Below are 55,651 nucleotides of genomic sequence, written 5' to 3'. Positions count from 1 at the left end.
GGCCTGGTCAACGCGACCGCGCTGCGTCCCGGCGACACCCTCTACGACGGGTCCGCGGTGACCTTCCCGCCGATTCCGAGCTTCGCGCCCGAGCACTTCGCCGTCGCCCGCGCCCGCGACTCCAGCAAGGCCAAGCAGTTCCGGCGCGGCATCGACCAGCTCGACGCCGAGGGCGTCATCCAGGTGCTCCGCTCCGACCTGCGCGGCGACCAGGCGCCGGTGCTCGCGGCGGTCGGGCCGATGCAGTTCGAGGTGGTGCAGCACCGCCTGTCCGCCGAGTTCGGCGCGCGGATCAGCCTCGACCGGCTCGACTACACCCTGGCCCGGCGCACCGACGCCGCCTCCGTGCCGCAGTTGGCCGGCCGGCGCGGCGCCGAGGTGCTGGAGCGCGGCCGCGACCAGGCGCTGCTGGCGCTGTTCACCGACCAGTGGCGGATGCGCTCGATCATGCGGGAAAATCCCGGAATCGTCCTGGAGCCGCTGATCGCCGACACCAGCCAGGAGCCCCGGTGATTCCTCGCCGCTGGTGTCACGCCCGGCGGAATGATATGAACCCTTTCGGAGAGGCCGGCCCGCAGGGGGAGTGAAACGTTGGTAAAGATCGCGTTCCTGCTTCTCCTCGTCGGGCTCGGCTGGGCGGCGGCCGACCTGGGCGACGTCACGGGCCTGGAGCATTCGGGCGCCTACCTGCTGCTGAGCAGCCTGCTGCTGGCGGTGGGGCTGTACGGCAGCACGCACGGCATCGACCGCACCGAGGCCCGCCAGCACGGGAAGCTGATCCTGCTCGCGGTGACCGTCGGCGTGCTGCTGAAGGCGGCCTTCATCGCCGGCGTGATGTATCTCGTCACCGGCGACCCGCGGGCGATGATCCTCGCGATCGCCGTGGCCCAGATCGACCCGCTGTCGGTCGCCGCGGTGATGGCCGACAACCGGTTATCGTCGCGGGCCAAGACCATTCTCGGGGCGTGGTCCTCCTTCGACGACCCCGTGACGGTGATCCTCGCGTTCTACGCAGTGTCGCTCTCCAGGCCGGCCGAGGGCGGGCTCACCCTCTCCTACCTGGCCGACCTGGGGCTCAACGCGCTGTTCGCCGCCGCGGCGTACGGGGTCTGGCGGCTGATCAGGAACGCGCCGCCGCTGCTGAGCTACCTGGCGGCGGCCGCCGCGATCGTCTCCGCGGCCTGGAGCTCGCTCATGCTCGGCGTGGCCACCGCCGGCCTCTACCTGCGGATGCCCGACTCGCGGTGGCTGGCGCGAGCGGTGACCGCGGCGTTCGCGCTCTCCGCTTTCCTGATGGGGCTGCTGCTGGTCGGCGGGGCGAGCCTGATGAAGGGTTTCCTGCTGGGCCTCGCCGCGTTCGCCGCGCAGATGCTCGCGGCGCTGGTGCTCACCCACGGGCTGCCCGTCGCCGACCGTGTGCACCTCGGGCTGGCGCAGCAGAACGGGATCACGGCGGTGATCCTGGCCGTGGCGTTCGAGCGGGAGTTCGCCGGCTTCGTCGGAGTGATCGCCCCGGCGATCGTGACGGTCAACCTCATCTACGTCGTGGCCAACCGCGTCGCCGACCGCTGGGGCCCGTTGGGTCCCGCGCGTCCGCTGCCTTCGTCCCCGCAGTGATCCGGCGGCGATCGCCGCGGCTCAGCCGACGATCACGCGTTCCTCCGGAAGTTCGTAACGGCGGGTGCGCTGTTTCAGCGCCAGCGCCGAGCCCAGCGTCAAAGGCCCGATGCGGCCGACGAACATCAACAGGCTGAGCAGCACGTGCCCGGCCAGCGGGGTGCTCGCGGTGATGCCGGTGGACAACCCGTTGGTGGCGAACGCCGAGATCACCTCGAACAGCACCCGGTCCAAACCATGGGAGGTGATCGTGAGCATCAGCAAGGTCGAGACCGTGACCAGGAAGACGCCCAGCAGGCTGATGGACACCGCCTGACGCTGGGTGGCGGCGGGCAGCCGGCGGTGACCGATGTTGACCTGCCTCTCCCCGCGCAACTCGGCCCACACCATGAACAGCAGGAAGCCGAACGTGGTGACCTTGATGCCCCCCGCCGTGCCCGCGCTGCCCCCGCCGATGAACATCAGCACATCGGTGACCAACCACGACGACGGGTTCATCTGCCCGATGTCGAGGGTGTTGAACCCGCCCGAACGCGGCATGACCGCGGCGAAGAAAGCCGACAACAACCTGGCGGAGTCGTCCAGCGGGCCCATCGTGGCGGGATTGCGCCACTCGGCCGCCAGGAACGCCAACGTGCCCACCCCGATCAGCAGGACGCTCAGCCCGACGGTCACCCGGGTCAACAGGGACCAGCGGCTCGGCCGCCGCCAGTGACGCAACAACTCGAACACCACCGGGTAGCCCAGCCCGCCCACGATGACGGCCACGGCGACAGTCAGGCAGATCCACGGATCGGCCACGAAACGCATCAGATTGTCCGGCCACAACGCGAACCCGGCATTGTTGAACGCCGACACCGCGTGGAAAACGCCCAGGTAGGCCGCCCGGCCCGGCGGCTCGTCGTACCCGACGATGAAACGGACGGTGAGCACGGCGGCCACCGCCGCCTCACACACCAGGCTGAACAGCACCACCTTGCGCAACACCTGACGCAGGTCGGCGGCCACCACGGACTTCGTCTCCACCTGCGCGGACAGACGCGCGCGCAACCCCACCCTGCCGGACACGATGACCATGATCAACGTGGCGAGCGTCATGATGCCCAACCCGCCGACCTGGATGAGCAGCGCGATGACCACCTCGCCGAACACCGACCAGTGCGTAGGCGTGTCGACCACGATCAGACCGGTCACGCAGACCGCGGAGGTAGCCGTGAACAACGCGGTCAACCAGTGCGAGGAATCACCGTCGGCAGTGGCCACCGGGGTGGCCAGCAGCAGCGTGCCGACCAGCACCGCCACCCCGAAGCCGGCCGCGATCACCACAGCCGGGTGCCTTCCCCCGACCGGGCAGGGCCGAGCGGCGCCGCATCACGCGGCCTCCCGGCTGCCCGGACCGCCGACCCCACCGCCGCTGTGACTCATGTGGAGCCTCCGTCGAGTCGCCCGGCCTGACGCGCCGACCTGACCAGCGGCACTCCGGGCCATACGGTAGCGCAGGCCGCGGCGACACCGCCAACAGCGGTCAAACGCCCGTCACCTGGGCGTCCGCCCCCTTCTGCGGCATAGTGGGGGTTGTACGCAGATCATGGCGCCATGTCCATGACTTCCCGGCTCCGTTGCACTGTGCAATCATGGGGGCGACCCCGATCGCCGCACGTCCCGGGCGGGGACGGCGCGGATGCTGGGAGCGGAGGAGCGGCATGGGGAGCGAAGACCGGACCGGGTTCACCTGCGTCGTCACCCAGCGCGATGGAGCCGCCGTCCTGACGGTGACGGGCGACCTCGACATGACCTCGGCGGCCGAGTTCCGCCGCGGCCTGCTGCAGGCGATGTCACGCCGCACGCCGCCCTTCATCATCGCCGACCTGCGCGAGGTCGGCTTCTGCGACTCCTCGGGGCTGGGCGCGCTGATCTCGGCCGCCAACACCGCCGAGGCCGCGGGCGGCCGCCTCGTGCTGAGCGGGGTCCAGTCCCGCCTGGCCCGGCTGCTCAAGGTGACCGGGCTGGACAAACGTTTCCAGTTCTGCGACCCGCCCGGCGGCCTCCTGGCCACGCTGACCCGGGTCCACAACGCCGGCACGGCGGCCTGGAACTGACAGGGGCGTCCCCTCACCGTCCGCCGGTGAGGGACACCGCCGGAGTCAGCGCACCGGGCAGTTCGACGCCTGGGTGACGCACTGCCCGAAATACTCGTGGCAGTTCGAGTACAGCTGATACCAGTAGTGCTTCGGGTACGACCCGTCGTAGCCGCAGTGGCGGCACTGCGACACGGGCGGGCAGTACGGGCTCGCCTCGGCCGTCACCCTCGGCACCAGCCTCGACGCGCTGCCATTGCCCGCCGGAGAGGAGGACACCCGTCCCGGGGTCGTCGCCGTCCTGCTGGTCGAGGAACGTCCTGGTGAGCAGGGTGTCGTGCCCCTTCGGCAGGGGACGTGATCGTCTCGTGCAGCCGGACGGCCCTGGCCGCCGCGGACAGCCGGGACGGGTCCTCCATGGCCGGCAGGTCGCCGAGGGCGATGTTCTCCCGCGCGCTGAGCTCGTACCGCATGAAGTCCTGGAACACCGTGGCGATGCGCCCGCGCAGCCCGTCGGCGCGCAGGTCGCGGAAGTCGGCGCCGTCCCAGGAGAGCGACCCGGAGTCGGGGTCGTAGAACCGGCACAGCAGCTTGACCAGGGTGCTCTTGCCGGCGCCGTTGAGCCCGACGAGCGCCACCGTGTGCCCGGCGGGGGTGGCGAGGTCGACGCCGCGCAGCACCCAGGCTTGCCTGGCCCGTACCTGAACCAGACGTCCCGCAGCTCGATCCCGGCCCGCAACGGCGGCACCTCCAGGGGACGCGCGGGCAGGGCGAGGTCGGGCGGGGTGGTGACGACCGCGCGGTAGTGGTCGTAGAGCAGCAGCGACTGGTGGGCGAGCGCCAGGGTCCGGACCAGGTCGCCAGCGCCGCCTGGCAGCCGGCGACGGCCGCGACGAACACCGCGATGTCGCCGACGCCCAGCCGCCCCTGGCCGGCCGCATGGACCGCCCGGACCAGCCCGGCCGCCACCACGATCGTGCCCAGCAGGGCGGGCACTCCCTTGACCCGCAGCTCCCGCCGGTCAAGCCGCCTGTTCGCGTCGTGCACGCCGGCCAGCTCGCCGAGCATCCGCCCGCGCAGGAAATCGCCGAGGCCGAGCAGGCGCACCTCCTGAGCGGCCCGGAGCCCGCTCAGCAACTCGCCGTAGAACGACTCCTTGCGGCTGCAGGCGGTCCCTGAAGCCCGGGTCCTCCAGCCTGGCCAGCCCGGGGAGGCGGGCGAGCGCGTCGTACAGGGCGGCCTGCGAGGCAGGGTGACCGCACCAGGTCGAGCAGGGAAACGCAGCCCACCAGGACGAGGGCCGCGACCACGAACTCCATGGATCTCCTACCGCGGTTCCGTCACGAACCGTGTCGTCTCGAATCGCCGGTTGCGGGAACGGGCGCCGGCGGCGGGCCGAACAGCGCGGCGATGTCCTAGAACCGCAGCGCGACCGCGGCGCATCAGGGCCGCCGCTCCGGCGAGCCCTCCGCCCACCGGGCCGACGCTCGCGTCCGCGCCCCCGAACGGCCCCGACAGCGCCGCCGCCGCCAGAACCGTGTTGCGGACGGCGTGCGGGTTCCCGAGCGGCAGCCCGCCGGGCGCGGCGTCCCGTGCCGAACCGCCGCGCCCGCTCCCCGGCCCCGGCCCGAAGCAGGCGCAGGGCACCGCGAGCCCTCGCCGCCGCGTCACCAGGGCGACCCCGGCGAAGACGGCCAGCGCCGCCGCTGCGAGAGCCAGGCCGGCCGCATACCACGGGGTGAGCAGCAGGCCGGCCGTGACGAGCTCCACGCCGGTCACGGCGGCGGCCACGCCGGGCGCCCACCGGGCCGGAAGCAGCCGCAACGCCCGTACGGCGGCGGCATCGGCACACCCTGCCCCTGGCCGTTGGCGTGCGGTTGGTCTTTTCGTGGCGTGCCTGGACGGCCGCGGCCTACCGGAGCGAGATCAGGTCGGCGTACCCGGGGTTCCACAGGTCCTCGGCCCCGTCGGGCAAGAGCAGCACCCGGTCGGGCCGCAGCGCCTCGACGGCCTCGGGGTCGTGCGTGACCATCACCACCGCCCCCCGGTACGCCCCGACCGCCGCCAGCACCTCCGCCTTGGACGCCGGGTCGAGGTTGTTGGTCGGCTCGTCGAGCAGCAGCACGTTGGCCCGCGAGCTGACCAGCCCGGCCAGCGCCAGCCTGGTCTTCTCCCCGCCCGACAACACTCGGACCGGTTTGTCCACGTCGTCGCCGCCGAACAGGAACGATCCGAGCACCGTCCTGGCCTCGCCGCCGGTCAGGTGCGGGGCGACGCCGGCCAGGTGCTGCCCGACGGTGTGCGCCGGGTTCAGGGTGTCGTGCTCCTGGGCGAAGTAGCCGAGCCGGAGCCCGTGGCCGGGCACGACCCGGCCGGAGCAGGGACGTTCGTGCCCGGCCAGCAGCTTCAGCAGCGTGGTCTTGCCGGCGCCGTTGAACCCCAGCACCACGAGCCTGCTTCCCCGGTCGATGGCCAGGTCGATCCCCGACAACACCGGCACCGTGCCGTAGGACTTGGTCAGGCTGATCGCGCCGAGCGGCATCCGGCCGCAGGGAGCGGGCTCGGGCAGCCGGATGCGCGCCACCTTCTCGTCCCGCCGTACGGGCTGCGTCCTGGCAAGCATGCGGTCGGCGCGGCGGGCCATGTCCCTGGCCCGCACGGCGGTGGCCGACCTGGCGCGCATGCGCCCGGCCTGGGCGTGCAGCGCGGCGGCCTTGCGCTCGGCGGCGGCCCGCAGCCGCGCCCTGCGCCGGTCGTCGGCCTCGCGGTCGGCCAGGTAGGTGTGCCAGCCGGTGTTGTGCACGTCGAGCGCGGCCCGGTCGGCGTCCACGTGCCAGACCCGGTTGGCCACGTCGGCCAGCAGCCCGGTGTCATGGCTGATCATGACCAGGCCGCCCGGGTAGCCGGACAGGAAGGAGCGCAGCCAGGCGATGGAGTCGCCGTCCAGGTGGTTGGTCGGCTCGTCGAGCAGCAGGACGCCCTGCTCGGCGAAGAGCACGCGGGCCAGCTCGACCCGGCGGCGCTGCCCGCCGGACAGGGCGCCGACCGGCTGGGCGAGGGCCCGGTCGGGCAAGCCGAGCCCGGCGGCGACCCTGGCGGCCTCGGCCTCGGCCGCGTAGCCGCCGCGGGCCTGGAACTCGGCCTCCGCACGGGCGTAGCGGGCCATCGCCCGTTCGTCCGCCGCCTCGGCGAGGGCGCTCCCGGCGGCACGCAGAGCGTGTACGGCCCGGTCGAGCCCGCGGACCGAGAGGATGCGGCCGATGACGGAGGCTTCCGGGTCGGCGGCGGCAGGGTCCTGAGGGAGGTGGACGACCGGTCCCGAGCGGGTGACGGTGCCGGCCGCGGGCTGCGCCTGGCCGGCGAGGATCTTCATGAGGGTGGTCTTGCCGGCGCCGTTGCGGCCGACCAGGCCGACGCGGTCGCCAAGGGCGACGTGGGCGGTGACGCCCGACAGCAGGAGGCGGGCGCCGACGCGCACGTCGACACCGCGGAAGGTAATCATGGGATGACGCTCCGGATAAGCTCAAGGACACACGGGTGACGCGGAAGCGGGTGTCCTGGCTAAGAGATCCGGGGCGTAGACATGCGGCCAGTGTACCGGCCGCTTCGCGAGCCTTCCTCCCATTTTCCGGCGGGGGCGGCGCGCCGAACCTGTTACGCGCGAGAGGCATTGACGTTTCGGGAAGCAGGGCCGATGATGCTCTGCAAGCCGATGTCAACGTTGACATATGTCAACGTTGACACTTGCACTCCCCGAGATGGAAGGCCCCTGATGTCATGAAACGGCTCGCACGCGGCTTAACGTCCCTCATCGCGCTCACCGGCATGGTCGTCGCCGCGACCCCGTCCGCCGGCCACGCCGCGGACTACCCCGAGTTCCCCTACCAGCCGACCACGTACACCGAACCGTACCGGGGCCAGTTCCACTTCAGCTCGCAGGGCGGCTGGATGAACGACCCGAACGGGCTGCTCCACTACAAGGGCACCTACCACTTCTTCTACCAGCACAACCCGCACGGTCTCGGCTGGGACACCATGCACTGGGGCCACGCCACCAGCACCGACCTGGTCCACTGGACGCAGAAGCCGATCGCCCTCGAACCCGGCGTGCACCCCGGCGACCTCTGGTCAGGGGCAGGGGTCGTCGACGCGGCCAACACCTCCGGCCTGCGCGACGGAGCCGAGGACCCGCTCGTCGTCTTCTCCGGCACCAACGGCGTCTCGGTCTTCTACAGCACCGACGCGGGCCGCACCTTCAAGGCGTACGACAACGGGCGCAAGGTCGTGACCATGCCCGGCACCAGCCGCGACCCCAAGGTGTTGTGGCACGCCGCCACCAAGCGGTGGGTGATGCTGGTCTGGTCCGACGCGGGCGGCAACGGCGTCAACATCTACTCCTCACCCAACCTGCTCGACTGGACGCTCCAGAGCAGGTACGCGGCCGACTGGCTGTTCGAGTGCCCGGACTTCTTCGCCCTCCCCGTGGACGGCGACAAGCGCCGGACGAAGTGGGTGCTCACCGACGCGAGCGGCGAGTACGTCGTCGGCGACTTCGACGGCACGACCTTCACCACCGACTGGGACGAGCCGCAGCGCATGGACCACGGCACCAACCACGCCGGCGGCTCCTTCTACGCCGGACAGGTCTTCAACGACATGCCCGACGACCGGGTGGTGCAGATGGTCTGGATGGGCGGCAACCAGGGCGCGACCTGGACGGGCAACGCCAGCTTTCCCGCCGTGCTCGGGCTGCGCACGACCGGCGACGGCGTCCGCGTCACCCGGCAGCCCATCAAGGAGCTGGAGAAGCTGCGTTACCGGACCTCCTCGTGGCGCGGCCGCGGGCTCACCCCGGCGACGGCCGCGAAGCTGTTGCGGGATCAGTCCCTCGACACATACGAGGTGGAGGCCGAGTTCGACGTGAGAGGCGCCACCGCCAGGAAGTTCGGGTTCAAGCTGGACGTACGGCCGGGCGGCGACGCCGGGAGCGAGGTCCTCTACGACACGGCGGCCCGCACGCTCATGGGCGCTCCCCTCGAACCCTCCCGCGGCCGGGTCACGGTGCGGCTGCTGGTGGACCGTGGGCAGCTGGAGGTGTTCGGCAACGACGGCCTGGCCTCGATCACCAGGAACGTCGCCTTCGATCCGCGCGCCGACAGCAGGGGCGTGGCCCTGCACGTCGAGGGCGGCGGCGTCAAACTCGTCTCGCTCCGCATCCACGAGCTCGCCCCCGCGTGGGGCATGGGCGAGCCGACGCTGGAGCACAACCTGCCCGGCCAGTGGCGGGTCGTCAGCGGCTCGTGGACCGACGTGGCGGCCGGCAAGCAGGGCTCGGCCGGCGGCGACGCGTTCTACCTCAGCGACCACACGGGGTCGGACTTCACCTACGAAGGTGACGTGCGGCTGGTCGACGGCACCGCGGCGGCGCTCACGTTCCGGGCGGACGCGCGGGCCGGGCGGCACTACACGGCCAACGTCGACAGCAAGGCGGGCGTGGTGAAGCTGTGGCGGCCCGGACGCGACATCGCCACGTACAAGGCTCCCATCGAGGCGGGTCAGACCTACCACCTGAAGGTCGTGACCCAGGGGCAGAGCATCAAGGTCTACCTGGACGATCGCGCCGAGCCCGTCATCGACGCGAAGGACGACCAGTACGCGAGCGGCCACTTCGGGCTCAACGTCTTCGACGGCACGGCCCAGTTCCAGAACATCCGGGTGAGCTGACCACGGCAGCTCACGGCTCAAGGGCGGCTCAAGGGCGGCTCAAGGGCGGCTCAAGGGCGGCGAGGCAGCCCGCCACCTCCGCGAAACCTGGCATCGAGTCCTCGGCCCACCGTGCCGAGGTCCCGGTGCCACGTTCGGGGGTCACGGGCTCGGCCTCGTCACTTCCAGGACAGCAGGCGGTTCTTGAACTTCGGATGCTTGGTCTCCCAGTAACGCCAGCCCTCCACCCTGGAGGGGACGTTCGCGATCCCGGTGCCGACCTCGACGTGGCGGCACGTGCCGAGCACCCGCCAGGCCGACCAGCCGACGCGGTAGCCGAAGACGCGGTACCACATGTTGCCGTACTTGCCCTTGGAGATCTCCCGGGTGTATTCGTGCCCGGTGAAGACCATGTGCCGCTCCTCAAGATGGGGCAGCCCCATCTTGCGCAGGGCTCTGACCACCTCGGTGACATTGAAGTGCGAGGTGTCCTCGGGGGTACGTGTGGAGGTGAGCTGGAGCGTCCTCTCCCGCTCGGTCTCGAGGAAGGCGAGCACCTCGTGCTCGCGCGTGACGGACACCGTCATCGAGCCGCCGGGGCCGTCGATGAAGCGGGTGCGGGGCACGAAGAAGTTGCGCGGCGAGAGGCGCTTGACCCTGAAGAACGTGTGCGGGCTGCAACGACCGTGGTGGTCGCGGTGACGGAACTTGCGGTGGCGGTCGTCGTCGTCCTTCGCGAGCGCCGCCGGGGCCATGGTGACGACCAGGGCCAGGGTCAAGGTGCCGTGCACGGTTGACTTCGTCATACTCCGCAGCGAATGTCCCATTTTGGATCGGGCGGACATGGCTGTTTTCGCCGTTCGGGGAATAAGGGTGAACATGTACCGTTCCTTTCGGAATGCGACCCGTGGCCGCGACTGTCGGCCGGGCGAGCCAACGAGATCGGTACGATGCTTACAGTTGCCGCGAGCTGCGCCACAACGCCACGCCGGGGCCGAAGTCCCAGCACCGGGAAAGAACCAGTGAAAAAAAGCCAATATCAACTCATCAGCTCGATACGGGAACTCCATGCGTCACCGCTTAAGACAAGTCGACATGACATGAAATAGCGGACATTCGCCGCTATTAGTGTGGCACGACGATAACGCCAGAAAAGCCGATAACACTTGACAACGCGGATAACGCCGATAACGCCGATGACGCCGATGACCCCTAACGCGAAAGGGCCGCGAGCGGATCGGACGCTCCGCTCGCGACCCCCGGTGGCGCTAGGCCGCCGTGGACAACATGTTGTGCGGGTCGAGCACGTACTTGCGGGCCGCCCCCTCGTCGAACTCGTGGTAACCCTGCGGCGCCTGGTCCAGCGAGATGGGCGTGGCGTTGACCGCCTTCGCGATCTGCACCCGGTCGTACAGGATCGCCATCATCAGCTCCCGGTTGTACCTCATGACCGGGCACTGGCCGGTGACGAAGCTGTGCGACTTGGCCCAGCCGAGACCGATCTTGATCGACAACGATCCGTGCTGGGCGGCCTCGTCGGCCGCCCCCGGGTCTCCGGTCACGTACAGGCCGGGGATGCCCAGCGCACCGCCCGCCCGCGTGACGTCCATGAGCGAGTTGAGCACCGTGGCCGGATGCTCCTCCTCCGACTCGCGCCCGTGGCCACGGGCCTCGAAGCCCACGGCGTCGACGGCGCAGTCGACCTCCGGCATGCCGAGGATCTGCTCGATCTGGTCCTTGGGCTCGCCGGCGGACACGTCGATGGTCTCGCAGCCGAAGCTGCGCGCCTGGTCCAGGCGCTCCTTGTTCAGGTCGCCGACCATCACCACGGCGGCTCCGAGCAGAAACGCGGACGCGGCGGCGGCCAGCCCCACCGGCCCCGCGCCGGCGATGTAGACGGTCGATCCCGGGCCCACGCCGGCGCTCACGCAACCGTGGAAGCCGGTCGGGAAGATGTCCGCGAGCATGGCCAGGTCGAGGATCTTGGCCATGGCCCGGTCCTTGTCCGGGAACTTGAGCAGGTTCCAGTCCGCGTAGGGAACCAGCGCGTACTCCGCCTGTCCTCCGACCCAGCCGCCCATGTCGACGTAGCCGTACGCCGACCCGGGACGGTCGGGGTTGACGTTCTCGCATACGCCTGTCTTGCGCTCCTTGCAGTTGCGGCAGCGACCGCAGGAGATGTTGAACGGCACGGACACGAGGTCGCCGGTCTTGATGTACTCGACGTCCGGCCCGGTCTCGACGACCTCGCCGGTGATCTCGTGGCCCAGCACGAGCCCCGGCGGCGCCGTGGTGCGGCCGCGGACCATGTGCTGGTCGCTGCCGCAGATGTTGGTCGCTACGGTTTTGAGGATCGCGGCGTGTGGCAGTTTGCGCCCCACGTTGGCCGAATTCACCCCAGGACCGTCCTTGAGCTCGAACTCGGGGTAGTCGGTCTCGTGTACCTCGACCTTGCCTGGACCTTCGTAGACGACGGCTTTGTTGCCAGGCATGACGTTCCTTCCCTCGCGCAGTGGAGTGACGTTCTTCTCGGAGAGAGGGCATCACCTCCAGCCGCCGCGGCCATGCCGCGATCTGCGGAATTCATACCTCAATGCCCGATTCTACCCGTCCCCGTGGGGCTGACCCAGGGGCCGGACGCGCCCGGCCCCGGCAGCTCGGGGCTGCCGCCGGTTTCGCCGAACCGGCACGCATGCCTTTTCCCACCGTCTGGGCTATGGTCGGCCTTATGACGGGACCGTGGAGAACACCACGAGGGCCCATCGCGTTCACCAGCGTGATGGGTCTGGTCCTGCTTTCCCTGTTGCTGGTCGGATCCACCTACAACTGGCACGGCGGCGGCCGTGCGTACCAGCCCGGCCTCGGCTCCACCCAGACGTGGACGCCGGAGGCGTGGGACGCGCAGCTGTCGAGCATGCCGCCGCAGGCGGCGACCGGCGAGCGCCAGGTGCTGTCGTTGTGGCCGCCCCTGCGCGGTGAACGCCGCCACGAGGCCGGCCGGCTCGCGATGCTGCCCGCGCCGGGGCTCGACCCGGGCGGGATCCGCGATCCCCAGCAACTCGCGCACCGCACCGCCGGATCGCGCAGCCCGCCGCTGATCTAGCGCTCCTCTTCTCCTGCCGCTCGCGCGGCGCGAGGCCCGGTCACGCACGTCCCGGGCCCGTCGGCGAGCGCTGCCTTCGGCCACCCCCGAGGTGTGCCGTTTCCCGCCAGCAAGGAGCCGAACATCGTCATGGCCGACGTCAGATCAGTCCACACGCACCTGCAGCATTACGAGCGGCACCTGGCGCGGCTGGAGGAACTCCGTGAGCTGCTGCAGGACCAGCTCACGGCCGCCCTGTCCCGCCCCCGGCCGGCGGGCGCCGCGGCCGATCCGCGCACGTCCGAGATCGAGGCCGCGATCGACCGCATGGACCGGGGCATCTACGGCACCTGCCGGTGCTGCGGGACCTTCATCGCCTACGAACAGCTCCTGCGGACGCCGTACCGGAGCATCTGCGACCGGTGCGCGCTCCAGAGAGGACTTCAGCATGACTGACACCAACGGAACGACCCACCTCAGCAGCGTGCAGGCCGAGACGCTGCGCCAGGAGCTCCAGGAGCAGCTGGCCCGGCGCAGCAACCAGCTGACCGGTCTGCAGGCGGCGGCGCGCGAGGGCAGTGGTGCCGACGACACGTGGCAGGAACTGCTCGTCAACATCGCCGCCGCCGACCGCGCCATCGCGGAGCTCGGCCAGGCCCTGGAACGGCTGTCCGAGGGCACCTACGGGCGCTGCTCGCACTGCGAGACGGGCATCCCGTTCGAGCGGCTCAAGATCCGGCCGCTGGCCCGCTACTGCATCGGCTGCCAGCGCCGGCACGAAGCCGCCTGACGGCGCCGGGGAGGGCGGGGGTCGTCCCCCTGCCCTCCCCGGTGCGACGCGCCACCACGCGAGGATCTCCTCCAGGGGGTACGAGGTCGGCCGGACGAGACCCCGGCTCCAGCTCGCGCCCCACCAGGTCGCAGGCCCTCCGGCAGCGGCTCCCGATCGGTCAGGGGCACCCGCTCCACGGAGAGCGGAACGGCTGTTCCATCCCGGCGGCTCCAGGCAGACAACGGTTCAGCGCGGAAAGTACGCGTGCCACGCGCCCGGCCGCGCCCCGGGCAACCGCCCCCTCCCCCATTCCAGCAGGAACGGCGCGGGAACCGGCCGGCCCTTGTCGACGGCCACCACCCGCTTGCCCGCGTCCTGCGCGTCGCGCACGGCGGACGGCGTCTCGTCGCCGCGCGGCCAGTCCAGCACGGTGTGCCCGTCGCAGCCCAGCCGGTAGGCGATGATCACCGCGTGCTCGCCGTACACCAGGCACGGGCCGCGTACGCCGGCCGCGCGCAGGGCGCGGGCCACCTCGACGTCGGCCTGCCGCTTGGGCATCCGGAGGGCAACGACCTTGTCGAGCGTGAACCCCTGCAGCGTGAACTGGGCGAGCAGGCAGCCGACGACGAGGCAGGGCCCGGCCCGCCGCGATCTCTCCAGCGCCCACACCGCGCCGTACGCGATCGGGAAGGCCAGCAGCGCGTACGCGGGCAGCAGGAACCGGGGCGCCGCGTAGCCGACGAGGAAGACGTACGGCACGACCAGCGCCAGGCCGGTGGCGGCGGGCAGCACGCACTCGGCCAGGCGGGCCGTGCGCCGCGCCGCGTACAGACCGAGCAGGACGAGGACCGGGATCGTGCTCCACCACACCAGCCAGGGCAGCACGACGGGCCCGCAGTCGGCGGGCGGCCGGCACAGCAGGGGGCCGTTGAGCGCCCGCGCGTGCTCGTACAGGGAGACGTGCAGGCCCGTCTCGTTCGCCGCCCCGGCGGCCTGCCAGCGCGCGGCGAGCCCGCCGAACCGCACGTACGCCTCCACGATCCAGTCGGCCCAGCCCGCGGCCAGGCCGGCGCCGAGCGCGATCACGGCGCCGACCCGCCGCCGGCCCGGCGCGACCAGCAGCGCCACGGCCAGGGGGAGGGCGAGCCAGACGCTGTCCGGCGGGCGCAGCAGCGCCACCGCGGCCACGCTCGCCGCCAGCCCGAGTGGCGGGCCGAGTCCGCGCTCCCGGCGCAGGCAGCGCACGCACCACCCGGTCGCGGCGACCGCGCAGAACGCCACCCACAGGTTCGGCATGGCCTCATTGCCGTAGAACAGCGACAACCACAAGGACGCGAACAGCAGGGCCGCCATCGGCACCACCGGTCCGGGGCGCACCCGCAGCCAGGTGCCGAACGACACGGCCAGCGCCAGCGCCGACAGCACGCACAGGTAGATGCGCAGCGCCTCCGTCGACGACGTGATCAGTACGACGGGGGCGACGATCAGGGTGATGCCGCGGGCGCGCGGCGCGATGAACTCGGCCGCGGGCACCCGCGGGTCGACCTGGCTGACGTAGACGACCTCGTCCCAGCCCAGCCCCATGCCCGGGCCGACCAGGAGCAGCTGGAGCACTCCGTAGCAGGCGGCCACCAGGACGAGCAGCACGCGCCACGGGTCGGCGCGCAGCCGTGAACGCAACGATGAACTCACCGCCATGTTCCTAGCGCGCGGCGCGGGCGCGGGACGGTCATGGCGGCAAGATTTGCCCGAACGCATGCCCGCCGGTGACGCTCACCTTCGATGGGCGCGCATGTCGAGGCACAGATGCGAGCGGTGCAGCCGCCGCGTCCGCAGCACCCGCGTGATGTCCGCGGAAGTCTGGGTGCTGAGCTGCCAGTGGAAATAGTTCACGTACTCGGCCACCGCCAGCAGGTAGAACAGGATCCCCGGCAGCGACCCGGGCCCCACCGCCCCGCGCGCCACGGACACCGCGAGGATGACGAACCCGGCGACCAGGCCGGCCTCGCACAACCGGCGCAACCACCCGAAGGCGCCGATCAGCGGCGGCCTCGGCAGCCGCGCGCGCAGTTGCCGCACCTTGATCGCCCAGTAGGCGCCGCCGATCAGCAGATGCACCGCCACCAGCACGAACCCCGTCACGTTCACCGTGTTCAGTGGCGCGCGCAGGATCACGAACACCGTCACGGCGAAGATCACGATGTTCACCGGCTCGAGCACCGCCAGATTGCGCATGCGTCGGACGAGTGTCGTGCGTGGGCTGTTGCTGGACGTCACCCTTGAGAGACTGCCGTACGCCTCCCCGCGGCGCGTCGCCGGCCGGTCGCTCTAGCGGTCGCGGGCCGACTCGACCAGCGGCGTGTCCACCAGGTGCTCGATGAGGAACCAGGTCTGCAGCTCCCCCGTGCGGATGACGTCGGAGACGAGCAGGTCGTTGGTGCCGTCGTCGCCCATCTCTGCGGCGCGGGCGGCCGCGTCGTGCGCCGCCACCAGGATCGCCTCGTGCGCCTCGATCAGCCGCGACAACATCGCGGGCACCTCCTCCGCGCCGTCCGGCGGGCGCGGGATGACGGTGATCTCGGAGACGTGCCGCGGATCGCCGACCGCCACGCCGCCGAGGGTCTGCACCCGCTCGGCGAGCAGGTCGACCACCGCGAGTTGCTCCGTGGCGTGCTTGTCGAGCAGCAGGTGGAGCTGGTAGAAGGTCGGGCCGCGCATCAGCCAGTGGTGCTTCTTGTACAGGCTGTAGAGGATCTGGGTGTCCGCGAGCACCTGGTTGAGGCGCTGGCAGGAGTACATCCGCGCTTCGTACGTGAGCCCGAGCGGGAACATGCGGACCGTGCCGAACTCCTGGATCTCGACGCCGTCCTGGTGGATCCACGGCTGGCTGGACCCTTTCCGGCGAGACTTGGCGGTGCGTCTGATGGTGGCCACGGGCCGATCCTTCCTGTACGGGTCACGTCGGACCGAACATTCCCCTTGACCAGGGCGTACGAGCACCGCGTTCGCCCATCAATCGGAAAAGACCCGTGCGTTCGCTACAGCAGGTCGCCCGCTCCGGAGCGGGTGAGCTCCGCGAACGCGTCGTCGACCGACTCCACCAGATCCAGGGCGCCCAGCTCCAGGCGCAGCGCCCCGCCGCCACCTGCGACGATCATGCGCCCACCCGACGCCCGTGCGTGCCGGTCGGCCGAGCGCAGCGTCTCGCGGCCCGAGTCGTCGGTCTCGGTGAGGCCCTCGACGTTGACGATGAACAGCGGCGGGATCCGGGCGACCAGCACCTTGACGAGGTATTGCTGGAGGACGAGCGATGCCACCCCGGCGAGGCGGCCCTTCAGGTGCAGGAGCGCGATGCGCCCGTGGCGGTCGAACCCGATGTCGAAATCCGGATGGGCCCCGTAGGCGCCTGGTTCCATCGGGTTCATGGCATCCGTCCAGGTGGGGGGACCGTGTTGGGCGAGCCCACCTTAGCAGTCCGTTGCTCTGTGCAACGGACTGTCGCCGCATTCCGGCCCCGCGCCTCACATCTTTTCGGCCTGCCGCCTGAACGCTCCTCGCGGACGCCGCGTATCCCGTAGTGACCCGGCACAGCCCACGCAGGGCCGAGCCCTGAAACCCAGAGGGGATGACGGCACATGCGACTCCGACGCAGCCGTCCGGTAATCGTCGTCTGCGGCCTGGCCGCGATGGTCCCGCTCGGCGCGTGCGCCCCGTCGTTTCCCGCCCAGAGCGCCGGCCTGCCGGATGTCGCCGCCGTGCAGACCACCGCCCCGCTGCCGACGGACACGGCGTTCCCGGAGGAGACGCAGGACGCCGCGGAGACTCCCAAGGCGGATCAGGAGGGCGGCTCGGGCACGTGGCTCACCAAGTGGGGGCCGCTGTCGGAGACGGACCGCTCGCTGATCAAGAAGGTCCGGCTCGCCACCCTGTGGGAGATGGTCATCGCCCAGGAAGCCGTCCAGAAGGCGAGCACGGACGAGGTCCGCAAGATCAGCTCCGAGATCGCGTCGCAGCACCACGAGCTCGACGAGGCGGCGCGCGACCTCGCGACCAAGCTGAACGTGGAGTTGCCCGTCAGGCCCACCGACGACCAGCAGAGCTGGATGTCCGACATTTCCGGGCGCACGGGGATCGACTACGACACCACGTACGTGAAGTGGCTGCGCCTGGCCCACGGCCAGATCTTCGGCCTCATCGGCACGGTCCGCGGCAGCACGCAGAACACCCTGGTCAGGAAGTTCTCCGAGCAGTGCAACGCGGCCGTGCTCAACCACCAGCGGCTGCTCGAGAGCACCGGACTGACCACACCGGAGAGCTTCCCGACCCCGAGCGCCTGACGCCGGGAAGCACCTTTCAGAGCGACCCCTCCGTGGGCGACATGATCGGGCGGCCGTCCGGCACCAGGCCCAGCGAGATGGAGAGCTGGCGCGCCGCCTCACCGACGGCGGCACCGATCTCGTGCAGCCGGGCCGCCGTGTGCGCCCGGGTCACCGACATGCTGATCGCCGCCGTGATCAACCCTCGGTGATCGCGTACGGGCGCCGACACCCCGGCCTTGCTGTCCTCCAGCTCGACCTCGGTCACGGCGTAGCCGCACGAGCGCACGTGGGCCAGGTCGGCCAGCCACTCCTCCGTGCCGCTGACCGCCGAGTCGAGCCCGGAGGGCAGGGTGGTGACGCGCAGCAGCTCGCGTATCCGCTGGTCGTCCCAGTCGGCGACCAGGGAGCGGCCCGCGGCGGCCATGAGCAGCGGCACGGAGACACCCTCCCAGACCCGGTGATAGACCCGCGACGACGGCACCGACATCAGCGTCAGCACCAGGTTGCCGCGCAGGACGCACAGGTAGGCGTCCTCGTCGAAGGCGGTGGCCAGCCCTCGCAGGTAGGGGGCGGCGACCTGGACCAACCTGGCGTGCTGGGTGCGTGCGGCCAGCGCGAACAGCCGCCACCCTAGGCGGTAGCGCCGGGTGATCGGATCGCGTTCGACCATGCCTTCGAGCTCCAGCGCGCGCAGCGCTCTGGACACCTGGCTCTTCTCCCGGCCCAACCGCTGCGCGATCCAGCTGACACCGAACCCGTCGGCATCGCGGCCATCCCCGTGACCTGCGAGTACTTCAAGGATCTCCATGTCCCGGCGTAGACCTGCCGAGGGCACCGTCGGCTTGTCCGTCATCCCTATCCGTTCATAACAGAACCATTGCACTACTGTTGCGCTAGTCGCACCTAGTTTTGCGCTCACCGCAACTAATCGCATACGTTTGCGAACCCATGCAAGCGTAAAGGAAGCCGGTACCCCCATGAATTTCAGCGAGTACGTGGTCTCACGCTGGGACACCCTCTCGCTGGCCGCAGCCGAGCACGCCCTCGTCGTGGGCATCGCCATAGCGATCGCCACCGTGGCGGGCGTCGGCATCGGGCTCCTCGCCTACGACGCCCCGAAAGTGCGGAGCACCTCCGTGGCGATCTCCGCCGGGATCCTGACGGTCCCGTCGCTCGCGCTGCTCACCCTCCTCATCCCGATCGTCGGACTGGGCTGGGGTTCCACGCTGGTCTCACTGACCGCCTACGCGTTCCTGCCGATCATCCGCAACACCGTCACCGGGATGCGCGGCCTCGACGCGGCCACCGTCGAGGCGGGCCGCGGGATGGGCCTGAGCCGCACCCGGCTGCTGCTGCGGGTCCAGCTTCCGCTGGCCTGGCCGCTCATCCTGACCGGCGTGCGCATCTCGGCGCAGATGCTGATCGGGATCGCCGCCATCGCCGCCGTCGTCGACGGCCCTGGCCTGGGCACGCAGATCTTCGAGGGCCTGTCCCGGCTCGGTTCGGTGAACTCGCTCAACGCCACCCTCGCGGGAACGCTGGGGATCGTGGTCATCGCCATCCTGTTCGACCTGTTCTTCTTCGCCGTTCGCTACATCACCACCCCGAGGGGGCTTCGTGTTCGACCGTGACACCGAAGGCGTGCGCATCGAGCTGCGCTCGCTGACCAAGCACTATCCGGGCCAGCCTGCCCCGGCGGTCGACAACGTCACCCTCGACATCCCGGCCGGCGAGCTGGTCGTCTTCGTCGGCCCGTCGGGCTGCGGCAAGACGACCACCATGAAGATGATCAACCGCCTGGTCGAGCCGACGTCCGGCGAGATCCGCATCGGCGGGCAGGACGTGCTGAGCCTCGACCCCGACCAGCTGCGCCGCCACATCGGGTACGCCATCCAGCAGGTGGGCCTGTTCCCCCACCAGACCATCGCGCAGAACATCGGGCTGGTCCCCAACCTGCTCGGCTGGACGGCCGACCGGATCTCCGCCCGCGTCGACGAGCTGCTGTCGCTGGTGAACCTGGAGCCGTCGGCCTTCCGCGACCGCTACCCCCGTCAGCTCTCCGGAGGCCAGCAGCAGCGCGTGGGCGTGGCCAGGGCGCTGGCCGCCGACCCGCCCGTGATGCTCATGGACGAGCCGTTCGGCGCCACCGACCCCATCACGCGCGAGCACCTGCAGAACGAGTTCGTCAAACTGCAGAAGCAGCTCCGCAAGACGATCATCTTCGTCACGCACGACTTCGAGGAGGCCATCAAGCTGGGCGACCGCATCGCCGTGCTGCGCGAGGGCTCGCACATCGCGCAGTACGACACGCCGGCCGCCATCCTCGCCGACCCCGCCGACGACTACGTCGCGAACTTCATCGGGCAGGACGCCACGCTCAAGCGGCTCGCGCTGATGCGCGTGTCGGAGGTGCCCGCCACGGAATCGCCGGCCGGCCCGGGCCTGCCCCAGGTGTCCGCCGACGCCAGCCTCCGCGAGGCGCTCGACACCATGATCGCCCACGGGGCCGACCGCTGCTCCACACCGGCCGGAGTGCTCACCTACGCCGCCCTGTGCGAGGCCGTGGGCACCCGGTCCGGCGAGCAGGAAGACGTGGTGTCCAGTGACCGCTGACACCCTGGCCGTCGGGCGGTCCCGGAAGCTCGGCCGTACGTTCGGCGCGCGCCACCTGTTCACGCCCGTCGCCATCTGCGCCGTCCTGCTCGCCCTGTACGCCTGGGTCGGGACGCTGGAACTCGACTCGATCGAGCAGCGCAGCCTCAACCGGGCGGTGATCGTGACCAAGGCCGTCGAGCACATCCAGATGACCGTGGCCGCCACCACACTCGTGGTGATCATCGCGATCCCGCTGGGCATCGCCGCCTCGCGGTCCAGGAACCGGCTGATCACCCCGATCATCCTCACCGTGGGCAACCTGGGCCAGGCCGTCCCCTCCATCGGCCTGCTCGTGCTGGCCACGTTCCTCATGGGCGTCGGCTTCCAGACCGCGCTGGTCGGCCTCGTCGCCTACGCCGTGCTGCCCGTCCTGCGCAACACCATGGTCGGGGTCCAGCAGGTCGACCCGGCGCTCATCGAGGCCGCCCGCGGCATGGGCATGACCAGGGGCCAGATCCTGCGCCGGGTCGAGCTGAAACTGGCCGTGCCCGCCATCCTGGCCGGCCTGCGCACCGCGCTCGTACTGACCGTGGGCGTCGCCACGCTCGGCGCCTTCGTCGCGGCCGGCGGCTTCGGCGAGCTGATCGTCAACGGCCTCAAGCTCAACCGCATGCCCGTGACCATCGTCGGAGGCGTGCTCACCGCGTGCATCGCCTTCTTCATCGACTGGCTCGGCGGGCTCGCCGAGGACCTGCTCAAGCCACGCGGCATGTGACCACGCTTTCGGTAACCACCCGATCACATAGCAAGAAGGTGCTTCAAATGTTCTCCCGCCCGCTTCGACAGACGTTCACCCTGCTCGCAGCCGCCGCGCTCTCGATCACGACCCTGAGCGCCTGCGGTTCCTCCGACGCCGTCGAAGCCGGCAGCGCGGGCGACGAGCTCAAGGGGGCCAAGTACATCGTCGGCTCCAAGGACTTCACCGAGAACATCGTGCTCGGCAAGATCGCCGTGCACCTGCTCAAGGCGCATGGGGCGGAGGTCGTCGACAAGACCAACCTCGGCGGTACGGTGCCCAACCGCAAGGCCCTGGAGTCCAAAGAGATCGACATGTACTGGGACTACTCCGGCACGGGCTGGATCGAGTTCCTGAAGAACACCAAGCCGATCCAGGACTCCGCCGAGCAGTTCAAGGCGACCGCGGAGGCCGACCTCCAGAAGAACAAGATCCACTGGATCGGTCCGACCCCGCTGAACAACACCTACGCCCTGGCCATCCGCTCCGAGAAGGCCACGGAGCTGGGCGTCAAGACGGTCTCGGACGTGGCCGAGCTGGCCAAGACCAACCCCAAGGAAGTCACGATCTGCATCGAGACGGAGTTCTCGACCCGTGACGACGGGCTGCCCGGCCTGAGCAAGGCGTACGACATGACCATCCCCAAGGACAACATCTCCCTGCTCGACACCGGCGTCGTCTACACCGAGACCGACAAGGGCGAGACCTGCAACTTCGGCGAGGTGTTCACCACCGACGGCCGGATCGCCGCCCTCGGTCTCACCGTGCTGGAGGACGACAAGAAGTTCTTCCCGATCTACAACGCGGCCATGACCCTGAGGGAGGAGACCTACCAGAAGAACCCGGCGATCGAGAAGGTGCTCCAGCCCGTGATCGCCAAGCTGGACGACGCGACCATGCAGCAGCTCAACGCGCAGGTCGACGTCGAGGGCATGGAGCCGGGCAAGGTCGCCGCCGACTGGCTGGAAAAGCAGGGTTTCCTCGGCAACCCCGCCTGACCCGCTCAGGCGTCGGGCCAGCCGAGCGGGTGGCTGCCGGCCTCCGCCGGCTCGCCGCCCGCCTCGTTGAAGGCCGCCATCGCCGAGATCAGCGCCTGGCGCTCCGCCGGCGACATGCGCGAGACGATCGCCGCGATCTCGTCGCGGCGGCGGGCGGTCACCTGGTCCACGATGCGCCTGCCCTCATCGGTCAGGCGCATCAGGCTTTCCCGCCGGTTCATCGGGTTGACCTCGCGGACCACGAGTCCCGCGGCGGCGAGCCGGTCGGCCATCCGCATGGCGGTGGAGGAGTTGACGTCGAGCAGCTCCGCCATGGTGACGAGCTTGGTCTCGCCGTGTCCTGAGAGCACCACGAGCATCCGGAACTGCGGCAACGTCACCCGGTCGGCGACGGCGCCGAGCGAACGCGCCGCGATCGCGACCAGCAGCCGCGAGCCCGACAGCACCGCCGAGATGACAGCGGCCTGATCCTCACCGTTCATCTGGGCGGTTTGACGCTCTGGCATAGAACTGTTCTACACGGTCGAGGCCGCGGATCCGCATGGCGACCCGGCTGCCGACCCCATGCATCCGCAGGTCGCGTGATCGCGGACCGGCCTGAACGACCATGGGGCCCGCACCACACGCGCGGGAGATGATCCCGGAACTCCGCCCGCCGTGACAGCGGAGTCATTAATGTTGCATACTGCAAGAATGTGGAGAGCCACGTTGGGAGTCCCTCAGGTGCATGTGCCCCCTCTCCAGATCGGCCGCCGTTCTCGTCACGCCCTGGAGACGGCCTGAGATCATGGCAATGTCCAGAGACGAGCGGCGAGCGCTCGCGGAGATCGAAGAGCGGCTGGCGCACGAGGATCCCGTGCTCGACAAGCTCCTGGCGGGGCCGCGCGGCAGGGGCGGCGAGCCCGATCCGCCCCGCGGGCTCGACGCCCTGAGCACTCCGGCGGTCGTGCTGTGGGCGCTGGCCGCGGCCACGAGCGTCGTCCTGGTGCTCGCGGTGGCCATCCTGCTGTCCTACCAGGACTGGTCGGGCACGCTGCGGCCGTCTCCGACCGCGATCCCCTTCAACGGCCCCTTCCCCGGCCCCGACGCCACCCAGCTCAACGACCAGATGAGCTGACGACGCCCCCCTCCACGTCTAGGGAGCGGCGGTGGAGGCGCGTTCCACCAGGTCGGGCTGGAAGACGACCTGGCGATGTTCGTGACCGGCAGGCCGGTTGGCCTCCTCCAGCAGCATCAACGCGGCGGTGTGGCCGAGCTGCTCGCGCGGCTGCCGGATCGACGACAGCGGCACGGCCGCCGCGGCGGCGAAGTCGATGTCGTCGTAGCCGAGGATCGCCACGTCGGCCGGCACCCGCAGGCCCCGCTGGGTCATCTCCTGCAACGCCCCGATCGCGACCAGGTCGTTGGCGCAGAAGAGCGCGGTGGGGCGTTCGGCGGAAGGCAGCCCGGCGATCTCCGCGCCGGCCGTGCGCCCGGTGGCCACCGTGAGATCGGGCAGCGGGATGACGGTCAGCGCGTCGGCCGGGCCCAGCACGCCCGCCAGACCGTGGTGCCGCTCGCGCACCTGGCGGACGGTGAACGGCCCGCCGGCGAAGGCGATGCGGCGATGCCCCCGCTCGCGCAGGTGCCGGCCGGCCAGGCGCCCGCCGAGCACGTCGTCCACGGCGACGGCGCAGCCGTGGCTGTGCGGGGCCGAGCTGTCGAAGCGCACCACCGGGATGCCGCGGGAGACGAGCCGGCTCAGCCGCTCCTCCTCGTCGCTGTCGTTGACCGGCGTGATCAGCACGCCCAGCGGTCGCTGCTCCTCGAACGTCTCCAGCAGCCCGGCCTCGCGGGCGGCGTCCTTGTTGCTGTTGAAGACCATGACATTGACGTCGAGGGGTTGCGCCGCGGTCTCCACACCGCGCAGCACGTCGATGAAGAACGGGTTGGCCAGGTCGAGGGCGACGACGCCGATGGTCCGGCTGCGGCCGGCCCGTAACTGCCGGGCGGAGCCGTTGCGGACGTAGCCGAGCGTGGCGATCGCCGCCTGCACCCGCAGCCGCGTCTGGGGGGCCACCATCTCGGGCCGGTTGAGCACGTTGCTCACGGTGCCGACGGAGACCCCAGCGAGCCGGGCGACCTCTTTGATGCTCGACATCGTCCCTCGTGTCCGGTGGTCACCGCTGATCCTACCGCTTCTTCGCACGTTGTTCCGGAACGCTGCGCCGGCCCGCGTCACTGCGTGCAGGTGCCTTTTGTGGGTACGTGGAGCGGACACTCGCATTGTGGGGAGGGCGGATGCGCTCATCCATCAGCCTCGGCCGGATCGGGGGGATTCCGGTCGGGCTCAACGTCAGCGTGCTGGTCATCGTGCTGATCCTGCTCGTCGGGCTGGCCTTCGGCCGGTTCCCCGTGGTCTTCCCCGGCTCGTCTCCCGTGGTGTACCTGCTGGCCGGGCTGGCCACGGCGGTGTTGTTCCTGGCCTCGCTGCTGGCCCACGAGCTCTCCCACGCGATGGTGGCCAAGCGCCACGGCATCGACGTCGCGCACATCACGCTGTGGCTGCTCGGAGGGGTGGCGGAGCTGCGCGGCGAGCCGCGCTCACCGGGCGCCGACCTGAAGATCGCGGTGGTGGGCCCGCTCACCAGCCTCGTGTGCGGCGTGATCTTCGGGGCCGTCGCGCTCCTCGTCTCCGCCGCCGGCTGGGCACCGCTGCTGGCCGGGATGTTCGGCTACCTCGCCGGGGTCAACGTGATCCTGGCCCTGTTCAACCTGATCCCGGCCGCGCCGCTGGACGGAGGGCGCGTGCTGCGCGCCGCCCTGTGGTCCCGGTGGGGCGACCGCACCCGGGCGGCGGTGGCCGCCGCTCGCGCGGGCCGGGTCTTCGGCTACGTCCTCATCGCGCTGGGCTTCCTGCAGGTCGTCACCGGCAGCGGGTTCGAAGGGCTCTGGCTGGCCCTGATCGGCCTGTTCCTCGTCAGTGCCGCCAGCGCCGAGGAGCAGCAGGCGCAGCTCGGCTCCTCGCTGCACGGCATCAGGATCGGGAACGTCATGTCGGACCGGCTGGTCGTCGCCCACCCGGACGAGACCGTGGCCGAGCTCATCGACCGGGTCGTCATGCGCGAGCGCCTGTCCACCTATCCGCTGGTGGACCACGGCATGCGCTTCCTCGGGCTGGTCACGCTCAACCGCATCCGCCAGGTACGGCCCGACGCACGCGCGGCGACGCGGCTGCGCGACATCGCCTGCCCTCCCGACCAGGTGCCCGCCGCCCGGCCCGAGGAGGCGCTGACCGACCTGCTGACCAGGATGGGCGGCTGCGCCGACGGCCGCGCCGTGGTGCTCGACCCGGCCGGGCGGCTCATCGGGCTGCTCACGCCCAGCGACATCAGCCGCGTGATCCAGACCGCCGGGCTGCACGCGGGAGACCCGTACCACGGCCCCCGGGGCGCCGACCTGACGACGCATCACCCGGGCCGGCCCCTGGACCGCTCCGGCCGGTGACCCGCCGCCGCGGAGGATAGGGCACGCGGCCGCGCGTTCCCGCATCCGGAAACGCGCGGCCCCCGGGCTTACGGTTGCCTCGCAACGCACCCGGAAGGACGGGGAGAGTAACGTGCGAGCGAGGACTGCGGCCGTCGCGGCCGTGCTTTCACTGACAGGCAGCTTTGTCGCGGCGAGCCCCGCGGCGGGAGCCGCCACGGCCGTCTACTACCTCAAACCCCAGGTCACCACCCTCGACGCCGCCACGGACAAGTGCCCGGGAGACGCACAGTGGTTCGTGGACAAGGAGGCGAGGATCGCCTGGACGTGGACCAACGGCAGGCACGCATGCGTCGAGGTGTCCTACACGCCCAGGTACACATCGATGTCATGCGACTTCTCCTTCTACATCCCGCCGAAATCGGCCACGGCCGTCGTGCGCTTCGCCATCCACGGGGACTTCGATCCCCGCATTCACGGCGGGGTGGTGCGAGGGCCGGGCCTCCCCGTGGACGAGAAGCCGCGCCACGGCTGGTGGCACATCGGCAGGGGGACGAACGTCCGGTCGATCCTCTTCACCGACGCCAACGGGCAGCCGTACAGGGCCGAGCGCATCGGCTGGGGCATGGACGCCACGAACGGGATCAAGCAGGTGTGCGCCCCTGAGCGCCGCCGACCGCTCTAGCGGACGCGGCACCGGCGCGGCGGAGCCGGTCGCGGATGTCGCCGAGGCGCTCGGCGGCGTGCGCGGCCAGCACCGGGTCGATGGTGTCCCGGTGCTGGCGCAGGCGTTCCTCCGCGGCCCGCACGTCGCGTTCGACCAGCTCGAACACCTCGGCCCGCCCGCGCGCGTGGCCCTCGCGCTCGGCGGCCCGCCGGCGGCGGGCGATGAGGGCGTCCAGGTCGGCGGCGTCCCTGCGCAACATCGTCCGCACGCCCGTCGCGCCCACGGCGAAGATGGCCGGCCACACCAGGATCACGAGGTCTCGCGGCTGCGGCGGCGCGGGTAGCAGCGCCGTCCCTGCCGCGACGATGGCCGCGGACGCGGCGACGACCGCCCACCGGTGCGCGCGGCGCAGGTCCGGCCAGGAGAAGACGACGAGCGGGATGACGAAGTCCAGGAAGTAGAGGAACGGCACGCGGATCAGCCCGCCGCTGGTCAGGTTGCGCATCAGCAGCGTGCTGGTGACCGCGTCCACGGCGCCGAAGAGCAGGGCGGCCGCGACGACGCCGGGCCGCGACGACGCTCCCCTGGCGCGTACGGCGAGGTGCGCGCGCCAGGCCAGGAGGAGCCCGGCGCAGGCGAGGGCGACGCCCGCGGGCCACGGCACCGCCTCGAACGACGGCAGGCAGTGGGCGAGCGAGCCCAGCGTGCTCAGCCCGATGATGAGAGGACCCAGATCGTACGGCCCGGCCACGCGTCCCGGGTCGGCCGCCAGCCGCACCGGCCGGCCGTCGATGACGAGCCGGCGCTCCTGTCCCAGCGGGCCAGTGCCGACCGCCGACACGGTGACCCGGCCGCGCGGCCGCAACTCCGTCAGCACGTGACCGAGCAGCTCGACCTGGCTGGGCACGAGCAGCAGCGTGCCGTCGCCCTCCCTGACCCGGAACTCGACGTCGTGGGTGAGGTCGGGGTCGGCGCTGTTGTGCAGGACCTGCCAGTTGCGCAGGGCCGTGTCCAGGAACTCGGCGTGGTCGCCGATGCTCTCCGCCAGCCGCTGCCGCCAGGCCGCCAGCGGGGAGCGCGGCACGGGCCCCGTTCCCGCCAGCAGCGGCCACACGCGGGTGGCGGCGTCCACCACGGTGTCCCGTCCGAACGCGACGCTGCCCTGCCCGGCCAGCCGCGCCCGGCTCGCGGTCGCCTCATGCTCGGCGTCCGCCTCCCGCAGCCGCTGGGCGAGCTGCCGGTCCAGGTAGCGGCTGATGACCACCCCGCCGAGGGCGCCCGCGGCCGGCCAGAGGAACGGCGCGACCGCGGGCTGCGAGCCCGCCGCCACCAGGGCCACCCCGGCCGACCCGCCCACGAGCAGGGTGACGAGAGCTCCCCGCCGCCAGCCGCGCAGCGCGGTCTCGAAGGCCAGCGGGCAGGCCGGCAGCGCGGCCGGGTCCAGCGGCCCGCCCACCAGCACGCACCATCCGGCGACGTCGGCGCAGTCGAGTGGCAGGCGTAACGCGAGCGGCAAGCGGCGCCGCCGCAGCAGCGCGGTCAGCGCCAGGTCGTACAGGATGAAGGCCGCCGCGAGGGCGGCGGCCTGCTCCGGCGGGAGCCTCCCCGTCGCGGCCACCGTGGCGGCCGCCATGACCCGGCTGGCGACCCGGATGTTGACGAAGAACCTCGTGGTCGCCACGCCGATGGCCGCCGGGGCGGCCAGCGGGCTCACGGCCGCCGCTTGATCCGGGTGGCCCATGTCAGGAACCGCTCGATCTGGCGTAAGGAGGGCAGGTCCTGCTCGCGGTCGGGCGGCAGCCCGTCGGCGTTGACCGTGGCGATCCTGGCCACCCGGCCGAACTCCGCGCGGACCCGCTCCCATGCTCTCCCCCGCGGGTTGGCCCGCTCGGCCAGCCGCCCGGGCAGGTCCTCGGCCAGCGCGTACGCCACGGCCGCGTTCACGCGGGTCAGGCGGGAGACGCCCAGCCGCTCCTCGTCCCTGGTGCGCCCCTCCTGCCGTGGCGTGCTGGACCCGGCGGCCCGGCCAGGGCGCAGCACGGCCGCCAGCATGGCCTGAGGGTCCAGCACGTCACGGCGGTCGTAGAGGAAGTCGGCTCCCGCCTCGCGCATCCGGCGGCGCACCGCCTCGTCATAGGCGTGGCCGGTCACCACCACCACGCGCGGCCGGCCCGGATCGCACCGCCGGCGGATCTCCTCGACCACGGCCACGCCGGGGAACTGGTCGTCGGCGCGCCGGTCGTCGGCGGCGTCGACGAGAGCCACGTCCACCTCCCGCCACCCGTCGCCGAACGCGAGGGCGGCGGGGTGATCGAGCGCGGTCACGGCGCCGATCTCCGCGCGGTCGCGGAGGAAGGTGGTGACCCCGAGCCGGACATAGTAGTCGTCGTCGACGACCGCCACCCGATTCATACCGCCTCCACACGTGATCGTAGGCTTGGCCGCGCGTTCTGGCCACGCCGTCCGCGTGGGCGCCGCGATCAGCCCGCCGCGGCTCCGGGAAGGACCACGCTTCTGGGCGAGCCGGGATACCGGGTCAGGAGCCGGGCTCGACCCGTGGTCGTGTCGACCGCGTAGGTGGCGACCTCTCCCTTCCCGCCGCGGAAGCCCAGCGTGACCTCCTTCTCGTTCACCCACAGCGTGGTTTCGAAGATACTGCCGTCCTTCGGCAGGCCGCGGATGTCGACCTTGCGCAGGGCCCGCCCGGTCTTGGTGTCGAGCAGGCTGAGCCTGCGCTTCACGAGGTCCGAGCGGGGACGCTTGCCCTTCTTGGTGTCGGGGAAATGGAAGGCGGCCACCGTGCGGCCGTCGGGGGCGAGCTCGCTGAACATGATGAACGCGCCGTCGAAGCGCACCGGCTTGCCCCCGCCGGTCACGGGCATCAGCCACAGGTCGGTCTTGCGGTACCGGACCAGCTCGGCGACGCCGTCCCTGATGGTGACCACCTCGTACGTGCCGGGCACCGGGACCGTCCTGCCGGTCCGCACGTCGATCAGCAGCCCCGGCTTCTTGCTGCCCTCGCGCGGGTCGAAGAGCAGGTGGCGGCCGTCGTCGGAGACCGCCAGCATGGAGCCGATGTCGATCCGCTCCTCCTCCACCGTGACCGGCGAGGTCGTCTCGGAGCCGGTCACCAGGTCCCTGACCACGTGCGCCTGCGCCTCCCGGCTGTAGTAGGCGAGCATGCGGCCGTCCCTGCTGACCGCCATGGGCGCGGGCCGTTCCTTCGCGGTCCTGACGAGCGCCTGCGGCACGCGGTAGGTCGTGCCCGTGCTGGTGACCACCCGCCACTCGACCATGCTGCAGTCGAACCGCTTACGTACGACGTCGAGGTCGCAGGGCGTCATGTAGGCGAGGGCGAGCGGGCCCACCCGGTTGTCGGGCAGGTCGAGCACCGGTCGCGCGGCCGGCTCGCCGCCCCGCTGTCCCGGCAGCACGACGGCCGCGCTCGCCGCGCCCATCACCACGGCGGTTGCGGCGGCGGCCAGCGCCCAGCCGGCGCGCCGCCGGCGCCTGCGGCCCGTGATGGCCGCGTCCACCAGGCGCGTCAGGTCCACCGCCGGAGCCTCGGCCGCGATGTCGTCCAGCGCGTCCCGCAGCCTGGTCATCGGGTCACCTCCACGATCTCCGGATCCGACAGCATGGGCCCGAGCTCGGGCGCCAGCGAGCGCAGGCGGGCCAGCGCGTGGTGGCACTGGCTCTTGACGTTGCCGATCGAGCAGCGGAGCACCTCGGCAGTCTGCGCCTCGGTGAGGTCCTCCCAGAAGCGCAGCACGATCACCGCCCGCTGCTTGGGCGTCAGCTTGGCCAGCGCCCCGCGCAGCACGATCCGGTCGAGCGCGACCTCGTCGTACGAGGCGCCATGTTCCGGCACGTTGGAGCTCAGCACCTCGGGCCGCGGCCTGCGCTTCCACGAGATGTACTGGTTGACCAGCGCCCTGCGCGTGTACGCCTCGGGGTTGCCGTCTCCCGACAGCTTGTGCCACTGGCCCACGACCTTGGCCAGGACGCTCTGCAGCAGGTCCTCGGCGAGGTAGGCGTCTCCCGTGAGCAGGTACGCCGTCCGCATCAGCGATTGCTGCCGGGCGAGCACGAATTCGCGGAAGCCGTCATCACCATCCAATGTGATCTCCTCTGCCCGTCACAACGCCACCCGCCGGGCGAAAGGTTGCAGTCTCGCGTGCGTCAGGCCTGACGCCACTCCGCGACGCCGCCCGGCTCGTGCAGCGTGAGGTCCGGCGCGGCCTCCAGCGCCTTCTCCTCTCCACCGGGCGTGTACGTGACGATCAGCCGCAAGGGCCGCCACGTGGTGTTGTACGTCGAGTGGTAGACGCCCGCGGGGATGTGCACGGTGTCGCCCTCTCTGATGGTGAACTCCTCGCCGTCGTCCACCATCTGGCGGCCCTCGCCCGAGATGACGTAGATGATCTCCTCGGCGCCGGGGTGGTGGTGGCGGGCGTGCCCGCGGCCCGGGTTGACGATGACCTCGCCCAGGGTGCTGCTCGCCCCCTGGACGGCGGACGGGGTGACGAACCACTTGATCGACCCCCAGTCGAAGGCCATCGTCGGCACGCTGTCGGGGCTGACGTGCATGGCGGCTCCTCGCTATCAGAACGTGAGTGACTTGAAGGCCCGGACCTGCTCGGTGATGGCACGCTCGGTCGGCAGCCGCTCGACGGACGAGGCGCCGAAGAAGCCGACCACGCCCTTGGTCCGCGACAGGACGTACGCGGCGTCGTCGGGCTCGGCGATCGGGCCGCCGTGGCAGAGCACGAGCACGTCGGGCCGGACGGCCACGGCCGCGTCCCGCATGGTTTGCACGCGCTCGGCCGCCTCGTCGAGGGTCAGGGCGGTGCCGGCGCCGATGCTGCCTTTGGTGGTCAGCCCCACGTGCGGCACCAGCACGTCGGCGCCCGCCTCGGCCATGGCCCGCGCCTGGCTCTCGTCGAAGACGTAGGGGGCGGTGACGAGGTCGCGTTCGCGGGCCTGCCGCACCATCTGCACCTCCAGGTCGTAGCCCATGCCGGTCTCCTCCAGGTTCTGGCGGAACGTCCCGTCGTAGAGGCCCACGGTCGGGAAGTTCTGCACGCCGGCGAACCCCATCGCCTTGAGCTGGTCGAGGAAGAGCGGCATGACGCGGAACGGGTCGGTGCCGCACACGCCGGCGAGCACCGGCGTGTCACGCACGACCGGCAGCACTTCGGAGGCCATCTCGACGACGATCTGGTTGGCGTCGCCGTACGGCAGCAGCCCGGCCAGCGAGCCGCGCCCGGCCATGCGGTAGCGGCCCGAGTTGTAGATGATGATCAGGTCGACGCCGCCGGCCTCGGCGCACTTGGCCGACAGGCCGGTGCCGGCTCCCGCGCCGACGATCGGCTGCCCGGCCGCGACCGTGCCGCGGAGCCTGTCGAGCACGTCCTGCCTGTTCACGTGGCGCCTCCGGAGATCATGTGGTGCAGCCGCTCCGCCATGGCGCGGCCGAAGGCCGGGTCGTTGACGTGCAGGTCGAGCTCCTCGACGGGCACGCCGGAGCCGCGCAGCCCCTCGGCCATGGCCTCGAAGCAGGCCTCGTCGGCCTTCGGGTCGGCGAAGGCGCCGCCGGGCGCGTCCAGGGCGGACACGCCCCTGCGCGGCACGAACAGCACGGTGGGCCCGCTCGCGTCGCGGAGCTTGGCCGCCACGCGGCGGCCCAGCTCGGCCATCTCGCCCGCCGTGGTGCGCATCAGCGTCACGGTGGGGTTGTGCACGTACAGCAGGCGGTCGCCGAACTCGTCGGGCACGCTGTCGCGGGGGCCGAAGTTGACCATGTCGAGCGCGCCCGGCGCGACCACCTGCGGCACGCCGTGCGCGCCGGCCGCGGTGAGCCGGCCGGGCCCCGCGGACAGGACGCCGCCGACGAGGTCGTCGGCCAGCTCGGTGGTGGTCAGGTCGAGCACGCCGGCCAGCATCCGGCTCGCCGCGAGCCCTTCGAGCGCGCGCCCGCCCGCGCCGGTCGCGTGGAAGACGAGCACCTCGTAGCCGAGCTCGGCGAGCCGCTCGCGCGCGGCGTCGACGGCCGGGGTGGTCACCCCGAACATCGACGCGCCGACGAGCGGCCGGTCGGAGCCGCCCGTGGTCAGCTCGGCCCTGGCGAGCTGGTGCGCGCGGGCCATGCCCGCGGCCGCGGCGGCGGCGTTGCCGAGGATGGCGCGGGAGAGCCGGTTGATGCCCGCGATGTCGACCACGCTGTACATCATCGTGACGTCCTTCGCCCCGACGTACGGCGAGACGTCTCCCGCCGCCATCGTGGACACGATCAGTTTGGGCAGGCCGATGGGCAGGTCGCGCACGGCCCGCGCGGCGATCGACGAGCCGCCGCTGCCGCCCAGCGCCAGCACGGCGTCGGCGCGGCCGTCGGCGTGCAGCCGGGCCAGGATCTCCGCCGCGCCCTCGCCCATGGTGGTCACGGCGGCGCCCCTGTCGCCGGCGGAGCGCAGCGCCCGCAGGTCGCCCCCTCCCGCCTCGGCGACCTGCTCGTTGGAGACGTCGGCGAGCAGCGTCTGGCCGGGGACGCCGACGCCGGCGTCCACCACGACCACGTCGCTGCCCAGCTCCACGAGCCGGTTGCGCAGCCACGCGTACTCCTCGCCCTTGGTGTCGAGTGTGCCGATCAGCACGACGGACGGCATGTCCTGCCACACCCCTCTGTTCGGAGACCTCCTGGATGTTGCCCGCACCGGCGGCCTCCCACGCCTGGCCGGGCGCATCCCCCGGCGGGGGGTGGTCACCGGGCCGATCCTGGCGGAGTCTGTTCCCATGGCTGACGCACTGCTCTCGTACGCCTCGGGCGTGTCCGGTGTCCCCTTGCTTGGCGAGACGATCGGGGAGAACTTCGAGCGCGCCGTGGCCCGTTTCGGCGGGCACGAGGCGCTGGTGGACGTGGCGGCCGGGCGCCGCTGGACCTACGCCGAGCTCGACGCCGCCGTGAACGAGGTGGCGCTCGGCCTGCTGGCCCGTGGCGTGGCCAAGGGCGACAGGGTGGGCATCTGGGCGCCCAACTGCGCCGAGTGGGTGCTCGTCCAGTACGCCACCGCGAAGATCGGCGCGATCCTGGTCAACGTCAATCCGGCGTACCGGGCTCACGAGCTGCGGTACGTCGTCGAGCAGTCCGGCATGCGGCTGCTGATCAGCGCGGTCTCCCACAAGACCAGCGACTACCGGGCGATGATCGGCGAGATCGGGTTCGCGCAGGCCGTGTTCATCGGCGAGCGCGGCTGGGACGAGCTGGTCGCGAGTGGCAGGCGCGGCGACCCGGCCACGCTGCGGCGGCGGGCGGCGGAGCTGGCGTTCGACGACCCGATCAACATCCAGTACACCTCGGGCACCACGGGCTTCCCCAAGGGCGCCACGCTGTCGCACCACAACATCCTCAACAACGGCTATTTCGTCGGCGAGCTGCTCGGTTACACAGCGGCCGACCGGGTCTGCCTGCCGGTCCCGCTGTACCACTGCTTCGGCATGGTCATGGGCAACCTCGGCGCGACCTCGCACGGCGCGTGCATCGTGCTGCCCGCGCCGGGCTTCGACCCGGAGGCCACGCTCCGCGCCGTGCAGGAGGAGCGCTGCACGTCCCTGTACGGGGTGCCGACGATGTTCATCGCCGAGCTGGCCCTGAGCGGCGCGTACGGCCTGTCGACGTTGCGGACCGGCATCATGGCCGGCTCCCCCTGCCCGGTGGAGGTCATGAAGCGGGTCGTCACGGAGATGAACATGGCCGAGGTCGCCATCTGCTACGGCATGACCGAGACGTCGCCCGTGTCCACGATGACCCGCGGCGACGACGGGCTGGCCCGCCGTACCGAGACCGTCGGCAGGGCCATGCCGCACATCGAGGTCAAGGTCGTCGATCCGGAGACCCGGCTGGTCGTCCCCCGGGGCGTGCCCGGGGAGCTGTGCACCCGGGGCTACTCGGTCATGCTCGGCTACTGGGGCCAGCCGGACGCCACGGCCGAGGCCGTCGACGCCGCGCGCTGGATGCACACCGGCGACCTGGCCACCATGGACGACGACGGCTACGTCACCATCGTCGGCCGTATCAAGGACATGGTCATCCGCGGCGGCGAGAACATCTACCCGCGCGAGATCGAGGAGTTCCTGTACGGCCATCCGGACATCAGCGACGTCCAGGTGATCGGGGTGCCCGACGAGCGTTACGGCGAGGAGCTGATGGCCTGGGTGGTCATGCGGCCGGGTGCGGAGCCGCTGACGGCCGGGCGGGTCAGGGAGTTCTGCGCGGGCCGGCTCGCCCACTACAAGATCCCCCGCTACGTCCACGTGGTGGACTCCTTCCCGATGACGGTCACCGGCAAGATCCGCAAGGTGGAGATGCGCGAGCGCGCGGCCGGCCTGCTCGGCCCGCGCCCGGACGGCATGGCGGGCGGGCAGGACACCTGACGACTCCTGACACCGGCCCTTTGGGTATGACATACGCTGATGTGCGTGTGCCATACCCGTAGCGGAAGGGGACATCGTGCCGAGAGGCAGACGGCGGCGATCAGGACCGATCGTTACCTGTACGGGCCGTACCCGAGCCGCCGGACCCCTCCCGATAACCGGTGTCGGCGCCACGCGGCTTTCGGCTAGCATGCGACACCCCGTCAGCCGAGACCCGCAGGAGCGCAGATGGCCTACGACCGGGCGGCCGACTTCGCCGACGTCTTCCAGCACTTCGCTGTCGGGGAGGCGGGCAGGCCGGAGCACTCCTGCTATCCGTACGCCCCCGTCTTCCCCGTCCGGTTGGACGGCGGCAAGGCCGTGATCAAGCGGACCACCGGCCCCGTGACGGCCGCGGCCGCGATCGCCCGGTGGGTGGAGGGGCTCGCCGGGGAGGACGTCGGCGTGGTCACCCCGCTCCCCCTGCCCGTCGACAACCCGGCCCCGATCGGCGACCAGGTCTGGGTGGCCTACCCGTGGGTCGACGGCCGCCCGTACACCGGCTCCGCGGACGACGTCGCCGCCGCCGGCGACCTCCTGGGCCGCATCCACGCCGCCCGGCCGGCCGGGCCCGGCATGCCGGAGTTCGGCTGGCCCGACCACGACGCCGCCTCGGTGGAGGAGGACGTCGCCGGGCTCAGGCGGGTGCTGGGCGAGCACGCGCCCGACCTGCGCGACGAGGTGCCGGCCCGCCTGGAGCCGTGGCTGGAGTCATTCATGGCGGAGACGCTGCCGCCGGTGCGCGACGGCGGGCTCCCGCGGGCCGCGGTGTCCATGGACTACAAGGCCAACAACCTGGTCTACGTCGACGGGGCGCCCGTGCTGGTCGACCCCGACAACGCCGAGTACGCGCCGCGCGTCCTCGATCTGGCGCTGGCCGCGCTGCTGTTCCACAACGAGATGGCCACCGCGCCGCCCCGGCTCTTCACGGCCGACGAGTGGTCCGCCTTCTCCTCGGCGTACCGGCGGCACGTCCGGCTCACCGAAGCCGAGCTGGCACTGTGGCCGGTGGCCGTGCGCTACATGCTCCTCGAATGGGGCGTGTGGACGCTGATCGACGCCGCCGAGTGGAACGACTGGGACGACCCCCACAAACGCGGCTTCCTGCGCGACCTCGCCACGGTGGACCCCGGCCGGTTCCCGCTGCGCTGACGGACAGGCGCCCGGCGTCTCCGGTGCGCGACGTCGCGCACCGTGCCGAGGATGGTGGTGACCGGGCACAGCGCGTAGCCGTTCCGGACCTCCCTGGCCAGGCGCTCGGCCTTCCGCGCGTGGTCGAGCGCCTGGTCGAGGTCATGTTGTCGCCGGCGCTGGGAAGGCCGAGGCGTCGGGCGGGACGGAGTCGTGACCAGCCGGGTTCCCGTCGCGTCAGGAAAGGGTAGGAATCTGACGGGCTCGCGAATCACCGTGAACGGCGTCATCGGGGGAAGTCGCAATGGACGGTGTCTACGGGCAGCGGGTGAGTGGTCTGACCTTCGAGGTGCTGGAGCCGGCGCCCGTGGGGGTCGCGGTGACCCGTGGGCCCGACCACCGGCTGCTGTACACCAACGAGACGTACCGGTCGTTGTTCGGGGAGCGGCCGATCGGGTCCCCGCTCAGGGACGCCTTCCCCCGCGTGGCCCAGGAAGACTACGCTTCCATCTTCGACCAGGTGCTCAGGACGGGCAGGCCGGTGGTCCGCACCGACGCCCCCGGCGGCGAGGCCCTGGAGGACCGGGAACGCTTCTTCACCTTCAGCCTCTCGCGGATCGCCTTCGATGACGGCACGTACGGCGTCCTCGCGGTCTTCCTGGACGTCACGGATCAGGTCACCGTGGCGCAGCGGCTCCAGGCGGTGGCCGACGAGCGCCGCCGCATCCTGCGGCGTTACCAGAGCCTGGTCCGGGTCAGCGCGCAGATCGTCTGGGTGACCGACCCCGGCGGCCTGGTGATCGAGCCGAGCCTGGGATGGGAGCGGGTGACCGGCCAGTCATGGGACGACTTCCGCGACGACGGCTGGATGAACGCCGTCCATCCCGACGACCGCGCCTCCACGCAGGCGTCGTGGTCCCGCGCGGTCAAGGAGGTCTCCGAGGTGTGGGAGCACGTCTACCGGCTCTGCACGGTCGACGGCACGTACCGGCATTTCCAGGCGCGCGCCGTGCCGATCCAGGAGAACGGCCGTCTCGTGGAGTGGGTGGGCACCTGCACCGACATCGAGCAGCAGTGGCAGGAGCAGCGGCGCCAGCGGCTGCTCGACTCGGCCGCCGCGGCGACGGCCGACCGGACGAGCCTGGAGGGCATGCTCGGCGCGCTGGCGAACGTCATCGTGCCCGACCTGGCCGACGGATGCAGCGTGCACCTGGTGATCGACCTCGCCGACGGGCTGGCCAGAGGCGGCGACTTCGTGGCCGAGCGCATCGCCACCGCCGCCCGCGCCGGGCTGCCCAGGCTCCCGCCGTTCAGCGAGGAACGCCTGGCCTCCGACAGCGGATTCGCCTCCGTGGTACGCCGGCGCAGGCCGTTCCGCACGACGTTCGCCCCCGGATCGGCGCTGGGCGACCTCGTGCCGGCGGGCACACGCAGCTGGCTGCAGGCCACCGGGGCGAACAGCATCGCGCTCCTGCCCGTCGTGGTCGACGGCACGCTCGCGGCGGTGGTCACGGCGGCCGCCTGCGCCGACCGCGCGCCGATCGGCCAGAGCACCGTCGCCCTGCTGCGCGAGATGATCGAGCAGGCCCATGACAGCCTGAGCAGCGCGATGCGGTTCCAGCGCACGCACAAGGTCGCGGTGGCCCTGCAGCACAGCCTGCTGGCGCAACCGCCGCGGGTGCCCGGCATGCAGATCGCCGCACGCTACCGCGCCAGCCCTGCCGCCGCCGACGTGGGCGGCGACTGGTACGACTCGTTCGTGCTGCCCGACGGCGCCACCGTGCTGGCCATCGGCGACGTCGCGGGGCACGACCTGCGCGCCGCGGTCGCCATGGGCCAGCTGCGCAACATGCTCAGAGGGCTGGTCGTGGACCGGCAGGAGCCTCCTGGGGAGATCCTCGCCCGGCTGAACATCGCGATGAAGACCCTCTACTGCGAGGAGACCGCGACCTGCGTGCTGGCCAGGGTCGAGAAGGGCGAAGGCGGTCACCGGCTGAACTACGCGGTGGCCGGCCACCCGCCGCCCCTGCTGATCACCGGCGAGGGCGAGGGCCGTTTCCTCGAGGACGGCGCCAACCCGCTGCTCGGCATCCCGTACGACGCCCGGTGCGTGTCCGCGCGGGAGCCGCTGCCCCCGCTGAGCACGCTGTTGCTCTACACCGACGGGCTCGTGGAACGGCACGACGAGCACCTCGACGAGGGCTTGGAGCGGCTGCGCAGGCACGCGTGCGCGCTCGCGCGCACGCCTCTCGACCGGTTCTGCGACGAGTTGCTCAGCGCCCTGCCGCTGTCGGCCGACGACGACGTGGCCATGATCGCGCTGCGGCTCCCCGAGCCGGCCGCCAGGCACGAGGCGAAGGGCAGGGCGCCGGTCGAGGACCGGTGAAGCGGTTCTCCGGGCGGACGGCCGATTCCCATGGGGGCGTAACGGATCGATCGTGCTGCGGTATGGCGGCGATTCGGGCGGGAGCGCCGGGGTAGCGAACGCTGGTCGGGCAGGTGGTCGGCGGCGCGCTCGTACAGGGGCCGTGGTCAGCCGATGCCCGTTGAGCTGGAAAGACGGAGATCGTACATGACCACCTTCAAGCCACGGGACGAGCCGCTCGCCTCGCCGCCGGAGCCGCCACGGGTCCGCCGCAAGGGCAGGCTCATCGCGGCCTGGCTGGCTTCGACCGATCACAAGGTGATCGGCTACATGTACCTGATCGCGTCGTTCGCCTTCTTCCTCCTTGCCGGTCTGATGGCGCTGGTCATCCGGGGGGAGCTGGTCCATCCGGGCCTGCAGCTCGTCAGCCAGCAGCAGTACAACCAGCTGTTCACCATGCACGGCACGATCATGATGCTGCTGTTCGCCACCCCGCTGTTCGCCGGCTTCGCGAACGTCATCATGCCGCTGCAGATCGGCGCGCCCGACGTCGCCTTCCCGCGGTTGAACGCGGTCAGCTTCTGGTTGTTCCTGTTCGGCGGGCTGATCGTGGTGAGCGGGTTCTTCACCGCCGACGGAGCGGCCGACTTCGGCTGGTTCGCCTACACGCCGCTGTCGGACGTCGTCTACAGCCCCATCACGGGCGGCGACCTGTGGATCATGGGGCTGGCGTTGTCGGGTCTGGGGACCATCCTCGGCTCGGTGAACTTCTTCACCACCATCGTGTGCATGCGCGCTCCCGGCATGACCATGTTCCGCATGCCGATCTTCACCTGGAACGTCCTGCTGACCAGCATGCTCGTGCTGATGGCGTTCCCGGTGCTGGCCGCCGCGCTGCTGGCGCTGGAGGCCGACCGCAAGCTCGGCACGCAGGTCTACGTGGCGGAGAACGGCGGGCCGCTGCTCTGGCAGCACCTGTTCTGGTTCTTCGGCCACCCCGAGGTCTACATCATCGCGCTGCCGTTCTTCGGCATCATCACCGAGGTCATCCCGGTCTTCAGCCGCAAGCCCGTCTTCGGCTACATCGGGCTCGTGGGCGCCACCATCGCGATCTCCGGGTTGTCGATGACCGTGTGGGCGCACCACATGTTCGGCACGGGGCAGGTTCTGCTGCCGTTCTTCTCGTTCATGACGTTCCTCATCGCCGTGCCAACCGGGGTGAAGTTCTTCAACTGGATCGGCACGATGTGGCGCGGGCACCTGAGCTTCGAGGCGCCGATGTTGTTCGCGGTCGGGTTCCTGGTGACGTTCCTGCTGGGCGGGCTGACCGGCGTCATTCTCGGCTCGCCGCCGCTCGACTTCCACGTCACCGACACCTACTTCGTCGTGGCGCACTTCCACTACGTGGTGTTCGGCACCGTGGTGTTCGCCATGTTCGCCGGCTTCTACTTCTGGTGGCCGAAGATGACCGGCAAGATGCTCGACAACCGGCTCGGCGTCTGGCACTTCTGGCTGCTGTTCATCGGCTTCCACACGACGTTCCTCGTGCAGCACTGGCTGGGCGTGGCCGGGATGCCGCGGCGCTACGCCGACTACAGCGCCGTCGACGGCTTCACCGACCTGCACCTGGTCTCCTCGATCGGCGCCTTCATCCTCGGCCTGTCGACGCTGCCGTTCCTGTACAACGTCTGGCGTACGGCCCGCCGCGCCCCCCGCGTCACCGTCGACGACCCGTGGGGGTTCGGCAACTCGCTGGAATGGGCCACGTCCTGCCCGCCGCCGCGCCACAACTTCACGTCCATGCCGCGTATCCGTTCGGAACGGCCGGCGTTCGACCTGCACTACCCGCACATGTGGCACCCCCAGCATGACGCGGAGATCGAGCAGGCGAAGCGCGACACCTGAACGACGGGCGCCTAGCGACGGACGGCCGCGTCGAGGAAGAGCTCCAGGTGGGAGGCGGCCCGCCGCCTCCCCTCGTCGTGCAGGTCGTCGGGGCCGTGCAGGTAGGTGAGCCGGATGAACACCAGCGGGGACAGCAGTTCCCAGGCCAGCTCGCCGCCGTCCAGCTCGCCGGCGAGCAGCCGGGCGCGCACGCGCGGCGACAGCAGGCCGCGCTCGGCCCACCGGGAGAAGATCGGGCCGAGCGTCCGCGTGCCCTGGGAGATCATCTCGTTGACGACGCCGGGATTGTCGGCGATCTCCTCGCGCAGCAGGAGCCGGCTGAACTTGCGCGCGGCCGGCTCCTCGAAGAACTCGACCACGCGGGCGACGCACCCGCGCAGGAACGCCTCGGGGTCGTCCGGGGTCGCCCCGGGGTCGGGGAACAGCTCCGCGATCACCTGCCCCACCGCGCCGGGGCCGGCCGAGGCCAGCAGCTCGTCGTAGATCGCGCGCTTGCCGGCGAAGTGGCCGTAGAGTCCGGCGTCGCTGAGGCCGGCGGCGCGGGCGATCATGCGGACGGACGTGGCGGCGTAGCCCTTCTCGACGAACAGGTCGAGGGCGGCCTCCAGCAGCACGGCCCGCGTGTCCTTGGCGTCTTCCTTGCGCGGCCGTCCCGCGCGGCGCGGCCTGCCCGTCGTGGTGCTCACACCGACCGATGGTAGGCGGTCCCTCAACTCCATGGTTGCATATTAATCGATCGCTTGTTTAATATCGAGGGAACGCCGCCGGCCCGCGGCGGCCACGAGGACAGGAGTCCCGTTCATGTCCGAACTCTCCCGCCACCTGCTCGACCGCGAGATCAAGGAACGCCCGCCGGAGTACTACGGCCCCAACCTCAGCCCCGTCGGCCTGGAGTTCCAGGCGCAGGAGCTGGGCACGGGCGTCCACGCGCTCATGGCCACCGTCCCGCCCAAGGACAACAACGGCGTCGTCGCCGGAACCAAGGCATCGCTGATCATCGACTCCGGCGTGACCCCGGCGGTCGGCGCGCAGGTCCAGCGCGCGGCGAAGGACGTGACCGACCGGCCGCTGCGCTACCTGGCCAACACGACCTACCACGGCGACCACACCTTCGGGAACCTCGCCTTCCCCGACGACGTGGCCGTGATCACCTCGCGGGAGAACCGCGACAACATGCACGACCTGGCCTACGAGAAGGAGATGCGCTCCAACAACATGTACGGCGCCGAAGCCGAGTTCGACGCCTTCACCACCTGGCGGCTGCCGGACATCGTCTTCGACACCGGCGCCGAGATCGACCTGGGCGGCATCACCGTCGAACTGCACCGCTTCGGGCCGGGCAACGGCCCCGGCGACACGATCGTCTACATCCCCTCGACGCGGACCGCCTGGACGGGCAACTACCTGTGCGCGGCCGGATCGGCGCACATGATGCTGCAGGGCGGTCCCGTGCCCTACATCCAGGGACTGCGCGCGATGAAGGCCGGCCTGCCCGAACTGGAGACCATCGTCCCCGGCCACGGCCCGATCGGCGACGGCCCGCAGGCGATCGACGCCCTGCTCGCCTACCTCGAACGCCTCCAGGACGAGGTGAGCACCGCCTACCGGGCGGGCGTCCCGATCGACGAGGTCTACGCCCGCTGCACCGACCCGTGGGCCGGCGGGCTGGACCCGGAGTTCGCGGCCAGGCTCGACGCCTACCCCAGCACCCCGGCCCCGGGGCGCCAGGACTTCCTCGGCCTGTGCCGCCAACTCCACCGCATCTGCGTGATGACGACCTACCGCATCTGCGAGCAGGTCGCCTGACGACGGAGGCGGTCCTCCCTCGGCGACACCGCGCGGCGTCGACGGCGGCGGTCCTCCCCCGGCGACACCGCCCGGCGGACACGGCGGCGGTCCCCCCTGGCGACACCGCCCCGTGGACACGGCGGCGGCCCCCCTTGGCGACACCGCCCCGCGGACACGGGGGCCGGGACCGGTCAGGCCGGCCCCGGCCCAGGGGCGGAGGGGGTCAGGAACGCCCGGCTTCGGGAAGCTCGAACCAGACGGCCGCACCACCCGCCGTCCTGGCGACACCCCAGCAGCAGGCCAAGCGGTCGAGCAGGTCCCGCCCCCGCCCGGCCGGACCAGGGCATTGTCCGACCTCGCACCTGCACCACCCGTCCTCGGCGGACAAGCTGATCATGATCTTGCCGGGAGCGTGCCGCAGCGCCTCGTCGACCAGCACGCCGACCAGTGACTCGGCGGCCTCGGCCCGGTCCCGCAGCCCCCACGCCCGCAGCCGGGTCGCGACCATCCGCCGGGCGCTCGGCACCGCGGACGGCGTCGCCGACAGCTCCCAGGTCACCTCCTGCTCGTCACCGCCCCATCCGACCCGCAGGGCCAAGCCGTCCCGCAGAGCCAGGAACCGGTTCCCGGACAGGGCGTCCAGACTCATGCGGGCATTCTGCGGCTGTTCAGTGGCTCGCAGCATGGCCCCCTCCCCTCTGGTGAGCACATGGAAAGCATGCCTCCCACCCACCGAGGAAGGGGACGTGGAAAATCCCCATTTAGCTACCCATATGCGGGCACGTAGGTACGTCGGGCGTCCCTCACCCCGTCGACCGCCGGCGGTCAGCGCGTGACCGCGGCGCGACCTCGGGTCAGCAGCACCCCCAGCGCGACCATGCCGACGCCGAGAACCAGGTGGAGCCAGTTGTCGGCGGTGTTGAACGGAACGAAATTGGCCGCGCTGTCCTGGTTGATGAGCAGCCCGTACAGCCAGAGCACCAGGTAGATGATCCCGCCGACGATCAGGAAGGCGCGCGCGCCTGACCACGAGCGGGCCATCGTGACACCGGCGATGCCGAAGAGCAGGTGCACGATGTTGTGCAGGATCGACACCTGGAAGATGCCGAGCAGCATCGCCTCGGAGTGGTGGCTGGCGAACTGGAGATCGCCGTAGTTGGTCGTGATGCCCGGGATGAAGCCGAGCACACCGACGAGCAGGAACACCAGGCCGACGACCAGCGCGGCGAGTTGCACGGGCGAGCGCGTCGCCGGCTTGTGCGAAGTACTCATCGTGAGCCTCCTTGAGTTGACCGGTTTCCGCTACCCTCGCGCGGGCGGATAAGTCGCACCCACCTGGGCTGACGTATCGTGTGGCGGTGCACGAGACATCAAGCGTTGGAGAGGCCATGAGCACGGGTGTCAGACTGATCCGCAACGACCGGCTGGCACAGGACGTCGAATACGCCTACGCCTCGGCCGTGGACGCCCCGCTGCGCACCATCTGGGTGGCGGGCGCGTGCCCTCTCGACGCCAAGGGCGCGACGGTGGCGCCGGGCGACTACGCGGAGCAGGCCCACCAGGTGATGCGCAACCTCGTCACGGCGCTCGACGGCGCGGGGGCCGCGCTGACGGACATCGTCAAGACCACGGTCTACGTCGCGTCCGCCCGCCAGGCCGACCTGGTGACGGCCTGGCGGGTCTACCGGGAGTACATGGGGGCGCACGACGTGCCCAGCACCCTGCTGGGCGTCACCGTGCTGGGCTATGACCACCAGCTCGTCGAGGTCGAAGCGGTCGCCGTGATCGGTGACGCTTAACCTGGCCGAGGGCGGGTAGCCGCCGGTCATGCGCCTCGGGAACTGGGACGTCCGGCCCCTCGGGGGGTGGGCCGGATGCCTGACCATGATAGCGATATCGATCGTGCTGTCGATCCTGCTGACGATCGTCATCAACCTCCTCCTCTGACCCGAGGGGCGCGAGGTCGCCCCACAACGCCGCAATCACCCGATCGACGGAGACGACGCGATTGACGTTGAGCGCGAGGAGCGCGAGAAGCGATGCTTGGCCCCGCCCGGCAGCGCCACCGAAGTCCCTGACCGAGTTCCCGGACGTCCGCGCCACGCCAGGCACGTGAGGGTGGCGTCCAACCGGTTGAGCCGGTCACGAGATGGTCCTCGCGGTCGTCTTCACCACGGCAGGCACGGCCGCGTGTGGTCTCCGGCGAACGGGGACGTGGTCGGGTGAACGCCGATGGCTTCGGCGCGTCCCTCGACACCGGCCAGCCTGGAAGCCCGCCGCCGCTCAGCCGGGGCGATCGCGGGAAAACCGAGCCGGATGGGTGCGATCGCTCCCGCACCCCCCGGTCGACCGGCAGGCGGCCATGGCCACAGGAGCCCGCACACGGACATCTTCACCGGTCCGCATGACGTCGCGATGGCGGATCGGCGCGCCGGGTGGCGAGGCGGAGCCGAATCCCTCTGATCCGGCTCCGTACAGGCCCTAGGGGCCGGTCTCGTCGTACTCGACCGCGTAGTCCATGTGGGCGCGGTCCTTGAGCGCGAACGCGGCGGCCACGCTGATCAGGCCGCAGATCGCCATGTAGACGGCGATGGCGAACGAGCTCTCATAGGTGGCGTACAGCCAGACGGCGATCAGCGGGGCGGGCCCGCCCGCCGTGATCGAGGCCAGCTGGTAGCCGAGCGAGGCGCCGCTGTACCGCAACCGCCCGGTGAAGCTCTCGGCGATGAACGTGGCCTGCGGACCGTACTGGATGTCGTGGATGGGCGCCGCCGCCACGATGGCCAGGAAGACCAGCGCGGGCACGCGGGTGTCGAGCAGCGGCCAGTAGACGAACGACCAGACCACCATGGCCGCGGCGCCGATGATGTAGAGCCGCCGGCGGCCGACCAGGTCGGAGATGTAGCCCCAGAACGGCACGGTGAACAGCGAGACGACGCCCGCGACGATGACGTACAGGTAGACGTCGCTCGCCGCGAAGCCGAGCGTCTTGGTGGCGTAGGTGAGGATGAAGACGGTGAAGATGTAGAACGGCGCCTGCTGACCGGTGCGCAGCAGGGCGCTCAGCACGATCTCCCGCCAGTTCTTCACGATGACCTGGCGTACGGGGACGCGCTCGACCTTGTTCTCCCGCAGGACCTTGGTGAAGACCGGCGTCTCCAGGATGCCGAGCCTGATGTAGAGGCCGACCGCGGCCATCACGATGCTGAGCAGGAACGGGATGCGCCAGCCCCAGTAGGGGTCGAGCGGCTGGAAGATCTGCAGCGCGAGATAGCCGAGCACGAGCCCGACCGGGACCCCGAACTGCGGCCAGCTGCCCAGGAACCCGCGCCGGCCGCCGCGCGTCTTGCCCCACTCTGTGGCGAGGAGCACGGACCCGCCCCATTCGCCGCCGACGCTGATGCCCTGGAGCAGGCGGAGCAGCGTCAGCAGGATGCCGCCCCAGATGCCGATCTGCGCGTAGGTGGGCACCAGGCCGACGAGGGCGGTGGCGACGCCCATGGTCATGAGGGTGATGATGAGGGTGGCCTTGCGGCCGATGCGGTCACCGTAGTGGCCGAAGATCGCGGCGCCGATCGGGCGGGCGGCGAACCCTCCGAAGTAGGTGCCGAGGGCGAGCAGGAGGCCGGTCGTCGGGTCGTTGGTGGGGAAGAACAGCTCCGCGAAGATGGTGCTGGCGGCGAAGCCGTACAGGAAGAAGTCGTACCATTCGATCGAGGTGCCGACGGCGGAGGCGATCACCGCCCGGACCACCTGCCGTCGCTTCTGCTGATCTGTCGCGTCGAGTCGCTGGTCCTCTGCCATCTACCGCTCCTCCGGTAGTGCCGCGTTACCCGCGACGCTACAGGACGCGTCGCCGATGGTCATCAGGCTCTTTTCGCCGATTTCCCGTGCCCCCCGGGGGTTCGCGGCGGGCGGCGGTTGGGCGGGGTCGTCACGGGTAGCGACTGGGCGACGACGGAGGTGCCGAAGGGGGTTGGGTGCGATGCGTCCCATCGTCTCTGTCATGGTCGCCGTGGCGCTGGCCGCCACCGGGTGCGCGAAGCTGGGCATCGACACCGTGCAGTGGCATCCGCAGAACGACGGCACCAACGCCGACGGGCGGGGCGGGGTGCGCGTGCGCAACGCCTTCCTCCTGGGCGGCGCCGACCCGGCCAAGCCGCCGGCGCAGTTCCCCCTGTACGGCGTGCTGGTCAACGCCGGCGACAAACCGCTGCAACTCGAACGGATCACCGTCGAAGGGGGCGGCTCGGTGCGGTTGCCCGGCCCCATCGCCCTGCCGCCCGACCAGCCCGTCGGCACGGGAGAGCAGCCGCTCGCCACGGCCAGCGGCATCCGGGGCGGCGCGGTGCCGCTGACGTTCTCCTTCCGCGGCGCGCCTCCCATACGCGTGACCGTGCCGGTCAAGCCGCGAACGGGCCATTTTGCCCGCCTGGCACCGGCGCCCGCGGGCCCGCCGTCGCCCACGTCCCCTGCGACCGCCCCGCCGAGCCCGGCGCCGGGCACCGCCTCGCCGAGCCCGGCACCGACGTCCACGGGCACCGGCGCCCCGGGCCCGCGCGAGCCCGGGGTGACGACGCCCTAGCCGGGCCGGCGGGCGGCGTAACCGGCGAACCCGCCGGCCAGCAGGGCCAGGCCGCGGCGGGCGGCGGCGACGGCGCGCGGCCCGAGCTCGTCGCCGGGTGTGCCCTCCAGCAGGCCGGCGCGCATCATGGCGAGCGACTCCCCGTGCACGACCATCAGCGCCTCGGCGAGGAGCCGGGGACGCATGTCGTCGGGCGCCGCGCGCTGCTCCGCGGCGATCAGGGCGCACAGGGCGTCGGCGTAGCGGGCGTGGATCCGGCGTTCGCGGGCCCGCAGCGCCGGGCTGGCCGCGACGAGGGTGGCGAACATGCGCGCCCGGTCCCCCGACGCCGGGTCGATCGCGAGGCGCCGGTATCGCCCGACGAGGAACCGTTCGGCGGCGGCGAGCGCCGGCTCCCCGGCCGGCCTGGTGCGCACGCTCTCCAGCAGCTCCGCCTCGAAGGCCCGGTCCTCGCTGTAGACGAGGTCCTCCTTGGTCTCGAAGTGGTTGAAGACCGTCTTCTCCGTCACCCCCGCGGCCCTGGCGACCTCCGCCACGGTGACCGCGTCGAAACCGTGCCCGGCGAACAGCCGCAGGGCCGTCTCGGCGATGCGCCGCCTGGTCTCGCGCTTCTTCAGCTCGCGAACGCCCTCGACCATCCGTCGCTCCTTCGGCTACAGTGACTAAAACTTACAGTCACTGTAGCGAAAGGCGGCCGACCATGCCGGTGCTTCCCGAGCTCGTCCCGATGCTGGCCCGGATCCAGGAAGCCCGTAAGCACTTACCGGACGCGTCCACCCCGGTCGCCGAGCGGCGCGCCGCCATCCATCGCGGCATGGACCAGCGGGCCGCCACGGTGGCGCGGCCCGCGCCGCCCGTGACGGTCACGGACCACGAGATCGAGGTCGACGGCGGGCGCATCACGGTGCGCGCCTACACCCCCGGACGTTCCGGGCCGCTGCCCTGCCACGTCTACGTCCACGGCGGCGGGTGGTGGCTCGGCGAGCTGCGTCACCGCGACGCGATCTGCGGCCTGCTCGCCGCCGAGGCCGGCTGTGTGGTGGTCTCCGTCGCCCACCGGCTCGCACCGGAGCACCGCTTCCCCGTGCCGGTCCACGACTGCCACACCGCCGTCCGGTGGGTCGCCGGTCAAGCGGACCTGCTCGGCATCGACCCCGCCCGGCTGTCGATCGGCGGCGACTCCTCGGGCGCCAACCTGGCCGCCGCCACCGCCCTCATGCTCCGCGACCAGGGCGGGCCCGCGCTGCGCGCGCAGGTGCTGGAGATCCCCGTGCTCGACCTCACGGCGAGCCGGCCGGCCCTCGACCCGGGCGCGGTCGTGCTGACGCCGGACGAACTGGCCGCGAACGTCGAGCAGTACTGCGCTCCGGAGCAGCGCCGGGACGCGTACGCCTCGCCGCTGCTGGCGGACGACCTGACCGGGCTGCCGCCCGCCCTGATCATGACGGCGGAGTACGACATCCTCAGCGGCGACGGCGAGGCGTACGCCCGGGCACTGACCAAGGCGGGGGTTCCGGCCCGGCTGACCTGCTGGCCGGGGCACGTGCACGGGTCGCACGAGCTGACCGCGATGCTGGAGTCGGCGCGGGAGTGGCAGGCGCAGGTCGCGGCGTTCCTGCGGGCCGAGCTCGACGCCTGACGGCTCGACGCCTGACGGCACCACATCGTACGGCTCGACGCCTGACGGCACCACGCCGTACGCCCCCTTGCGACGTGGCCGGCCGCCGGCCCGCGGCGTCCGCCCCCGGCCTGGCGAGCGGGGCGGCGCCGAGGTCGCCGGATCAGCGGGTGCGGTAGAAGCGGACGTAGTCGAACTCGGCCTCCACAACGGGCCGGGCCCCGCCGTGGGCGACCAGGCCGATGCGCGGGGACGTGTCCTTGCCGAACGTCCACACCCCGGCCCACGTCCACGTCCTGCCGTCACGGCTCGACCCGGCACGGAACTCGTGTTCCCCGGTCTCCCTGTCCACGTGGTGGGCGAGCCGGAGCCACGTCGTCCTCGCCGGGGCTCCGGCGATGTTCCCGCCGTACGACAGCCGGTCGGCGAAGGGCAGCTCGCGACCGTACTCCACCTGCCGGGTGTTCCAGATGGCCACCTGGGAGAGCCGGGCGAAGTCGTCGTCGGAGGCGTAGGCGACGAGCCCTGCCTGCTGGTGGTTGCGTACGGTGTCCTCGCCCAGGTCGAGCGTCACCTTGGTCTCCACGATGTAGTCGCCGCGCGGCGGCGTGCGCACCAGCACGCTCGCGGTGTTGCCCGTTCCCACCAGGTCGGCGTCCTGCACCGGCCAGCGCAGCGCGCCGCCGGCGACGCGGGCGGCGGGGTCCTCGCGCACCCACCGCCAGGCGCGGTCCAGGGTGCCGAACTCGTCGGCGTCGAGCCGCCTGCCGGGCTCCGGGACGGGCGCCATGCGGGTGACCGGCTTGGCGAGCCGGGCCACGCCGGCGTTGTCGAACTCCGCCGTGCCCTTGGCGACCAGCCCGAACGTGCCGGACAGCGGGACGGGCGAGTCCAGGCTCACGGTGGCCTGGGGATCGCCGAGCCGGGCCGAGGTGACCTCGGCGGTGATCGTCCGGCCCTTGACCGTGACGGCCAGGTTCCGCCAGGTGGCGGCGCCTCCCGGCAGGGCCACCGTGCGGCGCGCGCCGCCCGCCGTGACGGTCAGGCCGGAGTCCGACACCACCGCGGTGGCCGCGCCGGCCCGCAGACCGGCCGCGGCCCCAGGGTGCGCCGCGGCGAGCCGGAGGTCGGTCTCGGCCCGGCGGTCGCCGCCGAGGCCCTTCCTGGACGTCAGCGTCGCCTGCTCACCACCGGTGTGCCGGACATATCCCTCCTGTACGGCCCAGCCCCCGGTGTCACGCCACCCGGACAGGCCGCCGGAGAACCGTTCGTCCACGTGGCCGCGCGTCACGGGCCGCTCGGAGGAGCGGTCGGACGGTCCCGCGCCGGCGCGGACGACCGGCCAGCCGTCGATCCAGTCGAGCCGGTCGAGCAGCATGGGCCGCTCGTTGACGCCGTACGGCTCGTCCAGGAACGGGTCGGAGCGGTCGATCGCGTGGTACAACATCCAGTCCTGCCCGGCCAGGTCGGTGAGCTGGGCGTGGTGGCCGGTGCCGATCCAGCGGTTGCCGTTCTGCGCGAGGACGGGGGTGCCGCCGGCGCGGGAGGCGAGCAGGGGTTGTCCTTCCCGGTCGGTGAACGGCCCGAGCGGGCTGGTGGCGCGCCCGGCCAGCACCGAGTAGCCGGTGGTGGGGCCGGCGCAGCAGTTCGCCGACGAGGCCAGCAGGTAGTAGTAGCCGTCGCGGCGCACGACGTACGAGCCTTCGAACTTGTTGTCCACGGCCACCTGGGCCGGCCGGCCGACCGGCTGGAGACCGTCCGCGGACAGCTCGGTCACCCACACCCCACCGAAGAATCCACCGAAGTAGAGGTATTTCTTGCCGTCCACGTCCGTGAACTGCGAGGGGTCGATCGTGTTCCAGTACGCGTCGCCGGACGGGCGCGGCGGGACCACCGGCTCGGATGCGGGCGTCCACGGCCCCGTCGGCGTGGGCGCGGTGGCGGCGCCGATCGAGTAGTCCCATTCATGCGGCGTGCTCGCCGAGTTGGTGACCGTGAAGTACATGACGTACCGGCCGTCGAGATAGCGGACGTCCGGCGCCCAGAGCAGGGTGCTCGGATCCGCGTACGACGGCAGGTCGCCCTCGCCGAACGCGTCGCCCACGTACGTCCACTCCACCAGGTCGCTGGAGCGGGCGATGGGCAGGCGGTGATGTCGGCCCTCGCCCTCGCGCAGCGGGTCGGAGGTGCCGTACGAGTACCAGTAGCCGTCGAGGCCGCGGATCACGGCGGGGTCGGCGAAGGTGTCGGCGAAGTCCCGCGACACGGGATTGTCGAAGGACGGGTTGCCCACCAGCGACAGGATGAGCGAGGCAACCGCTGCGATATGCATGTATCAGCCTTTCAGCCCACTGCGGGAGATGCCCTCGATGACGTAACGCTGGGTCAGCGCGAACAGGATCAGTACCGGAACGCTGGCCAGCACGGCGCCCGCCATGATCACCGGGTAGTCGATCGTGTAGGCGCCCTGGAGGATGGACAACCCTGGCGGGAGCGTGAAGTACTCCGGGCTGAAGATCACGAAGATCGGCCAGATGAAGTCGTTCCAGTTCGCCAGGAAGCTCAGCACCGCGAGCGTGGCCAGCGCGGGCTTCGACAGCGGCAGCGTGATCCTGGTGAAGATCTGCCAGTGGTTGGCCCCCTCGACCAGCGCGGCCTCGTCGAGCTCGCGGGGCAGGCCGAGGAAGAACTGGCGCAGGAAGAACACCCCGAACGCGCCCGCCGCGCCCGGCACGATCAGCGCGGTCAGGCTGTCGAGCCAGCCCAGCTGGTCGATGATGAGGAACTGCGGGATGAGGAAGACGAAGCCCGGCACCAGCAGCGTGCCCACGATGACGGCGAACATCAGCCGCTTGCCCCGGAACTCCAGCCTGGCCAGCGCGTACGCGGCCAGCGACGAGACCGCGAGGACGAGCAGCATGTGCAGGGTGGCCGCGATCAGGCTGTTGGCGAACCAGCGCAGCACCGGCGTCTGCGTCGTGCCCTCGAAGATGGTGCCGTACGCCCTGGTGACCGGCTCGGTGGGGAACAACGTCGGCGGCATCCTGGTGGCCTCCGACTGGCTCTTCAGCGAGGTGCCGAGCGCCCACAGCAGCGGCGCCACGAACACCACGGCCAGCGCGGCGAGCAGCGTGTAGCGCTTCACGAGCGCCTCCTGAACAGGCGGAAGTTGATCACGCTGACCAGGATCAGGGCGAGCGTCAGCACGTAGCTCATGGCGGCGGCGCTGCCCATCTTGTACTGGCTGAGGCCCTGGTCGAGGATGTAGTAGATCGCCGTCCTGGTTTCGCCGCCCGGCGCCCCCTGGGTCAGCAGGTACGACTGGCCGAACATGTTCGCCGAGGCCAGGATCGTCGTGGTGACCACGAACAGCGCGACGGGCCGCAGGCCGGGCAGCGTCACGTGGCGAAACTCGGCCCACTTGCCGGCGCCGTCCACCTTGGCCGCGTCGTAGAGGTCGCGCGGGATGTCCTGCATGCCCGCGAGATAGATCACGCCGTTGAAGCCGATCGTCCACCAGACGGTCACGCCGACCAGCGCGACCCACGCCCAGGGCAGCGAGGTCGTCCAGCCGATGTCGGTGCCGAGCAGCCAGTCGACCAGGCCCAGGTTCGGGTCGAGCAGCAGCCGCCACATGAGGCTGACCACGGCCACCCCCAGCACGTACGGCGCGAAGAACAGCCCGCGGAAGAACGTCCGCCCCCTGAACGGCCGGTGGAGCAGCAGCGCCAGCCCGAGCGGCAGCACCACCAGGAACGGCACGCTGAACAGCGTGAAGATCCCGGTGGCCCGCATCGACATCCAGAAGTCGGCGTAGACCGCCGACGCGGGGTCGAGCAGTGCGGTGTAGTTGTCCAGCCCGACGAACGGCCTGGCCTCCAGCAGGTAGTCCCAGTCGTGCAGGCTGATCCAGATCCCGAAGATCGCCGGGGCCAGCACGAACACGACGAAGAGCAGCAGGTAGGGGGCCAGGAAGAGGTAGGGGGTGGCCCGTCCCGACCGGGGAACGGCGGTGGCCGGACGGGACGCGGCCCCCTTCAGGGTGAGCGAGACCATCAGGCGCCGTACTTCTTCCGGTTCTGCTCCAGGACCTTGTCCGCCTTGGCCGCCGCCTCGGTGAGGGCGTCCTTGGGGCTCTTCTTCAGCAGGATCGCCGCGTTGACGGCCTGGTCGACCACCGCGGAGGCGTCGCCGATGCCGGCCACGGGCGGCAGGAAGTACAGGTGGTCGATCTGGGAGCCGATCGCCGCCTGCTCCTTCAGCTCCTTGAACTCCGCGCTCTCGCGGATGGTCTTGCGCGCGGGCACCTGCCCGGCCTTGGCCCACTCGATGGAGTGACCGCTGATCCAGTTGATGAACACCTTGGCGGCGGTCAGCTTGTTCTGGTCGGGCCGGCGCTGCTTGAAGATCACGAACTGGTGCGAGCCGGCCCATGCGGCGGGCTCGGTGCCGATCTGCGGCAGCGGCGCCACGCCCCACTCCAGGTCCTTGTGCTCCCGGAGCGTGTTGATGGACCAGATGCCGTTCCAGTTGAAGGCGGCCTTGCCGTTCTGCAGGGCGATGAAGTCGGCGTCCTGGCCCACGTTCTTCGGGCTGTAGCCCTTGTTGACCAGCTCGACGAGCCAGGTCAGCGCCTGCACGCCGGGCTCCTCGGCGAAGCGGGAGACGCCGGCGTCGTCGGCGAACAGCCGGCCGCCGTACTGGTGGAGCAGGCTGCCGAACTGCATGCTCCCGGTGAAGGGGAACGGCGTGGCCCAGTGGCCCTGCACGCCGGCCTTCTTCAGGGCTTCCAGCGCGGCCAGGTATTCCTCGCCCGTCTTGGGCGGATTGTCCGGGTCGAGCCCCGCCTTGGACAGGACGGTCCTGTTGTAGAACATGCCGAGCGGGTGCACGTCGAGCGGGATGGAGTAGCGCGCGCCCTTGTAGACGCCGGCCTGCCAGACGGGCGGCGAGAAGTCCGCCTCGGTCAGGCTGAGCGAGGTGGCCACGTCGTCGAGCGGCAGCACCACCTGCCGGGCGGCGTTGGTGGCCACGCTGTCGACGTGCATGATGCCGAGGTCGGGCCCCCGCCCGGCGGACACCGCCGCGGGCACCTTCGCGTAGTAGTCGGACCACTGATAGACGTTCATCGTGATCTTGATGTTCGGGTGGGCGCTGTTGAACTGCTCGACGAGCCGCTTCATGAAGGGCCCGTCGCCGCCGGTGAACCCGTTCCAGAAGGCGAGGGACACCGTGGGGCCCGTGTAGCTGGTGGGCGCCGCCGTGGCCGGCCCGCTCGACTGCTGGGCCGCCTGCTTCGGGCCGCCGCCCCCGCCGCATCCCGCGAGCACCGTCGCGCCGAGGCCGAGGCCGAGGCCGAGCGCGCGTCGCCGGGTCAGGCTCTCCAGGGACATGTGAATCACTCCTGCCCATGTGATGTTGCCCCGTTCTACATCGTGGGTTCTAACGTTGTAAACAGGCATGGCGAAAGTCGTTACAGCGTTGTAAACCGGGCCTTGTAAGGTCGTCGGCAGCGGAAGGGGGCCGGGGTGCGGGCAAGGCTCAAGGACGTCGCGGAGCGCGCTGGGGTGTCCATCAAGACCGTCTCCAACGTGGTCAACGGCCATCCGCACGTGAGCGCGGTCACCAGGGCACGGGTGGAGGCCGCCATCGCCGAGCTGTCCTACCGGCCCAACCTGTCGGCCAGGAACCTGCGGTCGGGCCGCTCCGGCGTGGTCGCCCTGGCCGTGCCCGACCTGGACAACCCCTACTTCGCCGAGCTGGCCACCCACGTCATCTCCGCCGCCGACCGGCGGGGCTGGACCGTGCTCGTCGACCAGACCCAGGGCGACCCGGGCAAGGAGCGCCTCGTCGTCGGGGGCATCCGGTCCCACCTGATCGACGGCCTGCTGTTCAGCCCGCTCGCCCTCACCCACCGCGACCTGGCCGGCCGGGAGGACCACACGCCCATGGTGCTGCTGGGCGAGCGCGTCGGCCGGCGAGCGCCGTACGACCATGTCGGCATCGACAACGTGGCCGCCGCCCGCGCGGCCACCCTCCACCTGGCCGAGCGGGGGCGGCGCCGGATAGCGGCGCTCGGCGCCCAGCGCGCGCCCTCGGCGGCGACCGCGCGCCTGCGGCTGAAGGGCTACCGGCAGGCGCTGGCCGCGTGCGGTCTGGCGGCGGACCCGTCGCTCATCGCCCACGCCCCGGCGTGGCACCGGACGGGCGGGGCCGAGGCGATGGCGGCGCTGCTGGGACCGGACGCGCCCGACGCGGTCTTCTGCTTCAACGACGCCCTGGCGCTCGGCGCCCTGCGCACGCTGCTCTCGCGCGGATACCGGGTGCCGGAGGACGTCATGGTGATGGGCTTCGACGACATCGAGGACGGCCGTTTCGCCACGCCGTCCCTGTCGACGGTCTCCCCCGGCAAGGCGCTGATCGCCGAGTCGGCCGTGTCGCTGCTCGCCGACCGCCTCGCCGGCGCCACGGGCGAGCCGAGAGAGGTGCGCGTCCCCCACCGGCTGACGCCCCGCGGGAGCAGCCCGTACGGCGAATTCCCGTGAACCGCACGCCATTCATGAGACTCGCCCATTCCTTCATCATGCCGCTCTGACCAGCGCATTCAATTGTCCAACGTCCACTGGATAATGTTCGGACATTGATGGCTTGGCACCAGCGGGGGCGGCGGGCAAAAGTGTTGGAGGAAAGCACCGCAACGGCAACTGGGGGAAATTCTCATGCGCATTCGTACGAAGGCGGCGCTCGCGGCGGCATCCGTGGCGGCTTCCATGCTCACCTGTTCGGCGACGGCCGCTCCGGCGTCCGCCACGGCGGGCCCGGCGGCCTCCGCGCAGTCCCAGGCGGGAGCCCTCGACGTCGTGCGCGGCAAGACCAGGTGCTTCACCTACTCCTACGGCGACGACGGCATCCGCAGCGTCACCGTCTACTTCCACAACCGCTGCAAGCACTCGCGGGGCATCAAGGTCCGCGTCGCGCAGGCCGTGGACGACTGCGTCTGGGTGCGCGGGGGCGACTACGACAGGAAGAAGTTCAAGGGCCCCCACCCGACCGTGCAGACCGTCAAGGAGGTCGGCCACTGCGGCTGACATGCCGCCAATGATCGCCTGGGCGCTCGCCGCCGAGGCGCCTCGGGGCCCCGGCCGAGTGGATTCGCGGTGGCATCCACCCGGCCGGGGCCCGCACCGGAGAGGCCCCCGCCAGGGATCGGTCCGACCAGGACACCTTTGATAGCCTCGTTCAGTCTGGACGTGGTGCGGTTCTGCAGCCGCACGGGCGCTCGACCGAAGCAGGGGTGGGATGGCGGAGTCCTCCGGACCGCAGGACGAAGGCACGGGATCCCGGCGAGGGCGCCGGCCGATCCGGCCTGACCCTGGCGCCGGTCCCGTCGCCCTGCTCGCCCACCGCCTCTGGGAGCTCAAGGAGGAGGCGGGCGACCCGTCGTTCGCCGACATGGCCGGCCGCCTCGGCGCGGCGGCCTCGAAGTCGTCGCTGGCGGCCGCCGCCCGGGGCAGCGCGCTGCCGAGCTGGGAGACGACGTGGGAGTTCGTCCGCGTTCTGGCGGTCGACCGGCTAGGCCGCGATCCTGAGCGGGTCAGGCGCGAGTGGCGGAGGCTCTGGGAGCAGGCGCAGGCCGGGGAGACCGCAGACGCCATGAACGAGGCCCGCATGCCGGATCAGCCCGAACCATCTCAACCC

General features: G+C 71.3%; 56 protein-coding genes and 1 pseudogene (1 of these 57 cut by a window edge). 27 read left to right on the top strand and 30 right to left on the bottom strand.

Translation table 11 applies throughout. The features are described 5' to 3' along the window. On the top strand, positions 1–513 hold the 3' portion of the coding sequence (locus tag E1292_RS13470; RefSeq protein ID WP_132595475.1) for a peptide chain release factor 3. Its footprint begins 1,080 nt before the window's first position; the window shows 513 of its 1,593 coding nt (coding positions 1,081–1,593); its start codon lies beyond the left edge, outside the window; its stop codon occupies positions 511–513. 78 nt (positions 514–591) lie between these two features. Next, positions 592–1,617: a cation:proton antiporter gene (locus E1292_RS13465; RefSeq protein ID WP_132595474.1), complete on the top strand. Its 1,026-nt coding sequence runs from the start codon at positions 592–594 to the stop codon at positions 1,615–1,617. A gap of 21 nt (positions 1,618–1,638) precedes the next feature. Here E1292_RS13465 and E1292_RS13460 read toward each other — a convergent pair whose 3' ends face one another. Continuing rightward, complete coding sequence (locus E1292_RS13460) at positions 1,639–2,943, bottom strand: TrkH family potassium uptake protein (RefSeq protein ID WP_342775648.1); 1,305 nt, start codon at positions 2,941–2,943, stop codon at positions 1,639–1,641. Positions 2,944–3,320: 377 nt separating this feature from the next. Here E1292_RS13460 and E1292_RS13455 point away from each other — a divergent pair, with 377 nt between their 5' ends. Then, positions 3,321–3,716 (top strand): STAS domain-containing protein, encoded by a 396-nt coding sequence (locus tag E1292_RS13455; protein WP_165974515.1) that lies wholly within the window; start codon positions 3,321–3,323, stop codon positions 3,714–3,716. A 45-nt stretch (positions 3,717–3,761) separates the two neighbouring features. Here the strand turns inward: E1292_RS13455 and E1292_RS51020 are convergent, their stop codons facing one another. Further along, complete coding sequence (locus tag E1292_RS51020; protein WP_165974514.1) at positions 3,762–3,923, bottom strand: hypothetical protein; 162 nt, start codon at positions 3,921–3,923, stop codon at positions 3,762–3,764. Then, positions 3,920–4,375: an ATP-binding cassette domain-containing protein gene (locus E1292_RS51015; RefSeq protein ID WP_165974513.1), complete on the bottom strand. Its 456-nt coding sequence runs from the start codon at positions 4,373–4,375 to the stop codon at positions 3,920–3,922. The genes E1292_RS51020 and E1292_RS51015 overlap by 4 nt, the downstream gene beginning before the upstream one ends. 259 nt (positions 4,376–4,634) lie before the next feature. Between E1292_RS51015 and E1292_RS13445 the strand changes: the two genes are divergently transcribed. After that, a complete protein-coding gene (locus E1292_RS13445; RefSeq protein ID WP_132595471.1) occupies positions 4,635–4,874 on the top strand; it encodes a hypothetical protein in 240 nt (79 codons plus the stop codon). A gap of 147 nt (positions 4,875–5,021) precedes the next feature. Here the strand turns inward: E1292_RS13445 and E1292_RS13440 are convergent. Both E1292_RS13440 and E1292_RS13435 read right to left on the bottom strand, forming a co-directional pair. Then, positions 5,022–5,522 (bottom strand): annotated as a pseudogene (locus E1292_RS13440) (MauE/DoxX family redox-associated membrane protein); the annotation flags it as partial. Positions 5,523–5,607: 85 nt separating this feature from the next. After that, the gene (locus tag E1292_RS13435; RefSeq protein WP_181958227.1) at positions 5,608–7,197 is read right to left on the bottom strand and encodes an ABC-F family ATP-binding cassette domain-containing protein; all 1,590 of its coding nucleotides are present in this window, start codon (positions 7,195–7,197) and stop codon (positions 5,608–5,610) included. A 275-nt stretch (positions 7,198–7,472) separates the two neighbouring features. Here E1292_RS13435 and E1292_RS13430 point away from each other — a divergent pair, with 275 nt between their 5' ends. Next, positions 7,473–9,419: a glycoside hydrolase family 32 protein gene (locus E1292_RS13430; RefSeq protein ID WP_132595469.1), complete on the top strand. Its 1,947-nt coding sequence runs from the start codon at positions 7,473–7,475 to the stop codon at positions 9,417–9,419. Between the two features lie 158 nt (positions 9,420–9,577). Here E1292_RS13430 and E1292_RS13425 read toward each other — a convergent pair whose 3' ends face one another. Continuing rightward, positions 9,578–10,204 carry a hypothetical protein gene (locus E1292_RS13425; protein ID WP_132595468.1) on the bottom strand — a complete coding sequence of 209 codons (627 nt, stop codon included), beginning with the start codon at positions 10,202–10,204 and terminating at the stop codon, positions 9,578–9,580. A 462-nt stretch (positions 10,205–10,666) separates the two neighbouring features. Further along, positions 10,667–11,890, bottom strand: coding sequence for a formaldehyde dehydrogenase, glutathione-independent (gene fdhA / locus E1292_RS13420; RefSeq protein ID WP_132595467.1), 1,224 nt, complete (start codon positions 11,888–11,890; stop codon positions 10,667–10,669). A gap of 236 nt (positions 11,891–12,126) precedes the next feature. Between fdhA and E1292_RS13415 the strand changes: the two genes are divergently transcribed. From E1292_RS13415 to E1292_RS13405, 3 genes are all read left to right on the top strand, one after another. Continuing rightward, positions 12,127–12,501 (top strand): hypothetical protein, encoded by a 375-nt coding sequence (locus tag E1292_RS13415; RefSeq protein ID WP_132595466.1) that lies wholly within the window; start codon positions 12,127–12,129, stop codon positions 12,499–12,501. A gap of 129 nt (positions 12,502–12,630) precedes the next feature. Beyond that, positions 12,631–12,936 carry a TraR/DksA C4-type zinc finger protein gene (locus E1292_RS13410; protein ID WP_165974512.1) on the top strand — a complete coding sequence of 102 codons (306 nt, stop codon included), beginning with the start codon at positions 12,631–12,633 and terminating at the stop codon, positions 12,934–12,936. Continuing rightward, a complete protein-coding gene (locus E1292_RS13405; RefSeq protein ID WP_132595464.1) occupies positions 12,929–13,270 on the top strand; it encodes a TraR/DksA family transcriptional regulator in 342 nt (113 codons plus the stop codon). Before E1292_RS13410 ends, E1292_RS13405 begins: the two co-directional genes overlap by 8 nt. 228 nt (positions 13,271–13,498) lie before the next feature. Here the strand turns inward: E1292_RS13405 and E1292_RS13400 are convergent, their stop codons facing one another. The 4 genes from E1292_RS13400 to E1292_RS13385 form a co-directional block, all read right to left on the bottom strand. Then, positions 13,499–14,944 carry a hypothetical protein gene (locus E1292_RS13400; RefSeq protein WP_132595463.1) on the bottom strand — a complete coding sequence of 482 codons (1,446 nt, stop codon included), beginning with the start codon at positions 14,942–14,944 and terminating at the stop codon, positions 13,499–13,501. Positions 14,945–15,025: 81 nt separating this feature from the next. Next, on the bottom strand, positions 15,026–15,487 hold the full coding sequence (locus tag E1292_RS13395; RefSeq protein ID WP_220446806.1) for a hypothetical protein: 462 nt from the start codon (positions 15,485–15,487) through the stop codon (positions 15,026–15,028). 93 nt (positions 15,488–15,580) lie between these two features. Next, positions 15,581–16,186: a Dps family protein gene (locus E1292_RS13390; protein WP_246090094.1), complete on the bottom strand. Its 606-nt coding sequence runs from the start codon at positions 16,184–16,186 to the stop codon at positions 15,581–15,583. A 104-nt stretch (positions 16,187–16,290) separates the two neighbouring features. Beyond that, the gene (locus E1292_RS13385; protein WP_132595462.1) at positions 16,291–16,668 is read right to left on the bottom strand and encodes an STAS domain-containing protein; all 378 of its coding nucleotides are present in this window, start codon (positions 16,666–16,668) and stop codon (positions 16,291–16,293) included. 219 nt (positions 16,669–16,887) lie between these two features. On the opposite strand from E1292_RS13385, the gene E1292_RS13380 reads away from it, so the two are divergent. Then, a complete protein-coding gene (locus E1292_RS13380; RefSeq protein WP_132595461.1) occupies positions 16,888–17,589 on the top strand; it encodes a DUF4142 domain-containing protein in 702 nt (233 codons plus the stop codon). 16 nt (positions 17,590–17,605) lie between these two features. On the opposite strand, the gene E1292_RS13375 is transcribed toward E1292_RS13380, so the two are convergent. Next, positions 17,606–18,379 (bottom strand): IclR family transcriptional regulator, encoded by a 774-nt coding sequence (locus tag E1292_RS13375; RefSeq protein WP_165974511.1) that lies wholly within the window; start codon positions 18,377–18,379, stop codon positions 17,606–17,608. Between the two features lie 169 nt (positions 18,380–18,548). Between E1292_RS13375 and E1292_RS13370 the strand changes: the two genes are divergently transcribed. The 4 genes from E1292_RS13370 to E1292_RS13355 are packed head-to-tail and all read left to right on the top strand — an operon-like array spanning position 18,549 to position 21,960. Further along, positions 18,549–19,202 carry an ABC transporter permease gene (locus E1292_RS13370; protein WP_132595459.1) on the top strand — a complete coding sequence of 218 codons (654 nt, stop codon included), beginning with the start codon at positions 18,549–18,551 and terminating at the stop codon, positions 19,200–19,202. Next, positions 19,189–20,184, top strand: a complete 996-nt coding sequence (locus E1292_RS13365) for an ABC transporter ATP-binding protein (protein ID WP_132595458.1) — start codon at positions 19,189–19,191, stop codon at positions 20,182–20,184. The genes E1292_RS13370 and E1292_RS13365 overlap by 14 nt, the downstream gene beginning before the upstream one ends. Continuing rightward, the gene (locus E1292_RS13360; RefSeq protein ID WP_220446805.1) at positions 20,174–20,941 is read left to right on the top strand and encodes an ABC transporter permease; all 768 of its coding nucleotides are present in this window, start codon (positions 20,174–20,176) and stop codon (positions 20,939–20,941) included. The genes E1292_RS13365 and E1292_RS13360 overlap by 11 nt, the downstream gene beginning before the upstream one ends. Before the next feature lie 47 nt (positions 20,942–20,988). After that, a complete protein-coding gene (locus tag E1292_RS13355; RefSeq protein ID WP_132595457.1) occupies positions 20,989–21,960 on the top strand; it encodes a glycine betaine ABC transporter substrate-binding protein in 972 nt (323 codons plus the stop codon). A 5-nt stretch (positions 21,961–21,965) separates the two neighbouring features. Here the strand turns inward: E1292_RS13355 and E1292_RS13350 are convergent, their stop codons facing one another. Continuing rightward, positions 21,966–22,442 (bottom strand): MarR family winged helix-turn-helix transcriptional regulator, encoded by a 477-nt coding sequence (locus E1292_RS13350; RefSeq protein ID WP_246090093.1) that lies wholly within the window; start codon positions 22,440–22,442, stop codon positions 21,966–21,968. Between the two features lie 305 nt (positions 22,443–22,747). Between E1292_RS13350 and E1292_RS13345 the strand changes: the two genes are divergently transcribed. Continuing rightward, positions 22,748–23,077 (top strand): DUF3040 domain-containing protein, encoded by a 330-nt coding sequence (locus E1292_RS13345; protein WP_165974510.1) that lies wholly within the window; start codon positions 22,748–22,750, stop codon positions 23,075–23,077. Between the two features lie 18 nt (positions 23,078–23,095). Here E1292_RS13345 and E1292_RS13340 read toward each other — a convergent pair whose 3' ends face one another. After that, on the bottom strand, positions 23,096–24,100 hold the full coding sequence (locus E1292_RS13340; RefSeq protein WP_132595454.1) for a LacI family DNA-binding transcriptional regulator: 1,005 nt from the start codon (positions 24,098–24,100) through the stop codon (positions 23,096–23,098). A 140-nt stretch (positions 24,101–24,240) separates the two neighbouring features. Here E1292_RS13340 and E1292_RS13335 point away from each other — a divergent pair, with 140 nt between their 5' ends. Next, positions 24,241–25,446: a site-2 protease family protein gene (locus tag E1292_RS13335; protein ID WP_132595453.1), complete on the top strand. Its 1,206-nt coding sequence runs from the start codon at positions 24,241–24,243 to the stop codon at positions 25,444–25,446. A 112-nt stretch (positions 25,447–25,558) separates the two neighbouring features. Beyond that, positions 25,559–26,110: a hypothetical protein gene (locus E1292_RS13330; protein WP_132595452.1), complete on the top strand. Its 552-nt coding sequence runs from the start codon at positions 25,559–25,561 to the stop codon at positions 26,108–26,110. On the opposite strand, the gene E1292_RS13325 is transcribed toward E1292_RS13330, so the two are convergent. The 7 genes from E1292_RS13325 to E1292_RS13295 form a co-directional block, all read right to left on the bottom strand. Then, complete coding sequence (locus E1292_RS13325; RefSeq protein ID WP_132595451.1) at positions 26,070–27,833, bottom strand: hypothetical protein; 1,764 nt, start codon at positions 27,831–27,833, stop codon at positions 26,070–26,072. The two genes, E1292_RS13330 and E1292_RS13325, sit on opposite strands and share 41 nt — an antisense overlap. Continuing rightward, positions 27,803–28,504 (bottom strand): response regulator, encoded by a 702-nt coding sequence (locus E1292_RS13320; protein WP_132595450.1) that lies wholly within the window; start codon positions 28,502–28,504, stop codon positions 27,803–27,805. Before E1292_RS13320 ends, E1292_RS13325 begins: the two co-directional genes overlap by 31 nt. Positions 28,505–28,572: 68 nt before the next feature. Continuing rightward, a complete protein-coding gene (locus E1292_RS13315) occupies positions 28,573–29,697 on the bottom strand; it encodes a hypothetical protein (protein WP_132595449.1) in 1,125 nt (374 codons plus the stop codon). Continuing rightward, on the bottom strand, positions 29,694–30,212 hold the full coding sequence (locus E1292_RS13310) for a SigE family RNA polymerase sigma factor (RefSeq protein ID WP_132595448.1): 519 nt from the start codon (positions 30,210–30,212) through the stop codon (positions 29,694–29,696). Before E1292_RS13310 ends, E1292_RS13315 begins: the two co-directional genes overlap by 4 nt. Positions 30,213–30,274: 62 nt before the next feature. Further along, positions 30,275–30,682, bottom strand: a complete 408-nt coding sequence (locus E1292_RS13305; protein WP_132595447.1) for a cupin domain-containing protein — start codon at positions 30,680–30,682, stop codon at positions 30,275–30,277. A 15-nt stretch (positions 30,683–30,697) separates the two neighbouring features. After that, entirely contained in the window at positions 30,698–31,519 is an 822-nt protein-coding gene (locus tag E1292_RS13300) for a phosphoenolpyruvate hydrolase family protein (protein WP_132595446.1), read from the bottom strand. Further along, the gene (locus E1292_RS13295) at positions 31,516–32,757 is read right to left on the bottom strand and encodes a Tm-1-like ATP-binding domain-containing protein (RefSeq protein ID WP_132595445.1); all 1,242 of its coding nucleotides are present in this window, start codon (positions 32,755–32,757) and stop codon (positions 31,516–31,518) included. The genes E1292_RS13300 and E1292_RS13295 overlap by 4 nt, the downstream gene beginning before the upstream one ends. Positions 32,758–32,884: 127 nt before the next feature. On the opposite strand from E1292_RS13295, the gene E1292_RS13290 reads away from it, so the two are divergent. The 4 genes from E1292_RS13290 to ctaD all read left to right on the top strand — a co-directional run bounded on the left by E1292_RS13290 (position 32,885) and on the right by ctaD (position 39,962). Further along, positions 32,885–34,522, top strand: coding sequence for an AMP-binding protein (locus E1292_RS13290; protein ID WP_132595444.1), 1,638 nt, complete (start codon positions 32,885–32,887; stop codon positions 34,520–34,522). Positions 34,523–34,750: 228 nt separating this feature from the next. Continuing rightward, entirely contained in the window at positions 34,751–35,713 is a 963-nt protein-coding gene (locus tag E1292_RS13285; RefSeq protein WP_132595443.1) for a phosphotransferase, read from the top strand. Between the two features lie 283 nt (positions 35,714–35,996). Continuing rightward, on the top strand, positions 35,997–38,078 hold the full coding sequence (locus E1292_RS13280; protein ID WP_132595442.1) for a SpoIIE family protein phosphatase: 2,082 nt from the start codon (positions 35,997–35,999) through the stop codon (positions 38,076–38,078). A 186-nt stretch (positions 38,079–38,264) separates the two neighbouring features. Further along, the gene (gene ctaD, locus E1292_RS13275) at positions 38,265–39,962 is read left to right on the top strand and encodes an aa3-type cytochrome oxidase subunit I (protein WP_132595441.1); all 1,698 of its coding nucleotides are present in this window, start codon (positions 38,265–38,267) and stop codon (positions 39,960–39,962) included. A gap of 11 nt (positions 39,963–39,973) precedes the next feature. On the opposite strand, the gene E1292_RS13270 is transcribed toward ctaD, so the two are convergent. Beyond that, positions 39,974–40,648, bottom strand: a complete 675-nt coding sequence (locus E1292_RS13270; protein ID WP_165974509.1) for a TetR/AcrR family transcriptional regulator — start codon at positions 40,646–40,648, stop codon at positions 39,974–39,976. Positions 40,649–40,763: 115 nt separating this feature from the next. Between E1292_RS13270 and E1292_RS13265 the strand changes: the two genes are divergently transcribed. Next, complete coding sequence (locus E1292_RS13265) at positions 40,764–41,768, top strand: MBL fold metallo-hydrolase (RefSeq protein ID WP_132595439.1); 1,005 nt, start codon at positions 40,764–40,766, stop codon at positions 41,766–41,768. Positions 41,769–41,973: 205 nt separating this feature from the next. Here E1292_RS13265 and E1292_RS13260 read toward each other — a convergent pair whose 3' ends face one another. Both E1292_RS13260 and E1292_RS13255 read right to left on the bottom strand, forming a co-directional pair. Next, positions 41,974–42,399, bottom strand: coding sequence for an ATP-binding protein (locus tag E1292_RS13260; RefSeq protein ID WP_132595438.1), 426 nt, complete (start codon positions 42,397–42,399; stop codon positions 41,974–41,976). A 176-nt stretch (positions 42,400–42,575) separates the two neighbouring features. After that, complete coding sequence (locus E1292_RS13255) at positions 42,576–43,022, bottom strand: DUF4383 domain-containing protein (protein WP_132595437.1); 447 nt, start codon at positions 43,020–43,022, stop codon at positions 42,576–42,578. Positions 43,023–43,138: 116 nt separating this feature from the next. Here E1292_RS13255 and E1292_RS13250 point away from each other — a divergent pair, with 116 nt between their 5' ends. After that, positions 43,139–43,549 (top strand): RidA family protein, encoded by a 411-nt coding sequence (locus tag E1292_RS13250; protein ID WP_132595436.1) that lies wholly within the window; start codon positions 43,139–43,141, stop codon positions 43,547–43,549. 682 nt (positions 43,550–44,231) lie between these two features. On the opposite strand, the gene E1292_RS13245 is transcribed toward E1292_RS13250, so the two are convergent. After that, positions 44,232–45,554 carry an MFS transporter gene (locus E1292_RS13245; protein ID WP_132595435.1) on the bottom strand — a complete coding sequence of 441 codons (1,323 nt, stop codon included), beginning with the start codon at positions 45,552–45,554 and terminating at the stop codon, positions 44,232–44,234. A 181-nt stretch (positions 45,555–45,735) separates the two neighbouring features. Between E1292_RS13245 and E1292_RS51010 the strand changes: the two genes are divergently transcribed. Then, positions 45,736–46,335: a copper chaperone PCu(A)C gene (locus tag E1292_RS51010; RefSeq protein ID WP_165974508.1), complete on the top strand. Its 600-nt coding sequence runs from the start codon at positions 45,736–45,738 to the stop codon at positions 46,333–46,335. On the opposite strand, the gene E1292_RS13240 is transcribed toward E1292_RS51010, so the two are convergent. Further along, positions 46,332–46,973: a TetR/AcrR family transcriptional regulator gene (locus tag E1292_RS13240; protein ID WP_132595434.1), complete on the bottom strand. Its 642-nt coding sequence runs from the start codon at positions 46,971–46,973 to the stop codon at positions 46,332–46,334. The genes E1292_RS51010 and E1292_RS13240 overlap by 4 nt on opposite strands. A 62-nt stretch (positions 46,974–47,035) precedes the next feature. On the opposite strand from E1292_RS13240, the gene E1292_RS13235 reads away from it, so the two are divergent. After that, a complete protein-coding gene (locus E1292_RS13235; RefSeq protein ID WP_132595433.1) occupies positions 47,036–47,974 on the top strand; it encodes an alpha/beta hydrolase in 939 nt (312 codons plus the stop codon). A gap of 142 nt (positions 47,975–48,116) precedes the next feature. Here the strand turns inward: E1292_RS13235 and E1292_RS13230 are convergent, their stop codons facing one another. The 4 genes from E1292_RS13230 to E1292_RS13215 are packed head-to-tail and all read right to left on the bottom strand — an operon-like array spanning position 48,117 to position 53,346. After that, the gene (locus E1292_RS13230) at positions 48,117–50,285 is read right to left on the bottom strand and encodes a family 43 glycosylhydrolase (protein WP_132595432.1); all 2,169 of its coding nucleotides are present in this window, start codon (positions 50,283–50,285) and stop codon (positions 48,117–48,119) included. 3 nt (positions 50,286–50,288) lie between these two features. Beyond that, entirely contained in the window at positions 50,289–51,098 is an 810-nt protein-coding gene (locus E1292_RS13225) for a carbohydrate ABC transporter permease (protein WP_132595431.1), read from the bottom strand. Then, positions 51,095–52,009 (bottom strand): carbohydrate ABC transporter permease, encoded by a 915-nt coding sequence (locus E1292_RS13220; RefSeq protein ID WP_132595430.1) that lies wholly within the window; start codon positions 52,007–52,009, stop codon positions 51,095–51,097. The genes E1292_RS13225 and E1292_RS13220 overlap by 4 nt, the downstream gene beginning before the upstream one ends. Then, positions 52,009–53,346 carry an ABC transporter substrate-binding protein gene (locus tag E1292_RS13215; protein ID WP_132595429.1) on the bottom strand — a complete coding sequence of 446 codons (1,338 nt, stop codon included), beginning with the start codon at positions 53,344–53,346 and terminating at the stop codon, positions 52,009–52,011. The genes E1292_RS13220 and E1292_RS13215 overlap by 1 nt, the downstream gene beginning before the upstream one ends. A gap of 135 nt (positions 53,347–53,481) precedes the next feature. Here E1292_RS13215 and E1292_RS13210 point away from each other — a divergent pair, with 135 nt between their 5' ends. From E1292_RS13210 to E1292_RS13200, 3 genes are all read left to right on the top strand, one after another. Continuing rightward, a complete protein-coding gene (locus E1292_RS13210; protein WP_132595428.1) occupies positions 53,482–54,498 on the top strand; it encodes a LacI family DNA-binding transcriptional regulator in 1,017 nt (338 codons plus the stop codon). Positions 54,499–54,672: 174 nt separating this feature from the next. Then, complete coding sequence (locus E1292_RS13205) at positions 54,673–55,041, top strand: hypothetical protein (RefSeq protein WP_132595427.1); 369 nt, start codon at positions 54,673–54,675, stop codon at positions 55,039–55,041. A 211-nt stretch (positions 55,042–55,252) separates the two neighbouring features. Beyond that, a partial coding sequence (locus E1292_RS13200; RefSeq protein WP_220446804.1) for a hypothetical protein occupies positions 55,253–55,651 on the top strand: 399 nt, incomplete at its 3' end.

Origin of the sequence: Nonomuraea deserti, assembly GCF_004348685.1 — a bacterium.
In the GTDB taxonomy this organism is placed as follows: Bacteria; Actinomycetota; Actinomycetes; order Streptosporangiales; family Streptosporangiaceae; genus Nonomuraea; species Nonomuraea deserti.
This window is presented reverse-complemented; position numbering and strand designations above follow the sequence as displayed.

Bases quoted from the DNA above. Each gene is read 5' to 3' on its own strand.
- E1292_RS13260 (WP_132595438.1), bottom strand. From the start codon at position 42,399: ATGAGTCTGGACGCCCTGTCCGGGAACCGGTTCCTGGCTCTGCGGGAC.
- E1292_RS13425 (WP_132595468.1), bottom strand. From the start codon at position 10,204: ATGACGAAGTCAACCGTGCACGGCACCTTGACCCTGGCCCTGGTCGTC.
- E1292_RS13335 (WP_132595453.1), top strand. From the start codon at position 24,241: ATGCGCTCATCCATCAGCCTCGGCCGGATCGGGGGGATTCCGGTCGGG.
- E1292_RS13410 (WP_165974512.1), top strand. From the start codon at position 12,631: ATGGCCGACGTCAGATCAGTCCACACGCACCTGCAGCATTACGAGCGG.
- E1292_RS13230 (WP_132595432.1), bottom strand. From the start codon at position 50,285: ATGCATATCGCAGCGGTTGCCTCGCTCATCCTGTCGCTGGTGGGCAAC.
- E1292_RS13250 (WP_132595436.1), top strand. From the start codon at position 43,139: ATGAGCACGGGTGTCAGACTGATCCGCAACGACCGGCTGGCACAGGAC.
- E1292_RS51010 (WP_165974508.1), top strand. From the start codon at position 45,736: ATGCGTCCCATCGTCTCTGTCATGGTCGCCGTGGCGCTGGCCGCCACC.
- E1292_RS13305 (WP_132595447.1), bottom strand. From the start codon at position 30,682: ATGCACGTCAGCCCCGACAGCGTGCCGACGATGGCCTTCGACTGGGGG.
- E1292_RS13280 (WP_132595442.1), top strand. From the start codon at position 35,997: ATGGACGGTGTCTACGGGCAGCGGGTGAGTGGTCTGACCTTCGAGGTG.
- E1292_RS13350 (WP_246090093.1), bottom strand. From the start codon at position 22,442: ATGAACGGTGAGGATCAGGCCGCTGTCATCTCGGCGGTGCTGTCGGGC.
- E1292_RS13325 (WP_132595451.1), bottom strand. From the start codon at position 27,833: ATGGGCCACCCGGATCAAGCGGCGGCCGTGAGCCCGCTGGCCGCCCCG.
- E1292_RS13370 (WP_132595459.1), top strand. From the start codon at position 18,549: ATGAATTTCAGCGAGTACGTGGTCTCACGCTGGGACACCCTCTCGCTG.
- E1292_RS13445 (WP_132595471.1), top strand. From the start codon at position 4,635: ATGGACCGCCCGGACCAGCCCGGCCGCCACCACGATCGTGCCCAGCAG.
- E1292_RS13380 (WP_132595461.1), top strand. From the start codon at position 16,888: ATGCGACTCCGACGCAGCCGTCCGGTAATCGTCGTCTGCGGCCTGGCC.
- E1292_RS13290 (WP_132595444.1), top strand. From the start codon at position 32,885: ATGGCTGACGCACTGCTCTCGTACGCCTCGGGCGTGTCCGGTGTCCCC.
- E1292_RS13355 (WP_132595457.1), top strand. From the start codon at position 20,989: ATGTTCTCCCGCCCGCTTCGACAGACGTTCACCCTGCTCGCAGCCGCC.
- E1292_RS13245 (WP_132595435.1), bottom strand. From the start codon at position 45,554: ATGGCAGAGGACCAGCGACTCGACGCGACAGATCAGCAGAAGCGACGG.
- fdhA (WP_132595467.1), bottom strand. From the start codon at position 11,890: ATGCCTGGCAACAAAGCCGTCGTCTACGAAGGTCCAGGCAAGGTCGAG.
- E1292_RS13340 (WP_132595454.1), bottom strand. From the start codon at position 24,100: ATGTCGAGCATCAAAGAGGTCGCCCGGCTCGCTGGGGTCTCCGTCGGC.
- E1292_RS13295 (WP_132595445.1), bottom strand. From the start codon at position 32,757: ATGCCGTCCGTCGTGCTGATCGGCACACTCGACACCAAGGGCGAGGAG.
- E1292_RS13205 (WP_132595427.1), top strand. From the start codon at position 54,673: ATGCGCATTCGTACGAAGGCGGCGCTCGCGGCGGCATCCGTGGCGGCT.
- E1292_RS13345 (WP_165974510.1), top strand. From the start codon at position 22,748: ATGGCAATGTCCAGAGACGAGCGGCGAGCGCTCGCGGAGATCGAAGAG.
- ctaD (WP_132595441.1), top strand. From the start codon at position 38,265: ATGACCACCTTCAAGCCACGGGACGAGCCGCTCGCCTCGCCGCCGGAG.
- E1292_RS13415 (WP_132595466.1), top strand. From the start codon at position 12,127: ATGACGGGACCGTGGAGAACACCACGAGGGCCCATCGCGTTCACCAGC.
- E1292_RS13320 (WP_132595450.1), bottom strand. From the start codon at position 28,504: ATGAATCGGGTGGCGGTCGTCGACGACGACTACTATGTCCGGCTCGGG.
- E1292_RS13385 (WP_132595462.1), bottom strand. From the start codon at position 16,668: ATGGAACCAGGCGCCTACGGGGCCCATCCGGATTTCGACATCGGGTTC.
- E1292_RS13235 (WP_132595433.1), top strand. From the start codon at position 47,036: ATGCCGGTGCTTCCCGAGCTCGTCCCGATGCTGGCCCGGATCCAGGAA.
- E1292_RS13285 (WP_132595443.1), top strand. From the start codon at position 34,751: ATGGCCTACGACCGGGCGGCCGACTTCGCCGACGTCTTCCAGCACTTC.
- E1292_RS13375 (WP_165974511.1), bottom strand. From the start codon at position 18,379: ATGGAGATCCTTGAAGTACTCGCAGGTCACGGGGATGGCCGCGATGCC.
- E1292_RS13265 (WP_132595439.1), top strand. From the start codon at position 40,764: ATGTCCGAACTCTCCCGCCACCTGCTCGACCGCGAGATCAAGGAACGC.
- E1292_RS13430 (WP_132595469.1), top strand. From the start codon at position 7,473: ATGAAACGGCTCGCACGCGGCTTAACGTCCCTCATCGCGCTCACCGGC.
- E1292_RS13240 (WP_132595434.1), bottom strand. From the start codon at position 46,973: ATGGTCGAGGGCGTTCGCGAGCTGAAGAAGCGCGAGACCAGGCGGCGC.
- E1292_RS13455 (WP_165974515.1), top strand. From the start codon at position 3,321: ATGGGGAGCGAAGACCGGACCGGGTTCACCTGCGTCGTCACCCAGCGC.
- E1292_RS13405 (WP_132595464.1), top strand. From the start codon at position 12,929: ATGACTGACACCAACGGAACGACCCACCTCAGCAGCGTGCAGGCCGAG.
- E1292_RS13395 (WP_220446806.1), bottom strand. From the start codon at position 15,487: ATGCGCAATCTGGCGGTGCTCGAGCCGGTGAACATCGTGATCTTCGCC.
- E1292_RS13255 (WP_132595437.1), bottom strand. From the start codon at position 43,022: ATGAGTACTTCGCACAAGCCGGCGACGCGCTCGCCCGTGCAACTCGCC.
- E1292_RS13220 (WP_132595430.1), bottom strand. From the start codon at position 52,009: ATGGTCTCGCTCACCCTGAAGGGGGCCGCGTCCCGTCCGGCCACCGCC.
- E1292_RS13435 (WP_181958227.1), bottom strand. From the start codon at position 7,197: ATGATTACCTTCCGCGGTGTCGACGTGCGCGTCGGCGCCCGCCTCCTG.
- E1292_RS13315 (WP_132595449.1), bottom strand. From the start codon at position 29,697: ATGACCAGGCTGCGGGACGCGCTGGACGACATCGCGGCCGAGGCTCCG.
- E1292_RS13215 (WP_132595429.1), bottom strand. From the start codon at position 53,346: ATGTCCCTGGAGAGCCTGACCCGGCGACGCGCGCTCGGCCTCGGCCTC.